The following is a 57,671-nucleotide window of genomic DNA, read 5'->3' on the forward strand; positions in this document are numbered from 1 at the left end:
GAAGGCCAGCTCACTCTTCATCCAACTCCTTTGGCGCATCTGCGGTGAGTACCGTGGCGCCCCACGAATCCACCTCATCTTGGACAACGCCTCCATCCACAGCAGCAAGAAGACGAAGAAGGCGCTCAAGCAACTCGACGGCAGGATTGTCCTCCACTTCCTGCCGCCTTACTGCCCGGACGCCAATCGCATTGAGCGCGTCTGGCTGGACCTCCACTCCAACGTCACCCGCAACCATCGCTGCCGCCCCCTCCAGAAGCTGATGCGGCGCGTCCATGCCTACCTGCACGCTCGCAACGCCCAGCGTCGTGCCAGTCCTATCCTCCGCAAGGTCCATCTGCGGCGCGCCGCCTGAGTGCGTGCGAGATTCGTGATCGGGCGTTTAGGAGATCATGCGGGAGACTGTTCGCTAATCACCACCCGGTCAGCGGACTAACTTGGTGCTTCGTCCGAGCCCGCTCCTCGCAATCCTAGGACAGACACGTCGTGCTCCTTGACAAGCTTCTGCAGATCGGAGCGAATTACTAGCAACTCAGGCGCCGACATCTTCAGACTGAGTTGCAGCATATCAATGCGACTCCGATTCAACCGAGAGGAGCGCCATTTCCGCTCGAATCCTCCTGTTGCGCTCGTCGCCGCCAGGATCGTCGTTAGCAATGAGAAGAGAGAAGTAAGATCTCGTTGCTCGGCCCCCCAGAAAGAGAAGTTCGACTGTTGTGCCAAATAGGTCGCGAAGGCCCCCGAGATGACCGCCCCATAGGCTGTGACATGATACGCGGCGCTCCATATGCGGCAGCCCAGATTGAAGCGGTTACGCCACTTGTCGAGTTCCTCCTTAAGAACTTCTAAATCAGTAGCCATTAAGCACCTCCCCCACCGACACGTGCCAGAGACGGTGGTCCTCAATCTCCTGTCACCCAGCAATATCGGGAACACCATCCGGACGTAGGCCAGGTTGCCGTTCAGCACCAGCCACTCCGCTGCCCCCACGTGCCATTGCATCGTTCTCTGGTTATCCTGGGGACGCATCACGTTCTCACAAAAGGGGAATACATGCGTACCGGCATCATGGTGGGACTCCTGGCAGTAGGGCTGATGACGGGCTGTGGCGGCATCGAAGAAGAGGCCGCCGCCGGGCTCGAAACGGAGGCCCAGGCGATCCCCTGTCGTGACATCACCGGCCGGGACTACGTCATCACGTACTACGCGGAACCCGCGAAGGTCACCAAGGTCGGTGAGCTCCTCTGCGGCTGCAGCACGCCAGAGACGGTCCTCAACGGCACGAAGACCTCCTACTACGAGAAGGTCTACGGCTGCTTCGCGATGTAGCGAAAACGCCCCGCACGACCTGACACGGCGGAACGGCGCGCGGGCAACGGGAACCCCGCTGCTCGCGCGTCCGTGGAGAACCCGGCAGGGACTCTCAGTGTCCCCGGTAGCAGTAACGCCCTGGGTCACCCTGCGTGCAATCCTCGGGACAGGTCCGGGCCGTCTCCCCAGGACAGCACGCGCCGTTTCCACAGAACTCGCCACGTGGGCAATCAACGGGACAGCTCAGCCGCTCGCCGATTTCGCAGACACCATCTCCACAGACCGCGAGCGTGGCTTCCGTCGTGGCGAGCGCCTCATCCTGCGCATCCTCCGAATCCATGGCGCCAACGCCACAGCCCACGGCCACTCCCACCATCAGGGTCAGCACAACATTCCAAGCTGCCTTCATCGGGACGCTCCTTGCTTGAGTTGCACGATGAAAGGGATACGCCCGGATGCTCGCAAGGTTGAGCTAACGCAAAAGATGCGCCGTGTTGGCCTCGTGCATCACCCTTCGAATCCGTGTATCTACGGGCTCCAAGTTTGCCAATTTCCCGACGTTTTCCGGACCTCGCTCGGAGGAGACCGCCATGCTGGACCGCCCCATGTACCTCAAGCCGAACGTCGCCATCGAGCCGCTCTACAATCAGTGGTACGCGTGGTGGTACCTGCTGTCTCCGGCGACCGCCCCGCTGTTCGTGACGAACCTGCACCAGAAGCTGATGCAGTCCTTCGTGGCGAACCCGGACGTGCACGTGGCGGCCCTGAAGAACCCGATGCTGATGGGCGGCCCGTTCATCAACCACCCGGCGGCGAAGGCCCCGCGCGTGAAGGAGCTCCTGGAGCGGACGCAGAAGGAGCAGGCCAACATGCTCGCGTACACCAAGGCGGTGGCCGAGCTGGAGCAGCTCATGGCGCCCAACAACGGCGGCTCCCTGGAGGGCCTCTACGCCAAGGTGCCCGACATCCTCCGCGGCTACGTGGAGCTCACGTATGACCTCAGCAACCGCGCCAGCGCGCGGTACATCGAGCCGCTCCTGTACCGCAGCCCCTTTCACAAGGAGTCCTCGCAGAGCGTGACGCTCATGCAGGTGGACGGCGACTGGCGGCCCTACATCTTCAGCACGCCCCGCCTGGAGGAGGACACGCCCCTGTGGCTGCGCGTCCCCTACAAGCACGAAGGCCTGGACGCCCTCTTCCGCATGCGCCACACGCCGGGCTCGCCCGGACAGGTCGCGGAGATGCTCGGCGTGCCCGCCTCCGCCGCGGACGCCTTCGCCGCGCTCTTCACCGACGTCGAGCCCCGCCGCACGGAGCGCTACACCGGTGAGGGTGTGCGCGTGCGCTACTTCGGCCACGCCTGCGTGCTGCTGGAGACGAAGGACGTCAGCATCCTCACCGACCCCGTCATCAGCTACGAGTTCCCCACGGACCTCCCCCGCTTCACCCACTCCGACCTGCCCGAGCGCATCGACTACGTGGTCCTCACGCACGGCCACGCAGACCACCTGATGATGGAGACACTCATCCAGCTGCGGCACCGGGTGGGCTGCATCATCGTCCCGCGCAACAACGGCAACTCGCTGGCGGACCCGTCGCTGCGGCTGATGCTCCACCACAACGGCTTCAAGAACGTGGTGGAGATTGACGACCTCCAGGAGATTCCCGTGCCGGGCGGCTCCATCACTGGCCTGCCCTTCCTGGGCGAGCACAGCGACCTGGCCATCCAGGCCAAGACGGCGCACCTGGTGCGCCTGGGCGGCAAGTCCATGCTGATGGCCGCGGACTCCAACGCCATCGAGCCGCGCATGTACCAGCACCTGCGCGACATCGTCGGCACCATCGACGTGCTGTTCCTCGGCATGGAGTGCGAAGGCGGCCCGATGAGCTGGATGTACGGCCCGCTGCTGTGCAATCCCCTGCCCCGGAAGATGGACCAGGCCCGCCGGCTCAACGGCTCCGACAGCGCTCGCGCCATCGAAATCACCAACTACCTGTCGCCCAAGGAGGTCTACGTCTACGCCATGGGCCAGGAGCCGTGGCTGCGCCACGTGATGATCCTCGTCTACGACGACAAGGCCCCTCAGATTGTCGAGTCGAACAAGTTCCTGGAGCACTGCCGCACGAAGGGCATCCAGGCCGAGCGCCCCTACGTGAAGATGGAGCGCATCCTCGCCTGAGTCCGCGCCTCGGCTCCCCCGAGGTGCGCGGACCTTCCGCCACCTCGGGGACGCGCTTCACGCCGCCGCGGCGGCGTCGAGCAGGCCCCGCTTTCGCAGCGTCTCCAACACGCGCCACAGGCCCGCCTCCACGGTGTCCACATCCGAGCGGACGGTGACGTCGGGCGCGTCAGGCGCCTCATAGGGGTCCGACACGCCGGTGAAGTGCGCCAGCTCGCCGGCCAGCGCCTTCTTGTAGAGCCCCTTCACGTCCCGGGCGATGAGCACGTCCAGAGGCGCCTGGACAAAGATCTCCATGAAGGGGATGCCCGCCTCCTCGGCCAGCCGGCGCACCTCGGCGCGCGAGCTCGCATAGGGCGAGATGGCCGCGGCGATGACGCCCACCCCGTGCTTCGCCAGCAGCCGGGCAACATGACCGATGCGGCGCACGTTCTCCTCGCGGTCCTCGCGGGTGAAGCCCAGTCCGCGGGACAGCCAGGTGCGCACCTCATCTCCGTCCAGCACCTCCACGGGCATCGACGAGGCCAGGTGCGCGCGCAGGGCACGGGACAAGGTGCTCTTGCCCGCGCCTGACAGACCTGTCAGCCAGAGTATGAAGCCCGCGGAACGCCCCATGGTGACTCCAGAATGACGCCCCTGCGCGTCCCCGAAACGCTAACACGCCACGCGGCCTCCGGGACTTGACCCGTTTTCCGTGGCCATGCGACAGAGCCTTCACGTCATGCAAAGCGCGTCCAACTCGAGCCCTCATGCCCCCGACCGCTGGTTCCCCACCCGGAAGCCGTTGACGGACCCGCGGCTGCGGCTGTTCTGCCTGCCGTACGCCGGTGGCAGCGTGGCCATCTACAACCAGTGGAGCCAGGGCCTGCCGGCGGGTGTGGAGCTGTGCCCCGTCCAGCTCCCCGGGCGCGAGCGCCGCCTGTCCGAGAAGCCCATTGGCAGCCTGCCTGCCCTGGTGGACGCGTTGCTGCCCGCCATCGCGCCGCTGCTGGACCGGCCCTTCGCCTTCTTCGGCTACAGCATGGGCGCTCGCATCTCCCTGGAGCTCGCCAGGCGCCTCCAGGCCCGCAATGGCCCGCGCCCCGTGGGCCTGTTCCTGGGGGCCGCCGGGCCGCCGTCCGTCAACACCCGCGAGCCCATCCACCACCTGCCTGAACCGGAGTTCATCGCGCAGCTGCGACGCTACGACGGCACGCCCGAGGAGATCTTCCAGCACCGCGAGCTGCTGGAGCTGGTGATGCCCATGCTGCGCGCCGACTTTGGCATCGCCTTCACGGAGGACGGCCCCCAGCCCGCGAAGCTGGAGGTCCCCATCTCCGTCGTCGGCTCGCCCGAGGACAAGCACGTCCCCACCGCGAACCTGGAGCGCTGGCGCGACGAGACGCGGAGCGAGGACGTCCGCGTCCGCCTCTTCCCTGGCGGCCACTTCTTCATCAAGTCGCAGCGGGACGCCCTCCTCGCGCACATCAGCGAGGACCTGAACCGGTGGATGGGCCGCGCGCCCTGAGCCCGCCGTCTACGCCGCCTGGAACCGGGGCGGCGTGTCCCCGGCCAGCGGCACCGTGAATTGCCAGCGCACCGTCAGCGGCTGCTCACGGGGCCGGTTCACCGCCACCGCCGCCTGGTGCCGCTCCGACGGGCGCAACTGAACGAACTGCCACGCCTCCGGCACATCTTGCATCCGCGGGTCGAAGGAGATGCGCGGCGCCTGTCCCGGCTCCAGGTGGAAGGCGAACTGGTCCAACGGCAGTGACAGCCCCGCGCCCCGCGCCTTGATGTAGGACTCCTTCAGCGTCCAGTACTCGAAGAAGCGCTCCCGGTGCCGCTCCGCCGGCAGGGCCTTCAGCGCCGCCACTTCCGACGCGGCGAAGTAGTGGTCGGCGATCTCCACCGTCTCCCCCTTCCGCTGCGCGTCCTCCACGTCCGCGCCCAGCTCCGCGTCCCAGCCCACCGCCACCAGCGCCATGCCGTCCGTATGGGACAGGTTGAAGCGCAGCTTCGGGCCCCACTCCCCCCGCACCACCGGCCGGCCGTACGTGTTGGTGTCGAAGGCCCAGGCCTCCGGCGCCACCGGCGCGTAGCGCGACAGCGTCAGCCGCACCAGCGCATGGCTCACCAGGTACTGGCGCTGGTGCCGCTCGAAGCGGAAGCGCTGCTGCTTGTCGCGCTCCTTCGCGTCCAACAGCCCCCAGTAGGCATCCAGGAGGCGCCGGTCGTCGATGCGCTCGGGCTCGACAATCCATACATGGACCTCATCTGGACGCAGCGCGAGGGGCTGGAAGTCTGTCGGCATGCCCCCTTTCTACCACCGCCGCCTGTTCGCTCCTGCGTGCTTCTGCGTGGCATGGCCACTGATGGCCACTGTCTCTGACCCTTGAGGCAGATGGCACACACCGTTGCCCCCGCCAACCTTTCGCTCGCTCGTGTTGGGGTTCGCGGCGGCAGGTGGGGTCGCGACGAGGGCGGCTCGTGGCGTGACGGGGGGCAGGGACGGATGGAGCTCTTTCCAATTCAGTTACTTTTCATGGTGGTTCTGATGAACCGCTATGTCCTCGGGCCATTGCTACGGCGCCTGAAGGGGCGGAAGTTCGACAGAGTCGACGACACCTACCTGCCGCGCGTCGCCATCGTCATCCCGCTGTTCAACGAAGGCGAAGGCATCTACCACGGCGTTCGAAGTCTTCTGGAGCAGGACTATCCCAGCCACCTGCTGCAAATCGTGGTGGTGGATGACTGCTCCAAGGACGACAGCTACGCCTGGGCACTGAAGGCGGCGGAGGGAAATCCCAACGTCATCGTCATGCGCAACCCGGAGAACATGGGCAAGCGCAAGGGCATCAACCGCGCGGTGAAGGCCGCCACAGACGCGGAAATCATCGTGTCGGTGGACTCGGACGTCATCGTCGACAAGGCCGCAGTCCGCCAGCTGGTGCGCCGCTTCGTCAGCCCGCGCATCGCCGCGGTGGGCGGCCGAACCTACGTGACGAACCGTCATCAGAACTGGATGACGCGGATGATTGAAATCAAGTTCCACTTCGCCCAGGAGTGGCTCAAGGACCTGGAGCGCAGCTTCCGCCAGGTGATGTGCCTGTCGGGCTGCCTCACCGCTTACCGCCGCCACGTGCTGCTGGAGCTGGAGCCCATCCTCGAGGCGCGCGCCATCGCGGGCATCCCCATCAAGTACGGCGAGGACCGGTTCCTCACGCGCCAGATCGTCAAGCACGACTACGAGACGGTCTACACGCTGGACGCCTTTTGCTTCACCGCCGCACCGTCGACGCTGGCCGGGTACTTCTCCCAGCAGCTCCGGTGGCGCCGCTCCAACCTGGTGGACCTGCTGGGCGGCCTGTCACACGCCTGGCGGCTCCACCCGGTCGTCGCGGTCCACTACGTGTCACAGCTCGCGCTGCTCCTCTCCTACCCACTGGTCATCGTGCACAACGTCCTGACCGGCGAGTTCTGGGACATCCTCGCCTTCCACTTCCTGGTCATCGGCTTGCTCGGGGTCATCTATCGAGTCGAAACCCGACACCTTTCCGCGGACCGGCGAGTCCACGGCGCCAGCTTCCTGCCCATGGCCCTGCTGATGCCGGTGACGTACGCGCTCTTCACACCGCTGGCACTGCTGACGCTGGACTCGGGGAGCTGGGAGACGCGGGGCAGCGCCAGCGCCGCTCCCGAGACGTCGCCAGTCGACTCCGGGGGCCGCTTTCCTCCCACCCATGCTGGTGAGGGCACTACGCCATGAACCAACGCGTCGCCAATCGCGTCAACAGCATCGCCGTCTCTGCCTACAAGTTCATCGGTTCCCTGCTGCTCGCGCTCATCATGCTCGGGCTGGTGTCCTTCCTGTCCGTTCAGGGCTTCTTCCTGGTGAGCCGCAGCTGGGTGACCCCCACGGTCATCTCGCCGACGGACCCACAGATTCTCACGCTCAACACGCAGGTGGCCGCGCAGACGTCCGCGCGCGACCACGTGTTGTCGGACCGGCGGTCGGTGGAGAACCGCATCTCCGACGCCGAGCGCACCGTCGCCGCGGAGCGCGCGTTCCAGCAGCGCTTCCTCGTCGCCCTGCGTGGCGAGCGCGACGCCAAGGACCGGGTGGCACAGCGGCTGTCGTTGCTGCGCCGTGAGTACAGCAACGCCCGGGCGGAGATTCTCCAGTCCAACCGTGCCTTCGCCGGACTGGCGCGCACGCGCACCGACGCGCTGTATGACGCGCGCCTGATGGAGCAGGAGGAGAAGCTCACCATCAACCACCACCTGGCGCAGCTGGCGCAGAGCAACCTGTCACTGGCGCAGTCCTCGGCGGACCTGGAGACGCGGCTGGATTCGCTCCAGCGTGAGATTGCCGGCCTCTCGGCGGTGCAGTCCGGGATGGGCAAGAACGAGACGCCCCAGGGCATGACGTCCGACGTGCTGCTGCTGGAGCGCGAGTACACGCACTCCGTCCTGGAGCAGGCCCGCGCGGAGGCGACGCTGAAGAGCCTCCAGACGGACCTGGCCGCCCTGGACGAGGTGGCCCTGCGCTACGACACGCTGATTGCGTCGCTGCGTGCGTCGCCGTACCTCAAGGCTATTGAGAAGGACCTCACCGTCGCATTCGTCCCGTACGAGAACATCCCGAACGCCGAGCAGGGCACGCCGTTGTACTCGTGCGCGGCCAAGGTCTTCTGGTGCCACGAGGTGGGCGTCATCGGGCGCGTGCTCGAGGGCGAGGTGTCCCTCAAGCACCCCATCCGCCAGTACATGCTCCGCGGCGTCATGGTGGAGGTCCAACTGACGGACGCGCCTTCCGCCCGGGAAGACCTGCTCCACCTGGGCCGGCCGCCGCTGCTGCTGTGAGTCCCACCACCCTTTGACTGGAGACGGCCTCTGAGCCGGAGACACTCGACCATGCGGATGACCGTCACTTGTGGCGCATTGCTGTCACTTGCCGCGCGCCTGGCGCTGGCCCAGCCGGCGCCTCCTCCCGCGGGAGAACTCACGTCGCCTTCCAGCGAGGACCGGGCCGCCGGTTACTGCGACTTCGTCCGCGGCGTGGGCAGCGCGGAGGCCGCGCTCGAACTGGCGCCCGAGCTGTTCGGGGCCTTCGGCGTGGTCAACGCGGGCGAAGCCAGCGGCGGCGCTGGTACCACGCCGCTGGGTGATCCGACCCCGCGTGTGACGGCGGGGTTGATGTACGACCTCGTGGGCCTCTACCGCGGTCGAGCCATCCACAAGCGCGCGGAGGCGGACTGCCGCCGTCAGCGGGCGATAACGGTGCTGGAGTCCGCCATCCGCCAGGGCAGCGGCCTGGGCGAACAGGCCGCGCTGGAGGCTCGAGCTCGCGTTCTGGAGAAGGAGCTACCCAACGCAGAGGCGCTGCTCACGTCGCTTCGCAACGACATGAAGCAAGGCCTGGTGACGCTGGAGGAGCTGAACGCGGTGCAGGTCCGGCTGGATGGGCTGCGTCAGCTCTCTAGCAACACCCAGATTGCTCGCGAGCGGCTGGCGGCACGGCCTCGGATTCAAGAAGGTCAGCGACTGGAGAGTGTGCTGAACGAGCTGCGAGCCGCGGATGACCAGCTCGAGTCGTATAACGGTGCGCTGCGCCGCTCGCGCGCCTGGCGCGTCAGCCTGCGCGGTGGGTACGACGAGCTCATTGACGTCGACCAGGACCTTCCCCTCTTTGGGCAGCTCACGCTGTCCTACAATCTGGGCCACCTGTGGCAGGGCTCGGCCAACGCACGGGCGAGGGAGGGCCGCCGCCGCGCGACGCTCGACGACGTGTCGGGCGTACCCCAGCGGATCAACGAGCTGGTCGCCGAGCTGCGCACCGTCCACCGCACCGAGGAGGGCCGGCTGCGTGAGGTGAGCACCCTGGTGTCGGACCTGGAAGCGCAGCTTCAGTCCATGGACGCGCTCCAGACTCGGGAGGTTCGCCGCTTCCGCGGCTACCTGATGATGGAACTCACCCGCCTGCGCGCGGAGCAGGCCTATTTGCGTGCCCATGTGGAATCGCTTCAGTCCTTCCTGGGTGCCCGGTCGCCGTGACGCCGCGCCGGCTGCTCGTAGGCTGCGGCGTCCTGGCCGCGCTGCTGGGCACCGGCTCCAGTCCAGCGAATGAAGGCCGGGATGGCGATGTCGCGCCACGCCTCACTCCGAAGGAACGGGATGAGCCGCGCCGCCCAGGGGCTCCCCGGAAGAAAGGCAGGCCCATGCTGACGCGCGTCCCATTGTCCCGACTGAAGGTCACTGAAGGGAGCCTGGAGCCCGGCCCCGGCGAGCAGCTCCTCGTCGACGGGCCGCGCATGCGCGCCATCGTGCCTGGAAGCACGACGAGCAACGTGGCGCTGCGCTTCACCCTGTTAGGCCCCACCGAGCACCAGGTGGCCCTGGCTTCGGGGGAGCAGCGCCAGCAGGTGGGTCTCAAGCTCTTCGCGGTGGATGCCTGCAACGTGCTGTACGCGATGTGGCGGATGGCCCCCAAGCCGGGCATCGTCGTCAACTTCAAGCGCAACCCGGGACAGCACACCAGCCGCGAGTGCGGAAACCGGGGCTACACCATCCTGCGCCCCGAGCAGCACGTCCGGCTCGAAGCGCCCTCGCCAGGGGAGCCCCACACGCTGCGGGCCCAGCTCGACGGCAAGGTCCTCCGCGTCTGGGCGGACGACACGCTCGCGTGGACGGGCGAGGTGCCCGAAGAGGCGCTCGCGCCGGATGCCCCGGTGGGCCTGCGCTCGGACAACGTTCGGCTGAGTCTTCAGCTCTCCACGCCGCCGTAATGAAGGGTGCGGACCCTCCGCGCCAGCCCACCGAACGCCCACGGCCCATCCGGGAGGCGCGACAGGGGCACGCCGTCACCGGCACCGCGCCTTGCGTCGCCCCCCTGAGCGCCACGGAGACTGCGCGGCGCCCAGGGGACACGGCACTACAGTTGAGGCTGCGGGTCCGCCGCCGGCGTCTGGGGCTTCTCCTGCTCACGCTCGGGCAGCAGCTCCGCGCAGAGCGTGGACGTGTTCTGCGTGCACACGCCCCCGGCTTCCAGGTCGAACTGCCAACGGTGGCGCGGGCACACCAGGTAGCGCCCCTCCTCCACCCAGCCCTCGGACAGGTCGGCGCCCTGGTGGGGGCAGAAGCGCTGGATGGAGAATCGCCGCCCACCGGCCTCCACCACCGTTCGCTCCCGCTGGGACTCGGTGGAGCGGATGCCCTCGCAGAACTCGCGCATGTCCTCGATCTCCACGCCCAGGAAGCCGTGCAGCACCGGCTCGTACACGTCCGGGTTGCGGCTCAGGCGCAGGCGGAACGACAGCAGGAAGTCCTCCCACGTGAGCTTGCGGTCCAACACGCGCCCCACGTCGGCCGCGCTCGTCTTCAGCGTGTAGCGGACCTCTTCCTGGATGTCCGCCACCACGTGGACACGGCGCGCCTTGAAGTCCACGCGCAAGAGCTTCTCCGGAAGCTCCGTCAGCTCCACGTAGAGCGGCATGCCCACGCGCTCATGCAGGTCGAGGAGGTCCAGCTTGCGCTGCAGCTCCACGCGCAGCCGCTCGTGAATCTCCGCCACCTCCGCGACGAGCAGGTTGCGCCGCCGCTCACGGAACACGGACTCCTGCCGCTTCGCGTAGTCGTGCAGGTACGCCTTCAGGTTCTCCGGCGTCACCCGCTCGGCCACCTGTGAGACGAACTCCAGCGACTTCGCGTCCAGCACGTCCCCGGGCATCGGCTCCAGGTAGCGCGTCTTCCCCTGGGGCAGGCGCTGCCGCAGAAAAGCGAAGAGCTGCGTCGCGTTCGGGAAGATGTTCACCTTCTCGAAATTGAGGTGGAACTGCGCCGGGTCCAGGAAGGCCGCGGGCCCGGCCGCCGCGATGTACGCCCGCGGATGAAGCACCTCGAGCGTGCGCGCCACCGCCTCGAACTTGCTCTCCCGCTTCTTCAGCGAGATGGCCGCGTAGGTCTCCGCCGGGTACTCGTAACAGGTGGGATGCCAGATGGCCCCGGAGAACTGCGCGGAGAACACGTCGATGGGCCCCTCCTCCGCGACGATGCGCCCCATCCGGTCATGGAGCTTGCAGTCGTTGATGTTGAGGAAGCACTGCCCGTCACCGCGCACCATCACCGCGGAGTCACGGTTGGTCCCCTGCTCCGACACGAACAGCTTCACGTAACCGCCCTTGATGGGGACCTCGTGACCGTCCTCGCAGGCAATGACCTGCTTGCAGCCATACCTGGCGAACACGTCCTGCAGTTCGGAGCGGTGGAAGCGCGGCACCAGCACCGTGAAGTCCCTCTGGCGGATGGTGGCCAGGAACTCCGGGTCGAAGTGGTCCTTGTGCTCGTGGCTGACGTAGAGGTAGCGCTCCTTGCCGGGCGTCTCCAGCTTCTCCCGCACGCGCGGCGCCAGGTGGTGGTTGCACGGCAGCTGCATCCACGCCGAGTCGAATGCCCCGCGGGACGACAGCCACGGGTCCATGACGACAATGGCCCCCGCCGTCTCCACGACGAACCCGGCGTGGCCCAGGAAAGTAATGTGCATGGGAAGTCTTCCTCTCTGACAGCCAGTGGGCCGGCCTGAGCGCCGAGCCCCGGCGAAACAGGCTGCCGGCGGCTGGCTGGCGCGTCGGCGCCCGCAAGGTGGGGAGGCCGAAGCCACACGCGCCACCCGCCCGGGAGGTGGACCTTCCCGTCCATGGACGCACGAAGGGCGCGGAGGACCTCGTCGGATCCCCCACGCCCTCGTGGGACTGCGGACTGCTGTTCAGGCGCGCTCCCGCTCAGCGGGCGCGCCAAGCGTCAGCGGCTCACTGCTCCGGCGCGATTTCACGCACGGACAGCCACTTGAAGTCCACGTCGTCGGTGCTGTCCCAACGGAACGTGGCGATGGGGCCGCCCCACGTGAGCGGAATCGCGCCATCCGCGCCGCCGCAGTGCTCGGCGTCACCGCCCCAGTCACCGGCGTCCACGAAGTCGTAGACCTTCTCCCAGGAGACCTTGTCGGCGTTATCGTTGAGGTACAGCTCCAGGTGCACGGCCTCCTTGCCGTTGACCTGCGTGTTCCGCATCACCGTCTTGAAGCCAACCCAGCGGCCCGTCAGCGGCTCCGTCACCTTCTTGTACGGCGCCTGCTCGTAGGAGACGTGCCACGCCTCCTTCTGGAAACGAGCCTGGCCATTGAAGTGCAGCGCGCCCTTGTAGCTGCTGCCCTCACAGCCCTCGTGGTCGTCGTTGTGCTTACCGCCACGCGCGTACATGTCGAAGTTGTCGGACTCATCGGACGCGGAGTTGAGCTTCACGAAGCCCGTCATCTCGACGTTCTTCCAGTCATTCGGCGACTGCATGTAGCCACGGCTGGCGAGCACGTCACGGTCATACGTGGCGATCTCTTTCGGCTTGTAGCCGGTGGACGTGAAGACGTTCATGCGCACCTTGTCGCTCTTGAGATTCCAGGAGCCGTCCGAGTTGCGCGTGAGGTCGTCCTGCGGATCGAAGCGGCTGTCGGACATCGCGTCGTCAGCCAGGAACCACTGCTCACCACCGGCGACGGACGGGTGGATCATCGTCACGCCGAACTTGTCCGCGCCCGACTCGACAGGCTGCTCGGGCTCGGTCGACGGGTCCTCGGGATGGGTCGAGGGCTCGTCGGGCGGCGTGGTGGCGACAGGCCCCTCCGGCGAAGTGTCAGAGTCCCCAGGCTCCGGGGTGCCAGGGGTCTGGCCTCCGGGCGTCTGCTCGGACGGAGAGGGAGCAGGCAGCTGCGGAGACTGGCCAGGGGTCTCGGTCCGCCCTGGCGCGTTGGAATCCTCGTTACCAGCTTCACTCCCACAGGCCGTGATGGCGGCCAGGGCGAAGAGCGCACCACACGTCGAGGACAGAAAACGATTCCGAGTCAAAATGGCGTCCTTACTGCTTGAGGCATGAGGGTGACGAGTCCCCAGGCGCCTATCGCCTGGAGTTGGCTCGACGCGTCCTTCCGTCGGGAGGAGTAGCTCCCTCAGGGACGGTGACGCCTGGCTGGTCTCATAGCCCCGTGTTTGATTTTTCCAACCGGGACGGTTCCAAACCCATCGCCTTCAAAACCACTTCCCAAACATTTGGGATGTTTTTGACTGTCCGTATGCCCCCCAAGCTACAGAGGGAGCACGGTCGCATTTTGCCCGGGTCCTTCGGTTTTTCCGATGGAGTGTGGCTGGAATTCCTATTTGCGGAAGGCTCGGATGACTCCTATCTGACGCCCCCATATGGAAACCTTCCCAAGCGTTGGCAGCCCGGCCCTGTGGGCCGGCTTTATCGCCTTCGTCATCGCGATGCTGGCGCTCGATCTCGGCGTCTTCCACCGCAAAGCCCATGTGGTGAAGTTCAAGGAGGCCCTGGGCTGGAGCGCGTTGTGGGTCAGCCTGGCGCTCGTCTTCGGCGCGGGTGTCTGGTGGAAGTTCGGGCCTGAGCCCGGCCTCCAGTTCATCACCGGCTACCTCATCGAGAAGTCGCTCTCCGTCGACAACATCTTCGTCTTCGTCGTCATCTTCTCGGCGCTGCGAATCCCCGCGCTGTACCAGCACCGGGTCCTCTTCTGGGGCATCCTGAGCGCGCTGGCGCTGCGAGCCATCATGATTTTCGCGGGCGTGGCGATGCTGGCCCGCTTCCACTGGCTCATCTACGTCTTCGGCGGCTTCCTCATCATCACGGGCGTGAAGCTCTTCCTCCAGCGCAACAAGGAGGACAACCCGGAGGAAGGCGCGCTGATGCGTCTGGCCCGGCGGACCATCCCCTCGACGCCCAACTTCGACGGGCACCACTTCTTCACCGTGGAGAACGGCCGCAAGCTGGCCACGCCGCTGCTGATGGCGCTCCTGCTGGTGGAGGCGTCGGACATCCTCTTCGCGCTCGACTCCATCCCCGCCATCTTCGCCGTGACGACGGACCCCTTCATCGTCTTCACGTCCAACATCTTCGCCATCCTCGGCCTGCGCTCCATGTTCTTCATGCTGGCCGGCGCGGTGGAGAAGTTCAGCTACCTGAAGGTGGGCCTCTCCGCGGTGCTCGTCTTCGTCGGCGCGAAGATGGCGATCATCGACTTCGTGAAGGTGCCGCCCGAGGTGTCCCTGTCGGTCATCGCTGGCCTGCTGGGCGCGAGCATCGTCGCGTCGCTCATCAAGGCCCGGAACACGCCCACCGGCGACGCCGACGCGACCAAGGTCTGAGCCGCACCGCGGCCTCACGCCGCGTTTCCAAGCCCACTCCGCGCAGCATGCGGGGTGGGCTTTCTTGCGTCTGGCGAGGCGGTGAAGGCGGAGCCCCAAAAGCAGAAAGGCCGTGAGTCCCGATTCGGACTCACGGCCTTTCTTGAGTGGGCGCAGCAGGGTTTGAACCTGCGACCCCTGCCGTGTGAAGGCAGTGCTCTACCGCTGAGCTATACGCCCTTCTGCTGTCTGCTGCCCGCCGCCGGTGTTGCCAGCGGCGAACGCGGGTGTAGATGCCATTCGCCCGCTCAGGTGTCAACGCATTTTCGACTACAGCGCGCCGAGCTTCTCGTCGAGCTCGCGCAGCCGGCGCTTGAGGCCGGACAGCTGCTTGCCCAGGGCCTTGAACTCGCTGCGGGGCGCGAAGTTCAGCGCCTTCATCAGCTCCTCCTGCCCCCGGTCGAGCGCCTGCTTGCCGCGCTGGGCTTTCCCAATGGCGTTGGCGATGGCCATGGCGCGGCGGTCGTCGGCCATGAGCTTCTCCATGGCCTTGCCCGACACGTTGAGGGCCTGCTTCTTCAGGTCGTCCTTGATTCCCATGGGGCCTCTCGCTCAGGGCTCGTCGATGAACTGCGTCTGCAGCTGCGCGAAGACGCGGTCGGCGATGCCCTTGTACTTCATGCGTTCGATCAGCGGCTGCAGGTCGCCCTTCATGGAGATGCGGCGCTTGAGCACCGCCTCCACCGGGTCCAGCGTCCCCTTGAGGAGCTGCTTCCAGACGCTGTAGGGCGCGCGGGCCAGGTACACCGGCTCCAGCTCGTCCAGGTCGTCCGGATCCGCCAGGACGCGCGCCTTCTCGATGCGGCAGTCACCGGGGACGACGTGCACCACGAAAGCCTTCGCCAGCTTGCCGGGCTCGGCTTCCACCACCGCCCCGAAGTCGCCCTTCCAGCCCTTGCCGGCCATGGCGCACTCGGGATCCTCATTGGTGAGGCGGACCGCTTCGTCCACCCACTCCTTCGACGGGAACTTCGCCATCTGGACTCCTAGCCCCTCCGGAAGATGCTCTTGATACTGGAGAAGAGCCCCCGGTCGTCGCTCCCGCTGCTGCTGGAGCTGGGCACCTGCTGTGAGTGACGCGACGCGACCTCCTGGAGCGCCCGCTTGAGCTGCTCCGGCGTGTCGCGGGTGGCGAGGTCCACCTTGCGCATGCCGCTCGCTTCCTCCACCGTCACCTGGAGCAGACACTCCTCGGTGAGGCGGAAGTCGATCTTCCGGCCGGCGGCGGCCGAGGGCACGCGAACCGTGCCCAGATATTCGTTGTCCACCAGCAGGTCACTGTCCCCCTGGTAGATGTCCAGCTCGATGAAGGGCAAGCCCGGCTCCTTGGGAGGAGGCAGGCGGAAGCTCTTCACCATGGGAATCAGCGAGTTCTTCTCGATGATGCGCTTCACGCGCCCGTTGGGCATCGCGTAGCCAATGGGCATGGACAGCGCGTCCAGCAGCGTCACCGCGTCGATGCTGCCCAGCGAGTCGCCCAGCAGCGCCGCGCCCAGGGCCACGCACTCGTCCGGGTGGACGCCCTTGCGCGGCGCCTTGCCGAAGTGCGCCTGGATCTTCTGCTGCACCAGCGGCATGCGGCTCTGGCCGCCCACCAGGATGATCTCGTCGATCTCCGCGCGGGAGATGCCCTTCTCCGCCAGCACCCGGTCGCAGATCTCGAAGGTGCGGTCCACCAGGTCGCCGGTGAGGCTGTTGAGGAACTCGCGCGTCAGGGGGATGCGCATGTCCATCGGCTTGCCCTTGCGCTCGTCGATGTAGGGCAGGTCGATGACGACGTTGGGGATCAGCGTGAGGTCGATCTTCGCCGCCTCCGCCGCATTCTTGATGCGCTGGAGCGCGATGGGGTTCTCCGTGTTGAGGTCGACCTTGGTCTCCTCCCGGAAGCGCTCCAGCGCGTACTCCATGATGCGGTTGTCGAAGTCCGCCCCGCCCAGGAAGGTGTCACCGCCGGTGGCGAGGACTTCGAAGACATTGCCGGCCAGGTGCAGCACGGACACGTCGAAGGTGCCGCCGCCCAGGTCGTAGACGAGGACCTTCTGATCCAGGCCCCGGTTGAAGCCGTAGGCCAGCGCCGCGGCGGTGGGCTCGTTGACGATGCGCTTCACGTCGAAGCCCGCCAGCCGGCCAGCCTCCTTCACCGCGTTGCGCTGGTTGTCGTTGTAGTAGGCCGGGACGGAGATGACCGCCCCCTCGATGGGGCCGCCCAGGAACTGCTCCGCGATGGTCTTCACCTGGCCCAGCACGAAGCTGGACACATGGGGCAGCGAGTACAGCTTGCCGCCCATCATCACCGCGGCGTCCCCGTTGGCGCCCTCGACGATGTCGTAGGGGAAGTAGCCCCGGAGCTCCTCCACCGTCTTGGAGTTGTACTTCCGCCCGATGAGCCGCTTGGTTCCCCAGAGCGTGTTCTTCGGGTTGGTGACCATCTGGTCCTTGGCCACCCCGCCCACCAGCAGGTCGCCGCGCGCCGACAGCGCCACGACGGAGGGCAGCGTGAGGTTGCCGCGGTCGGTGGGGACGATCTTCGGGATACGGTTGCGGACGGACGCCACCAGCGTGTTGGTGGTTCCGAGGTCAATCCCGATGATGCGAGGTCTGTCCGCCATGAAGTGAGGGGGCTCGTGCCAAAAGACGCCGCCCCTGACTCCACTGTCTATCACGTCGCGCACGGGAGTGCGCGTTTCTGGGCGACGGTGTCAGTCCACCGGGTCCGAGCCACCCGGAGGGGGACCATCCTGCCCCACGGACGCCTCGGGCTCCGCCTCCAGGGTGGACAGCATGCACCGGTCGAACGGTGCGTCCTCCCCGCCGGGCAGTTCCTGGAGGAACCGGGACGGACGCAGGAGGATCCGCTCCCCGTCCCGGGGCAGCACCGACTGGGGGTACACCAGCGCCAGGGTGTCCCGCGCCCGGGTCAGGGCCACGTAGAACAGCCGCCGCTCCTCTTCCTCCTCCTCGGGCAGGCGCGTGGCCAATGACAGCGGAAACCGCCCGTCCGCCAGCCACAAGACGAAGACGGCCCGCCACTCGAGCCCCTTGGCCTGATGGACGGTGGACAGCGTCAGGCACGCCTCCGGCCCCTCCTCCCTCAAGGCCTCCCCCGCCGCGAACTCCGACACCAGGGCGATCTCCGACAGGAAGCGCGCCACGTCCTCGTAGCGGCCGGCGAACTCCGCCAGCTGTCGGACGTCGTCCTCCCGGTGCTCCTCCTCGGAGAACTCCGCCCGGAGGAAGTCCGCGTAGCCTCCGGCGAGGACGTCCTCGATGAGGCGCCCTGGTGAGGGGGACGCCTCCGGCCGGGTCAACCGCCCCATCAGGTCGCCGAAGGCCTGGAATCCCTTCTGAGCCTTGCGTGGCAGGTGCGCGCGAACGTCCGCATGGGCCACCCCCTCCGCCAGGGGAGTCCCCTCCGGCAATGCGCGCAGCGCGGTCCAGAGGTGCTCGGCCGTCGCCGGTCCCACGCCTGGGACGCGCCGGATGACGCGCTTGAAGGCCAGCTCATCCCCCGGGTTGTTCACCAGCCGGACGTGGGCCAGCACGTCCTTGATGTGGGACTGCTCGAAGAAGCGGACGCCGGAGCGCACCCGGAAGGGGATGCCGCGTCGGGTCAACTCCAGTTGGAGCTCCAGCGAATGATTGTGGGCCCGGTACAGCACGGCCATGTCTTCCAGGGACAGGCCCTGGTCGCGGAGTTCACCGATGCGCTGGGCCACGTAGGCGGCCTGCTCCCCGGCGTCCCGGGCGGGGACGATGAGCGGCTTGACGCCCGGGGACCGTGCCGCCGTCAGCACCTTGGGGAACTGATTCGTGTTGAGCGCGATGGAGGTGTTGGCCAGGCGCAGGATTTCCGGCGTGGAGCGGTAGTTGCGCGTCAGAGCATGGACGGAGCAGCCCGGGTAGCGTTCGGGGAAGCCGATGATGTTGGTGAAGTCCGCGCCCCGGAAGCTGTAGATGGACTGGCAGTCGTCCCCCACCACCGTGAGGTCCTTGCGCTCTCCGGCCAGCAGATCCACCAGGTCCCCCTGGAGCCGGTTGGTGTCCTGGTACTCGTCCACGAGCACGCAGCGGAAGCGCTCGGTGAGCTGCGCCTTCACGTCCGGGTGATGCGTCAGCAGGCGCTTGAGGTGCACCAGCAGGTCATCGAAGTCCATCAGGTGCATCTGCGCCTTGCGCTGCTGGAATCGTGCGGCGGCGGCGAGCACCTCGGGCGCCAGCGGCAACATCTGCGGCCGGCGGTCCATCAGCACGTGCGACACGGGCTGCTGGAGGTTGGCCGCCAGGGAAACCAGGTCCAACACCAGGTCTGGCCGGGGGAAGCGCTTGTCGCTCTTGAGCCGGCGCTCGGCGATGCACGTCACCATCAAGTCCCGCGCGTCCTCGCGGTCCAGCACGGTGAAGTTCGTGGAGAAGCCCAGCACGCCCGCGTACTGGCGCAGCAGCACGTGCGCGGCATGGTGGAAGGTGCCGCCGAGGATGCGCCGCACGTCCACGAAGGCGCCGGCCAGCTCCTCCACTCGGCGCGTCATCTCCCGGGCCGCCTTGTTGGTGAAGGTGAGCAGGAGGATGCCCTCGGGCGGCACACCCCGCTCCAGCATGCGCGCCACCCGGAAGGTCAGCGTGCGCGTCTTGCCGGAACCCGCGCCGGCAATCACCAGCACGGGCCCCTCCCCCGCCTCCACCGCCCGCAGCTGCTCCTCGTTGAGGAGCGCGGCGTAGTCGATCCGCAGCGAGGGCGTCGTGGCCGGAGCCTGGAGCGTATCGGTGCGGGAGGCCATGGGGACGCAGACTCTAACCGGCCCGGCGCACCGGGACACTCGGATCAGGGCACCGGCTTGAGCGCGGTCAGTCGAGCGGACGCGGCCTCGCGGACCTGAGGCGACGGATCCCGCTCCCGGGCCACCTCCAGGAGCAGCCGCCCCACCTGCGGCAGCTTCGTCGCCACCGAGTCCAGCGCGGCGGTGCGCTCCTTCACGGCGTTCTCCAGGCGATCACGGACACCACGGTCCGCGCACGTCTTCACGCCGGGCGACTGCTCACGCAGCAGCAGCTCCGCGTCCGCCAGCCGCGCGTCCGCCAGCCGCTTGGCGTCCGCCGCCTTGCGCTCGAACTCCGCCAGGTCCTCGGGGAACTCGGTGCTCGCGGACCGGGCGCGGGCAATGGCCGCCGCGGCGAAGTTCGCGTTGACGGCCGCCGCGCAGAGCTGCCGCGCCGACGCCAGGGGAACACGCCCTTCGGGCGTCACCGGCTCCTCCTGCGCCACCTCCAGGGCCCACAGCGCCAGTTGCCGCGCCGCCACCGCCGAGGAGAAGTGCTGGCGCCGCTCCTCGCGAATCTGCACCCAGCGCCGCAGGATGACCGGATCCGGCACGCCCGACTCGGCGGCGCGCTGGTACTCCGTAGACGCCTGGGCCAACTGGCCGGACAGGTCCAGCAGCACCGCCACCGTGAGGTACATCTCCGCGCTGGTGGCGCGCTCGCGCAGGGCATCCAGGCGCGAGGCCACCTCGTACTCCGCCACGGGCTTGGGCAGCGCCGCCAACACCGTGCGCAGGGACTCCAGGGCGTGCTGACGGATCAGCGGGTTGCGCGCCGCGCGCAGGCTCTCCAGCAGCGGATCCAACACGCGCACTGACACGTGCTGCCCCAGCTCCTCCGCGGCCTGCCAGCGGTCCAGCGCGTCGGGCGCCACCAGCGCGCGGTTCAGGTCCTCCACCCCGCGCAGGTAGTGCCCCACGTGGGCGGCCTGGGCCAGTGGCTCCGGCCGGGCCAGGGCGGCGCGCTCGGCGCGGGCGTGGGCCAGCCGCTCCGGGAAGGCGGTGAGCTTCGGGCCCAGGGGATGGGCCTTCACCCGGGCGTCGGCCTCGTCCACCAGGCCGGAGACGAGCAGGCCCTCCACCTCCAGTTGCAGCAGCAGGACGCGCGCCTCCTCGCGGTGCGCGCCGGCCGGGTGTTCCTTGAGGTACGCGAAGAGCTTCGTCGCGCCAGAAGCCTTGGCCTGCGCGAAGGCTTGAGCATCCAGGCGGGCCTCCACGTCCTGGCGGCGGGGATCATCCGGCGACGCGCGCAGGTACTCCGCCAGCTTGCGCGGATCCTCCGTGGTGGCCAGCTCACGTGCTTCCGCCTCCGCCAGCAGGCGCTTCGCCTCGTCGCGCTGGACGCCGTCCGGGTGCTCCTGGAGGAACTGGCGCCAGCCGGCGACGGTGTCCGTCTCCTTCGCCCCGTTGAAGCGCAGGCCCTCCAACAGCGTCTTCGCCGTGCGCGCCTGGGCCGCGTCGGGGTACGCCTCCAGGAAGCGCTTGTAGGCAATCACCGTGTGCAGGCGCTTCGCTTCCTCGAACTCCAGCTCCTCTAGCCGCGCCTCGGCCGCGTCGGTGTCCGCGTGTGTGGGGTACTCGCGAAGGAAGGCGCGATAGCCGTCGATGGTGTCCTTCTTCGCCGCGCGGTCATACGGCGAGGGGATGCAGCCAGTGGCCAGCAACAGGACGGCGAGGGCTCGGCGAAAGGAGGCCATGTCCCTGGAGCAATACCGCACCCGCGCCCACCCGGAAACCCAAGCGCGGACGGACGGCTGCCTGGGTAGGTTTTTTGACGACACGGCTTCCCGGGCGGACCATGTGCCCCCAGGACGCTACAGGGAGGTCGCACCATGAGGACAGTCACGCTGATGGGAATCCTCGCCACGCTGGCGACCGGCTGCGCCACCACGGGCGCGCCGCTGGAGCCATGGCTGGACTCCTACAGTCTTCGCTACCGCTCCGCCTCCCCGCCCGCCTTCCCGCGCGAGTCCCTTTCCAAGCAGGTGGCCACCGCGAACCGCGAGGCGCCCGCGGCGCGTCCCGGCACGGTGGCCGCCCGCCCGGCCAAGGCGTCGGGTGGCAAGTCCCGCGCGACGCCGGCCCGGGCCACGCGCCCCACCCCCGTGGCCGGTGATGCCCGCGCCAAGGTGGTGACCACGGCGCGCTCGCTGGTGGGCAAGACGCAAGTCGCACTCAACGGCCGCAAGTACCCGTCCGACTGCACCGGCCTCATCGAAGGCGTCTACGCCCAGGCCGGCGTCACCTTTCGGGGAACCGTGCAGCCCGGCGACAACGGCGTCACCGCCATGTACCGCTTCGCCCGCTCGCGAGGCCGCGTGTACCAGGAAGAGCGGCCGACCCCGGGCGACCTCGTCTTCTTCAACGAGACGTATGACCAGAACCGCGACGGGCGCCGCAATGACGGCCTCACCCACGTGGGCATCGTGGAGAACGTCAGCGCCAGCGGGACGGTCACCGTCATCCACCGCGTGCGCCGAGGCGTCGTGCGCTACCGCATGAACCTGGAACGCCCGCACCTTCGGAGGGATCCGAAGACGGGCGAGGTGCTCAACGACATGCTCCGGCACCCGGGCCCCAACCGCGAGCCCGTCCTCACCGGGCAGCTCTTCGGGGGCTACGGCAGCGTGCTGCCCAAGAGCCCCAAGGCCCAGAAGCCCGTCCCCGTGGCACTCCGGTAACGGGCTCCTGGATTCCGACTACGCGCGCGCCGTCCGGTCCCACGCAGCGCGCTGCGAGTTGCGCAGGAAGCGCCAGAACCCCACGACGATGGCCAGGTTCATGGTCACGAAGTAGTACGCCACCGACGCGGCCTTCTTCGCCGTGCCCCGCTTCAACACCCCCGTCTTTCCCAGGTACGCGAGCGCGTAGAACAGCGCCTGGCTGAACAGGGTGAACTGGTAGAAAAGACGGTCCAGCAGGAACAGGTTCGCCACCAGCGCCATCCCCATCAGCGCGGGGGCGCACCAGCGCAGCAGCTTGTGCGACCAGAAGGCGAAGGCCGGGAAGCCCGCGGTCGGCAGCAACAGCCCGGGCACCATGCGGATGCTCTGGAAGTTGCCCGCGGCGATGCGCGCCCGACGGCCGAACTCCTTGCCATAATCCTCCGTTGTCTCCTCGTGCGCCACGGCGTGCTCTTCGTAGACGACCTTGTAGCCCTGATCCAGGATGCGCAGCGGAATCACGAAGTCGTCCACGATGGTGGACGGCGGCAGCAGGGTGAACAGCGAGCGCCGGATGGCATAGAGGCCGCCGTTGGCGCCCACCACCGCGCCGCGCCGCCCCTCGTACATCTTGATGAGCGACTCATAGCTCCAGTACGCGCTCTCCTCGTAGTCCTGCTTCGTGGGGTTGTAGAGCCGAAGCTTGCCGCAGACGGCCCCCACCTCCGGGTCCTCGAAGTGGCGCACCAACCGCTCGATGGCCTCGGGTTCAATCATCGTGTTGGCGTCGGAAAGAACGACGATGTCCCCCTGCGCCATGGGGATGCAGCGGTTGAGCACCGTCGTCTTGCCCGCCCGAGGCGCCGGTGACAGCCGCACGCGCGCGTCGGAGCAAGCACGGACGATGTCATCCGTCCCGTCCGACGAACCATCCGAACCGATGAGCACCTCGAACCGCTCCGCCGGGTACGCCAGCGCGAGGCTGTTCTCCAGCTTCTGCTGGATGCACGAAGCCTCGTTGTAGGCCGCCACCACCAGACTCACCGAGGGCAACGCCCGCTGCCCGCCGGAGCCTTGATTGACTGTTTCCGCGCGCCGTCCATCGCGGGCGTTCTTGAGCACCTGCGCGGCCCCTTCGAGCAAGAAAAGGCTCAAGGGATAGAGAAAGTAAGTGTGTGCTAGCAGCAGCACGGCACACCAGAAGAAGACCTCCGCCATCAACCCTGCCTCCCAGCACCCAGTCCTCGAAACGGGTCCGGGTTCAGCAAGAGGCGTGCCTCTTCCACGCGCTTGAAATCACACGCAGTGGCGCCGCGGAGGGCTCTGCACTGGGTGAGGGACTGGACTTTTTCCAGCCCTCGAGACGGCGGAAGCGGTCGTCGTTTCAGGGCGAGGCGGCGTCCGCGTCAATCTGCGCGATCAGCCGAGCCGCCGCCTGGTGGTCCGGGTTCAGCGCCACGGCGTCGTCCAGGAGTGAACGGGCGGCGGCCGTGTCCTTCAGCTTCAGCGCCACGCGAGCACCGAGCAGGTAGGCGCGCAGCAGCGTGCTGTCGGCCTGGCGCAGCGCTTCCAAATCCCTGGCCACCGCCTCGAGCGACTCCGGCGGCGACCCGGCGACCAGCGCGTACTCGGCCCGAGCCAGCGTGCTCCACGGGTACGGTGCGCTCTCCACGTTGCGCAGACGCTCGGCCAGGGCCAGGGAGTCCGGCGCCGCCAGGACGGAGGCATGGAGGGCGCGTGCCTTGAGCCGCGCCGCCGCGGCACTGGGCGGCTCGGACTCCGGCGCCTTGCTGAGCTGGGCCAGCTGCACGTCCAGCTCCTTGCGAAGCGTGTCGGTGGTGTCACGCAGGGACGCCATTTCGCGCGCGTTGGCGTCCTGCTCCTGCTGGAGTGCGGTGCGGCGAGCCACCTGGTCGGCAAGGACGCGCATCTTCGCCGCGGCCTCCAGCCCTCGGGCGATGGCAGCGCCCCGGAGACGCAGACGCTCGGCATCAGCCTGGACATCCGACAGACTCAGCGTGAGCGCTACCGCCAGCTCGGCCTGGGCGTCGACGTAGCCGGGATTCTCGGTGGCGATGGTTCGCAGCCGCTCGATGGCCTGATGACGGTTGGCGGAGTCATCCCGGCGGAGCAGCACCGACGCACGGTCCGTCGCATCCACCACATCGGCGGGGATCTCCACCCCTCGATTCTTCAGCGCGACGGAGCCCAGCGAGGCCACCACGATGAGTCCAAACAGGATGGCCAGCACCACCCGGGGACGGATTCGCTGGGAGCTGCCGTGCTCGAACGCCCGCGCTCCGTCCATCGACAGACGGGTCGACGCAATCAGGTCCGGAGGGAGCTCCAGTGGGGCCCGGCGCGATGCGGCTCCGGCCAGAGGGCCCAGGTCCGAGGCACTGGAGTCATTGAGGGAACTCAGCCCCCCTGCCCCGGCGCCCGGCGTCGCGGTGGGCTCCGATTCTGGCGGGAGCTGGATGCCACTGTCGACGCCGGATAGCGGTGACAGACCAAAGGGGCTCGTCGCTCGGACGCGCACGAAGGGCTCGGCGGTATCCGGTGACACCGTGGGGGCCTCGCCGGACAGGCTCGCGGGCGCGGGAACGGGCGGCACGGAGCCGACGATTCGCTTCGACCCCACAGGTGCCTCGGAGGCAGGCGGCTGAACGGCGCTGAACGTCTGGCTGCGCCCCAATGGAGCCACGGAGTCGCTCGCGGGAGGCTCGGCGAATCCAATGGGGGTGCCGTCCGCCGAGGCGGAGCCCTGGGATACCTGCGCCCCACCGGCGTGAATCGGGCTCACGGGAGGCGGCGTGGGCACGGAACCCGGGTCGGGCATCATGACAGCGCCAGCCTGAGGAGGTGCGTACGCACCAAAGGTCTGGGTCGCGTTGCCGGGTGCCACGGAGCCAGGTCCGGCACTCCCTGGGGCCCCCTGTTGCTGCCCGGAAACCGTGCTGTAGGTCTGCGTCCTTGCTACGGGGGGAATGACAGGCGCCACCGGAGGAACAGCGCCGAACATCTGTGTCCCGGCTCCGGGAGTTCCGCCCTGCGACGAGGTGCCAGCGTCGGCCGCCGGTCCCCTGAAAGGCATCGTCCCGAACGCCTGCGTCCTGCCCACAGGGGGCACCGCTCCGAACGCCTGTGTCGCGTTGTCAGTTCCCCGCCCAGGCGCCGGAGCTGCCCCGAACGTCTGCGTGGTTCCAACGGGAGGCACCGCTCCGAAGGTCTGCGTTGCGTTGCTCGTCGCGGGAGCTGTCCCGTAAGTCTGGGTGGTTCCAACCGGAGGCACCGCTCCGAACGTCTGCGTTGCGTTGCTCGTCGCGGGAGCTGCCCCGTAAGTCTGGGTGGTTCCAACCGGAGGCACCGCTCCGAACGTCTGCGTTGCGTTGCTCGTCGCGGGAGCTGCCCCGTAAGTCTGCGTGGTTCCCGCAGGTGCCACGGGAGGCGCCGCGCCAAACGTCTGCGTCGCGTTGCTCGCTGCCGGAGCGGCTCCGAAGGTCTGCGTCGTTCCAACCGGTGCCACGGGAGGCACCGCCCCGAACGCCTGCGTCGCGTTGTCGGCGCCCTGCCCCTTCGACGCCACGGCACCGTACGACTGCGTCGTCGTCACGGACGAACCCGCCGTGGCGCCAGGGGGAGTCCCCGCGAAGAGCTGCGTGGACTTCATGCTCGAGCGCGCGGGCACCGCCCCGCCCGTCACCGCCGGAGTCGAGCGCGAGGGCGGCGGCGCACCGTGTGGCGTGGCCATGAACACGTGACCACAGCGCGTGCACTGAACGGAGGCGCCCCCCGGCGGCAGCAAGCGGGAGTCGAGGACGTACTGCATCGAGCACTGAGGGCACGAGATCTGCACTCGACGTGCTTACCACACGGGCCCGGCGTCGGGAGGCGCTCCAAGCGCCGTGGCCGCCCGGAGGGTCTGCAACTTGGCGGCCCCCACGCCACGGACGGCATCGACGTCGTCCCAGCTCTTGAAACCGCCCTGCTCCTCGCGGGCCTCCACGAGGCTCCGCGCCAGAGAGCGCCCGACGCCCGGGAGCAGGGCAAGCTCGTCCTCGGTCGCCGAGTTCAAATCCAACGGACGCCCCAGGGCCAGCGCCTGAGCCCCGGTCGGCACGGCGCCGTCTCCACAGGTGGCCACACCATCCGGACGGATCCGCACTGACTCAGCGGCGCAGTCCAACGCGGGCGCCGCATCCGGCCAGCGCAGGCGCGCGACGACACCCACGCCCAACACCCCCAGCGCGACGGCGGCGAGCGCGGCGGTGCGGCTCGCCACGCGCTCAGACCTTCTCGCCCATCAGGGCCGCCATCTCGGAGACGGCGGAGATGCCTTCCGGCGGCATCGGCTGATCCAACCCGAAGGAGGTGTGCAACGCGCGCACGGCCAGCTCCGTGTACTTGGCCTGGACCACGCAGGACACCTTGATCTCCGACGTGGAGATCATCTGGATGTTGATGCCCTCGGCGGACAGCGCCCGGAACATCCGCGCCGCCACACCCGAGTGATTGCGCATGCCCACACCCACGATGGACACCTTCGCGATGTCCCCGTCCGTCTCGATACCGGACGCGCCAATCTCCTCGGCGACCTTCCGCACCACTTCCTGCGCGGTGAGGAAGTCCGCCTTGCCCACGGTGAAGGTCACGTCCGTGCGTCCGTCCTTGGACGGGTTCTGCACGATAAGGTCCACCACGATGTGCTTCTCATCGAGCGGTCCGAAGATCTTCGCCGCGGCGCCCGCGACGTCCGGCACACCGCACACCGTGATCTTCGCCTCGTTGCGGTCATACGCGACGCCGCGGACCAGCACATCCTCCATGGAACTGTCCTCCTCACACACGAGGGTGCCGGGGTCATCGGTGAAGGACGACTTCACCCACAGCGGCACCTTGTACTTCATGGCGAACTCGACCGAGCGGATCTGCAACACCTTGGCGCCCACGCTGGCCAGCTCCAGCATCTCCTCGTAGGTGATGCGGTCCAGCTTGCGCGCGGACGGAACCATGTTGGGGTCGGAGGTGTAGACGCCGTCCACGTCCGTATAGATTTCACAGGCGTCCGCGTTCAGCGCGGCGGCCAGGGCCACGGCGGTGGTGTCGGAGCCGCCACGGCCCAGCGTGGTGACGCTGCCGGACTCGTCCACCCCCTGGAAGCCCGCCACCACGACGATGTGGCCCCGGGCCAGCGCGGCGCGGATGGGCTGCGCGTCGATGCTCTTGATGCGCGCTTTGGCGAAGGTGCTGTCGGTGACGATGCGCACCTGTTGGCCGAGAAAGCTGGTCGCCTTCCCCTGCTGGGCGTGGATGGCCATGGCCAGCAGGCCGATGGAAACCTGCTCACCGGTGGCGACGACCACGTCCTGCTCGCGCTCGTCCGGCCGGTCGGTGATCTGCGCCACCAGTTTCATCAGCCGGTTCGTCTCGCCGGACATGGCGGACACGACGACGACCACGTCATGCCCCGCCTCCTGGGCGGCCAGGCAGCGCAGCGCCACGCGCTTGATGCGGGCCACGTCACCTACAGAGGTACCGCCGTATTTCTGGACGATGAGTGCCACGGCGCCTGCAACCTCCCTCTTCAGACGGGCGGGAGCTATACGAGTCCGGCTGGCGGGTGTAAAGCGCCGGCCAGCACCACCGCACCCGTTTACGTTAGGGTGCCCGCCCTTTCGCCGCACCCATTGGAGTCCCGAATGTCGCGCCCCCGTATCCTCATCGACGGTGACACCCTGAAGCTCGAGGAAATCCTCCAGGTGGCTCGCAACGAGGCCACCGTGGAGCTGTCGCCCGACGCCGCCACCCGCGTGCGGGCCTCGCGCGCCCTGGTGGACCGCGTCGCCGCCGGAGACACGCCCGCCTACGGCATCAACACCGGCTTTGGCACATTGGCCGAGGTCCGCATCGACAAGAAGGACCTGCGCGACCTCCAGCGCAACCTCATCCTCTCCCACGCGTGTGGCGTCGGCACGCCCCTCCCGCTTCCGGAAGCGCGGGCGCTCCTGCTGCTCCGCTGCAACGTGCTCGCCAAGGGCTATTCCGGCATCCGCATGGAGACGCTGGCCCTGGCGCTGGACATGCTGAACCGGGACGTCGTACCCGTGGTCCCCGAGCGGGGCAGCGTGGGCGCCTCTGGGGACCTCGCGCCGCTGGCGCACCTGGCGCTCGTCTTCATCGGCGAAGGTGAAGCCTTCTACCAGGGCCAGCGGATGCCCGCGAAGCAGGCGCTGGATCGCGCCGGCCTGCAACCGGTGGTGTTGGAGGCCAAGGAGGGCCTCGCCCTGGTGAACGGCACGCAGGCCATGTGCGCGGTGGGCACCCTGCTCCAGCTTCGCGCGGAGTCCCTGGCGGACATCGCCGACGTCGCGGGCGCCATGACGCTGGAGGGGCTGCTGGGAAGCCACAAGCCCTTCATTCCTGAGATTCACGACGTGCGCGCGCACCCGGGCCAGAAGGACGTCGCGGCGCACCTGCGGCGCATCCTGGTGGGCAGTGAGCTGGTGGAGTCGCACGTCAACTGCAGCAAGGTGCAGGACCCCTACTCCCTGCGCTGCATGCCGCAGGTGCACGGCGCGGCGCGCGAGGGCATCGCGTTCTCCCGGCGCATCCTGGAGGTGGAGGTCAACAGCGCCACGGACAACCCGCTCGTGTTCGCGGACACGGAGCGCATCGTGTCGGGCGGCAACTTCCACGGCCAGCCCATCTCCCTGGCCATGGACGTGGTGGCCATGGCGCTGACGCAGCTGTCGTCCATCAGCGAGCGGCGCGTGGAGCAGCTCGTGAACCCGTCGTTGTCCAACCTGCCGGCGTTCCTGGCGAAGAACTCCGGGTTGAACTCCGGCTTCATGATCGCGCAGGTGACCAGCGCCGCGTTGGTGGCCGAGTCCCGCGTGCTGAGCCACCCCGCGTCCGTGGATTCGATTCCGTCATCCGCGGGCCGCGAGGACCACGTGTCCATGGGCATGACGGCGGCGCTCAAGGGCCGTCAGGTCAGCGACTTCGCCCGTTCGTGCCTCGCGATTGAAATCCTGGTGGCGGCGCAGGCCCTGGACTTCCGCCTGCCGCTGAAGCCCGGCAAGGGCGCCCTCGCGGCGTACGAACTGGTGCGCTCGAAGGTCCCCCACATGGACAAGGACCGCGAGCTGCACCTCGACATCGAGGCGGTGAGCCGGCTCGTCGACTCTGGCGAGCTGCTCGCGGCGGTGCGCTCCGCCACGGCCTGACGCGGTACGAGCGGCAGCGACGTCTCGCCTAACGACGAAGGGCCCGGAGCCGAGCGCTTGCTCTCGATGGCTTCGGGCCCTCCGCCGTGACACGCCCCCACGCGACGAACAGCGCCGCGCGGGGCGCATCCTGGCTTCAGCGGAACGGGCCGCGCACCTCGAAGGTGACGCCGTTGCCATCCGCCCCGCGCTGCGAGCTGAAGTACAGCCGCTGGCCATCCGGACAGAAGGCGGGGCCGGTGAGTTCGGAGCCCGCGTGCCCCACCACCTGGAGGAATGGCGCGACAGAGCGCTCAGGCCCCGGGGTGAAGAGGCACAGCTGGAGGTCGTCACCATCCTCAGCCACGTAGAGGTCACCCGAGCGGGACACGGTGATGTTGTCCACGCCGCGCAGCGGTGACTCCGGGTGGAGGTCGTCGTCGTAGAGGAGCTCCACCTTGCCGGTGGCCGGGGTGTGGGCCCAGACGCGATTGTCGCCCTTGGTCGTGAAGTAGATGGTGCCGCTGTCGAACCAGCAGCCCTCGCCGCCATCGAACGCGGTCGTCAGGAAACGGGCGAGCTGCAGAGACGCGGGAAGCGAGGCGGAGACCCTCACCCAGCTGAAGGTGGCGGTGCCATCCAGCGCGCTGCCGTTCAGCTTCGCGGCCTCCAAGGTGCCCGAGGACAGCGAGGGCCACTGGGCGGGGGTGAAGCGGTAGAACCGCCCCGTCGGCCGATCCTCCGTCAGGTACAGGCGCATGCCCACCGGGTCCACGGCGACGGCCTCGTGGGCGAAGGTGCCCAGGGCACTGCGCCGCAGGCCCTGTGAGGGTTCCTGGGGATTGCATTCCCAGACATGGCCCCCGTCCCACTCCTCGCAGGACAACCAGGTGCCCCAGGGCGTGGGCCCCCCGGCGCAGTTGAGCTGAGTGCCCTCGAGGATGCGGTAGGCGCTCGTCACGTTGCCGCCGCCATCGAAGCGAATCGATGAGGCACCTCCAATCAGCGGCAACTCACAGTTGGAGGTGTAGACCCAGCCGCCATCGTCGGTGGGGAAACACGTGCCGCCATCCGGAGCGGCGTGCCACGTGTAGCGGGTGCCGGGGACGCGCTGTCCGGTGCGAGCGACGATACGTGAACTGAAGCCCGCCGGCAGCCTCAGTCCCTGAGCATCCGGAGCGCCGGAGATGGCACCGTAGGGGCCAGGCCCCGGCCGGGCGGGAGCGGCATAGACGGAACGCCAGAAACCCGGCCCCAGGGCCAGGAGTCCGCTGCCCATCGCCGTGAGTCGAAGGAAGCTCCTGCGCTGCATGGGCATGTCTCCATTCGCCAGAAGGCCCAGGAGATTGGGTTGCCCATGCCCGCGCGCCAACTCATCACGAGTCGGTCACCGTGTCGTTTGGGCGACAAGGCGCCCGGCCCTACACGCCGCGGCGTCGTGGCGTGCTCGCCGTCACCTGCCGCATGCACCAGAGACACGTGATGTTTCCAGTTGAATCCTTCATGGGCTCCACGGCCGCGAGGAACGCGCGCCGGACGTCCTCGCGCGCGTCGGGCGGGAGCTGGTCAGCGTCGTAGGTGGAGGAGAGGGAAGCCCAGACCTGCTCCGGCTGTCCGCATTCCTGGACCTCGAGTTCGAAGACCTCGACATGCTCGAAGGCGAGGTCGAAGAGTGCCCTCAGCCCCTCGGTGGAGCGAAAGCGCGTGTCGCCCAGGCTCAGCAGGGGGCGAGGCTGCGCCTCGATGGCGCGTTTCATCAGGGCGCGGAACACCGCGAGCACACCGGAAGGCACGAAGCCTCCGCCGACGACACAGGACAGCTTCCCGGCAGGCGTCAGGACGCGGCGAATCTCGGAGAGGACCTTCTCGCAGTCATCCATCAGCATGAGCGCCAGGTGGCTGAGCACGACGTCGAGGCTCGCGTCCTCGAAGGGGAGCGACTGGGCCACGCCTCGAATCAGCGTGGCGGCCCCCTTCAATCGCACCTGGGCCTGGGCGAGCTCGTCCTCGCTCATGTCCAGGCCAACGAGTCGCGGAGACTGAGGCGCCCGCCGAGCGAGCAACTCGAGCAGGTAGCCATCGCCGCAAGCCAGGTCGAGCACGGTCCTCGGCCGCGTGTCCTGGGGGACTTCCGCCGCCAGCAACTCATAGGTGGAGGCGAATCGGCTGTCGCCCCGAATCACGGGAGTCTTCGAGAACCACCGCGCGGTCACGCCCGCGAGCCGGCGGTGGTAGTCGAGGAGGTAGGACTCGGTGTCGGAGGGAGGCATGGTGCCCCATAACATAGGCGTCGCCGTTCACCGGTTCAGGCCGTGTTCAAGGCTTGAATCACCTCCCTTGAGCTGGCTGCGCAGCGCTTCCGTCGAAATCGAAGGCGTCCCCTCCGGTGCCATGAGCGTCTGTCCGTCCTCGGCATAGAGCGCCGGGCGCCGGTACAGCATCCGAAGCGCGTGCAGGTGCGGGTACACCTGTGACGCTTCGGGGTTGAGCTCGCGCAGGTGCTTGCGAAGCAGCGGCGCGAACTTCGGGCTCATGGCCGGGAAGATGTGGTGCTCCTGGTGGTGGCTGAAGTTGTAGTGCAGCCAGTCCATCACCGGATGCGTGGCCACGCTGGCCGTGTTCACGAAGGGGTTGTCCGACTCCTCGTGCGCGGCCAGCAACCAATGGTTGGTGGCGATGTAGATCATCAAGGTGATGTTGCCGATGAGAAGCGGAAGGATGAGCGCATAGAGCGCCCCCATGGGCCCCATCCACCAGCCCACCGCGACCCACCCCAACAGCACGAGCACCGTGAGGACGCGCTCCCGCGTTCGATGCATGTGCACATGCTTGAACTGCGGCAGCCGGCTGTGGTGCCAGAGGAAGGCCTGTCCCTGGGCGGTGAAGAAGAAGCTGAAGCTGACGAAGCTCAGCAACGAGCCCGAGCCCGGGGACATCGCGTGGAACACCTTCGCGAACCACTGGGTCCGCCACTCGCTCTGACGCGGCAGGATGTCTGGGTCCCGAACCAGGACGTTCGCCGCGCTGTGGTGTGCCTGGACATGCCACGCCCGCCAGTTCCCGGGGGTCACCAGGAACGGGCTGAAGCCCACCCAGCCCAGGAGACTCTCGAGCGCCCTGCTGCGGAACACCGCGTGGTGCAGCGCCTCATGCGCCGCCAGCCCCACGGCCGTCACCATCTGCCCGAGCGCGAACGAGATGAGCAGGCACGCCCACCATGGCAGCCGCCCGCTTCCCGCGGCCCACATCAAGACCACCATCACCGGAACCAGCCCGAACGCGACGATGCCTCGCAGGGGCTGCGGCTGGAAGGACTCCGGCGGCATCACCCGGCGCAGCTCCGACCGCAGCCACCGGGGGTCATCGGCGGGAATGGGACCCGCCTGGGGATTGGAAGAATTCATGCGTTCACCCGAAGGAAGGAGGTCTCAAGCCATGGGCCGCGCAAGGCCGCCCTCGAGCAACATCCGCAGCCGTCCCGCCTCGTCGAGCGCAGCGACGGTGCCGCACTCCAGCAGGTCGCCATCCACCCGAGGAGGAAGTGCCTTCAACGAGAGGTGAAGCGGCGCTCCACCCCGGACGTCCACCAGGTTGCGGTCGAACGTGGCCCGCTGGAACTGGATGGGCGCGAACACCGCGCTCGACTCCCCATCCACATGCATCGCGCTCAGCCGCAAGGCGGCATCCAGGACGAGCGCGGGCACGGTGCTTCCCGCCTGACGGGGCTCGGTCGGCAGCCCCAACCGCGCGAACCGGGCCGACGGCTCGATGCGAATTTCCTCCAGGCAGTCGAACATCTTCCGCAGTTCGATGGGCGCACCGGCGGCGCAGTGTGGGTCGTGGACCCGCAACGCATGTCCCGACGGCGCCGCCGCATCCAGCTCCGGCGTACCCCGCGGCGGCTCCGCCGTCAGCGTGAACCGCGCCTCCGCATAGACGAGGTCCTTCTCCAGCACGACACCCGACGCATGGACGATGTCCCCCATCAGCCGGACCCGCACGCCATGACATCCGGGCTCATCGATGAGGGGCGTGCATTCGGCGCGCAGGTGCTGGCGGCCTCCCTGCTTGACGCGGATGAAGCGTGAGAACCGGACGTCCTCGATGGTGACGGTGCGCAGCTCCGGCCGCCCGTTGCCCACCGCGGCTTGCAGCATCAGGTCCAACGCCCAGGCCCCCGGCAACGTGGGCGTACCACGCACGAGGTGGTCCTCCAGGCACGGCACACTCGCCGCATCCACGACCAGCTCGCGCTGGACGGGCCCCGCCGACAGAGAACGCGCCTCCTCCGCGGGCAAGACCTCCAGTGCGTAGTAGGAACGCTCGCTCTCCGTGAGCTGGACGTTGATGGCCTGTCGAGGCCGCCCATCCACGAGTTGAAGGAAGAGCGCTTCGCCTTCCTCCGCTCGGATTCCTCGCAGATGCCGGCTGGCACCGAGCACGCGGTACTCCGAGCCCCGTGTCATGCCGATTCCGTCCCAGGCCAACCAGCCCACGCTGCACCAGCGGACCTCCTGGCTCGCGTCGCTGACCCAGGTGCAGAGCCGGTCCAGCGCCTCGTTCGCCGCGCCGTAATCCGCCTGCCCGTCATTCCCGATGTAGCTGAACGCGGAGGTAAGGACGTGAAACGCCACCGGCCGAGCGAGCCGGCTCGCGCAGGCTTCCCGCAGGTTCCTGAGCCCCAGCAGCTTGGTGCCCAGGTTCGTGCGCAACTCCCCGAGCTGCCTGCGATTCAGCTTCTTGGACGTCTGCGTGCCCGCCCCATGCACCACCAGGTCCAGTCGCCCGTGCGTGTCGACGATTTCCTGGACCACGCGGTCCACGTCCGCCGCTCGCGTGACGTCCGCGGCCCGGTAGAGGACCTCGCCCGGGAGCCGGCCCAGGCCCTCCAGCGTGGCCTTCAGCTCGCGAGCGGCCAGGAAGCGCTCGAAGCGCTTGCGCAGCTCTGGCATGCGCACGCCCCGATTGCTGGCCAGCTCCGAGGCGTAGAACTCCCGCTCCATCGCCGGCAGGTCTTCCTCACGGGCCTGGAGCACGCGCAGGGGTGCCTCATCCGGATCGCTCCGCCCTACGAGGACCACCTTGCATCCAAACCGCTTGAGCAGGGCTCCCGCGAGGACTGCCGTGACGCCCCGTCCCCCGCCCGTGAGCAGGACCACCGAGCGCGAATCGAGCGTCGCCGCCGGGTCCGCCGTGACGTCCGTCACCCGTAACACGCGGACACAGCGTACCGGACCTTCGAAGCAAACCTCGATGGAGTGATTCCCCTCCACCTCCGAGCCCAGCTCAGCCTCGGCCAGTTCGAGCGCCTCCTGGAGCGGCATGGCCGTGGTGGAGACGGCACGAACGTTCCGGGCAGGCACTTCCCGCCCGATGGACTTGAGCATCCCTGCGAACAGTCCCGACATGGGATGCAGGCACCGCCGTGGGCCCACAGCGCCAATGCACAGACTCACCAGCTCCACCTCGCCACGAGACAGGCGCTCATAGGCGCGACGGGCGGCCAGGAAGAGCAACTCCAGGGCCCCATGCTTCATGGCCGTGTCCGCGACCACCGCGGCCTCGAGCGCCCCTGCCTCGATGCGACTGACCGCGAGGATGACCTCGGGCTCGAAGCCAAGGGCGGCCAGCCCAGCCTCCGCGGAGGTTTCGGTCGTGAGGTCGATGTACCGGAGGCGTCCCGAATCCGAACCTGTTCCCGGACAGAGAATCAGGTGCTCCGAGCCGCACAGGGCCTCCGCCCGAGCTGCAAGCTCGCGCGCGAGCGCCACGTCCTCCGCGATGAACAGCACCCGACGGCCTCTGAGATACGACGGCCGTGTCTTCTGAGCTGGCCGCTCCACCAGCACGGGCGACAGATACTGAATGGGCGCGGCGTGGTCGAAGCCTCCCGCTGCAGCTTGCAACTCGGCTCCCGATGCGTCGTCGACGGGTGACGACACGGATTCAACAGGACGGGAAGGGGCAAGCCGCACGCCCTCCAACGGTCGGGACGGCAGTTCGCTCCGGCCGTCCGTCACGGCATCAGGATGCGTCCGAAGAGGTGACGTGGAGGCGTCAATCCGCCCTCCCTGCTCCGCTGCCCGAGACGACACGCCAAGCTGGCCCTCCGTTGCGGCATGGGTATGGGCTCGCGACGACGACTGCATTGCTTCCATGGGCAGCACATCCGCCATCGGATTGAGCCGTACTTCGAGCCGGACACCTGTCGCGGCATCGGGGTGGAACCGGAGCGTGCCAGCACGACCACCCGCCGCCGCGTGTACGGCGCGCAGCAACGCCAGGCTCTCCGCCGCCGAGTGCGGTGGCAGGTCGACACCCGCACCCGTCCCCTTCGTGTCACGGGTGGAAAGCTGAAGGTGGCACATGGGCTTCAAGCCGAGCCTTCGGGCCTTCTCCGCCGTTGTCACCGCGAAGAGCGCCGCGCCTTCCTCGGGCTGCTGCGCCCCTCTAACCTCACCCGGCCTGCCAATGTGCGTACTGCCCACGAGGACCAGTTCGAAGCCGCTCTCCAGCAGCCCCCGCGCCGCCTGGAGCGCTGCCGAGGACGACGCAGCCCCCGCATCCACCACGAAATTGGGCCCCTTGACGTCGAGCGCCCCCGCGACACGGCCGGGCGTGACGTTCGGCATCATCCCCTGGAGCGTGTACGGCCCCGAGGGACGGAGGCTCTCCATCACCGCCGAGTGAAGACGCTCCGCCATGGGCAGCACCACAGCGGATGCTGGCTCGCGACGAGCCTTCTCACTCAAGCGCCGTTTCAGCGTGAAAGCCAGGACACGCTGAACCGCCTCGACACCACGGCGCGTCTTGCCCTCGAGCCCCAGCACGATGGCCGTCCCTGAACGAAGCGCGTCGAACGCCCCCAACTTCTGGGCGAGCGCACTCCCGACCACGAGCCCGAGATGCTGCGTCGCATCCATGTCCTCGGAGATGTCGGGCAGCAGGCGCACCGTGGGCGGCAGGCGCAGTGCCTTTAGATCGAAGCGCGCGCCTACCTCGACAGGGACACCCGCTTCGGGCCGCCCGCGTCCATCCGGGAACAAGCCCTCCGTGGCCACGACCACGAGTTCGGCCTCCGATGGGATGCCCTCTCGGGACCTCGGCGCCGACGAAGGCCCCCGGTACTCCTCCAGCACCAGGTGGGCGTTGGTTCCGCCAAAGCCAAAGCCATTGGTGGCGGCACGACGAGGCAATTCGCCATTCTCCGGCCAAGGCTGCTCGCGCGTGTTCACCTCGAAGCCGGGCCCCATGGCGCGCAGCGCGGCACCGGGCGCATCGAAGTTGGACTGCACCGGGAAGATCCGGTGCTCCATCGCCTTGCATAGCTTGATGACCGAAGCAGCCCCCGCGGCCCAGCCAACGTGACCAATCAGCGCCTTGACGCTGGCGAGCTGAACGCCACTGCGCTTGCCACCAAAGACGCGGGCAATCGACCTGAGCTCGGTGGCGTCCCCCGCGGGAGTCGCCGTTCCATGCGCCTCGATGTACTGCACGCTCGCCGGGTCAACCTGGGCCCCCGAGTAGCACGCCTCCATCGCCGCCACCTGCCCCTCCGACCGGGGCACGTTCGCCGAGCTGCTCCGTCCATCACTGGAGAGCCCCGCGCCTCGAATGACGGCATGGACCCGGTGCCCCGCCGCGACGGCGTCCTTCAGGCGCATCAGCCCAACGACGCCCGCGCCTTCACCGAAGATGACGCCGTCCGCGCGCACGTCAAAGGGCCGGCTCCCCGTGGCGGACAGTCCGTTGAACTGTGAGAACAGACAGCTGTTGCCAGGCCCCGGCGAGAACACGCCGCCAGCAAGAATCAGGTCCGAGTCCCCTCGCTCCAGCGCCTTCATGCCCAGCGCCATGGCATAGAGCGACGACGCACATGCAGCGTCGAGCAGCGTGGTGGCGACACCCTGCCCCACCACGTCCGTCACCACGGCCTGCAGGGTGGGATGCGGCGCCAGGTCACGGGAGATGGCCTCCACCCCAAGTGCCTCACGCGCCGCGCACGCCAGCGCCGCGATGTCATGAACCCGCTCCCCCCGCGCACTCAGCAGCGCCTCTCCAGCCTCCACGCTCAGCGCGGCGTCGTACTCGGCCGACCCTTCCGCCGTCGAACCGAGCAGGCACTGGATGCGCCCCGGCGACTTCGATGCCATCGGCTTCAGCCCCTGCATGGCCTGCGAGAGGGCGATGGCCAGCAGCTTCTGCTCGCGGACGTACTGCTGGAAACGCGTCGGGTCGAAGCCCGGCGGCGGAACCAGGTCCTCATCCCGCACATAACCCGTGAGCAGGGTGTACGTCCGGTCGGGAGTTCCCGCGGGGCCCGCGAAGTCCGTCACCAACTCGGGCTGCAGCAGTCCCTGGTCGACGATGCCGCTGATGCCCTTCCGGATGTTCTGCCAGTACGTTTCCGGGTCCTTCGCGCCCCCCGGAAGGATGCAGCCCAGCGACACCACGGCGATGCCGCTCTCGTCGACCTCGGCGGCATCCACGGACTTCGGCTCGATGCCAGCCGACGGGGCAGACCGCTCCGCTGGAAGCAGCTTGCTGATGACGCTCACCTCGGCGGCCGTCTCCTCCGGGATGATTTTCTGGACGATTCGCGCCAGGACACCCGTGGTTCCGCAGTCGACGAAGCGCGCGCATCCCGCGCGGGAGAGCGTCTCCACCGTCCCCAGGAAGTCGAACGAGCGCACCAGATGCGATGCGAGCGCATCCGCCAGTTCTGGCCGCCCGCCCACATAGGCGCGCCGCTCAATGGGCGAATAGACACGGCCCCGCGGCGCCTGCATGGGGACACGGCCCAGCATCTCGCGGAAGGCCTTCGCGGCCGGGGCCATGTCCGGATGGTGGAAGGGGTACCGGCTCGAAACGAAGGTGAATCCCTGCCCCCGGCCTTCCAGCAGCGCGCGGAGCCGCGCGAGCTCACCGCGCGCCCCCGCCACCACCGTCTGCCGCGCGTGGTTGCGTCCTGCGATGTGCAATCCCGAAGCGCCGCACTCCGCGATGGCGCGAACGGCCTCGGACTCCCCGAGCGCCACCGCCGCCAGCGTTCCGAAGTCGTCGGGAAGGACCTGAAGCGCTCGGATGCGGTGGCAGACGACCTGCGCGCCAGCGCGCAAGTCGAGCGCCCCCGCCGCCGTCATCGCGGCAATCTCCCCGAAGCTGTGTCCCACGAACACGTCCGGGCTCGCCCCCTGGCGCTGCATCCACCGGGCGCCCAGGACTCCGGACAGGTAGATGCCCAGTTGGTCGAGCTGGGGCAGCTCTGCCAGCGCGCGCTGGACATCCGAGACGTCACGCGCGGAGAGCAACGGCTCCGCCTCCACTCCGGCCGCACGACTTGCGGCGGCGACCCCCTGAAGCTCGTCTCCGAAGTCAGGGTCGAGCGCCTTCAATTGGAGATAGAGCCCTGGCTCAAACGAACCCTGCCCGGCGAACAGAAAGGCCGTCGCCCCCGGCGGCAGCACCAGCGCGTCGGGACTCTTGGCAGCACTCGCCGCGGGCGCCCCCTCCAACGAAACGACGCGGGACGTCCCCAGTGACGCCGGGTCCGCGAGCAACGACTTCGCCAGCGCCCGGATGGACTCCGGAAACACCTCCTTGAGTGCGGAGCCTCCCTGCAGGACACAGTCCCGGAAGCTCCGTGCCCCGGCGCGCTCGAAGATGCCGGACAACGAATCGAAGCACCGCAGGAACGACTCGGGAAACGAACACAGGGCGCCCGACGTCCGGTCCGCACAGAGAACCGTCTGGAAGCCGCACGCCACTGGCGTCCCATCGCTCTTGAAGGTCCGGAAGCAGAAGCGGATGGAGACCGCGCCCCGCTCCTCCAGTGTCGTCAGCACCACCAACCGGTCTCCCAGGTTGGCCGGTGCCAGGTTGCGCGAGTAGCCCTCGTAGGTGAGCAGCAGCACCTGGTCGAAGTCGCGCCGGAACTCCGGCACGTCGAACACGTCCGGGCTGAAGAGCAGGTGCTCCCGCCCAGCACACTGGAACTTGAAGTTCGTGAGGAAGTGATGGCTCCCGTAGGCCATCGTGTCATCGAAATGAATGTCGTACGGGACCGCGAAGTAACCCATGGCGATTGGCTCCGGTACGAGGTTCAGGAATCGAGCGCGAGAAGCGCTCGCACGTCGTGCTCACTGCGGTGAGACCCGCGCGGCGCTTCGGGACGCCGTGCCTCCGACGCGACCGGCAGCAGCCCGTCCACCGTGCCGGAGAGCCCCGCATCCACCACCCAGATGGCGCCGTTCACCCGGCGCGTCTTGGGCCCCAGGAGGAGCTCGGTGACGTCGGCTACATCCTCGGCGGTGCAGATCTCCCCGCCCGGCGTCGCCGACTCCCAGCGCGCGACCCGGCTCTCGGCGTCGGGGAACATGCGCAGCAGCTCGCCATGTACCGGTCCCGCGGACACGCAGTTGGTCCGGATGCCATCCGGTGCCAGCTCCGCGGCCAGGTAGCGCGTCAACGACTCCACCCCGGCCTTCACCACGCCCTGGCAGCCCAGGTCGTGCATGTACCGCTGGGACATGGAGGTGGACATCGTCACGATGCTGCCGCCGCCACGCCGGGCCATCAGGGGCCGCGCGCGCATGGCGCACTCATAGGTCCCCGTGATGCAGGTGCGGAACGCCTTGTCCCAGTCGCGCGGAGTAATCCGGTCGAACGGTCCGATGAGGCCGTTGGACGCGTTGCACACCAGGAAGTCCAACCCACCGAACTGCGCCTCGATGCTGGCGAACATCCGGTCCAGGTGCTCTTCCTGCGCGACCGAGCCCCAGGCGTGGAACGCCTTCCCTCCTGCGTCAACAATCTCCTGAACCGTCCGCTCTCCTTCGTCACGGGAGTGGAACGAGTTCACCACCACCGTCGCCCCCAAGCTGGCGAGGCGAGCCGCGATGACCTTGCCAATCCCCTTCCCAGAGCCCGTAACGAACGCGACCTTCCCCGCGAAGGGCAGCACGGCAGGCGGCGGCGACGGACGCGGCGCTCGGTCCTCGCGCACGGGCGCCGCGACCGTCAGCCGAGCGCGCGCCATCTCACAGATAGAGGAAATCGTCCGCAGCCGCTGCGAAGGCTGCGGAGCATCGGTCAGGCCCAGCTCCTTGATGAGCACGGCCATCACCTCGGCCTGCTTGACCGAGTCGATGCCCAGCTCGTCCTCCAGGTCCGCCTCCGGCGTCAAGAGCTCTTCCGGATAGCGCGTCACCCGAGCGAAGACGGCACGGACCCGCGCCTCCAGGTCCTCCACCGGAGAGCCCGCTGACGCCACCGGGGGCACGGGAGCCGCGACAGGCGCCGGTGGAGGCGTCGCGACTGCGGCGGGCTGCGTGTCCGCGAGCAGCCGCGCCACCACGTCCGCCATCGCGCTCAACGTACGCGCCTGAGCCCCCCGTGGCAGCCGCTCGGACGGAATGTTGAACTCGCGCCCGACCACGGCCGCGATCTCCGCCAGCTTGACGGAGTCAATGCCGAGTTCGTCTTCGAGCTGCGCGTCCGCCGTCAGGATGTCCACGGGGTACCGCGTGACGTCGGCGGCACAACGGCGAATCCGCTGGAGAACGTGCTCGACCGCGTAGGTGCCCAGATGAGATGCGTGTGTTGTCATTGCCGACCCCTGGTTTCCCGGTTCGCGGCAATGAATGCATCAAGGGTCTGACACGACTTGCGGAGGCGGATGTCGCCACACATTCAGCGCACGAAGAAGCGCGCATGCGGGAAATATTTCCAGTGGACGCAAGTTCATCCTTGCGCTGGCGCGGGCGCGTTCACCGGCGCTGGCGGCCTGGCTGCAGGGCGGACGATGAGCTGGTCCAAGGACGGCCGCCGCTTCATCGGGAATGCTTCCAGCTTCACCGGGCGCCCCGTCCTCGCGGACTCCTGCATCGCGGTGATGACGCGCACGTCCGCGAGCCCTTCCCGGCCGGACGGCCCGGGCTCCTGGTCCTCCAGCACGCACTTCGAGAAGTAGAGCAACTCCGGCGCGAACTGGTCGTGCGTCGCGAAGACGCGCTCCTCGGTCTTGCCCTCCAGCGTGAGGACATGCTTGCGCTCCTTCTCGTAGCCGAACGCGGACTCGACGAGCAGATCGCCCTTCTCCCCCACCACCCGGTAGCTGGAGACCGCCGACGCGGCGTGGCTGATGCCGAACTGCGCGATGCGCCCGTTCGAGAAGCGCATCAACGCGAAGGCCGTGGCATCCACGCCCTTGAAGCGAGGGTCCTGCTCCTCGTTGGTGTAGCAGAACACCTCGGTGGGCTCGTCACGGAAGAGGTAGCGCGCGGCGTTGATGGGGTACGGCCCTTCGTCGAGCAGCGCGCCTCCGCCCACGTCCACGCGCGTCCGGATGTCCCCGGTCCGCACCTGCTGTGTCAGCAGCGCCGACATCATCAGCGGCTCACCCAGGCGCCCCGAGCGCAGCAGGTCGATGGCCCGCAGGTTCGCCTCCTCGAAGTGGAGCCGGTAGGCGATCATCAGCTTGACGTGATTCTCGTCCGTGACGCGAATCATCGCCTCACAGTCCTCCACCGAGGTCGCCATGGGCTTCTCGCAGAGGACGTGCACACCCGCGCGAGCGGCCCGCTCGGTGAAGGCGCGATGCTGGGTGTTGGGCAGCGCGATGTACACTGCGTCCACGTCCGCGTCGCGCAGCACCTGTTCAAGGTCGTCGTAGCTCGCGGTGTGGCGCACGCCGTACATCTTCCCCAGCACGTCGCGCTTCTCCGCGTCGGAGGAAATGAGCGCCACCAACTCCGAGTTCTCACGGGCGTGCTGGAAGGCCGGAAGTACAGCCACCTGCGCGATATTCCCCGCGCCCACCACCGCATACCGGATTCGCCGCGAGCTGCCCTGTGCCATCGATTGCCTCCGCGTATGAGTGACACGCTGGGCCCCCGAGGCACCCGCCACAACCCACGCTCCGGGCAACGTCGTGCCGCCCGTCCGGACAGCAGGCGGCCCCCGAGCCGCTTCAGTCCACTTCCGCGTCGTGGCGCTGATGCCACTCCGCGATGGACTCCTTCGGGTAGCGCTGGAACTTCTTGTCCTTCTTGCCCGCATGGACGGGCACCCAGTCCGGCTTGAACTCGAGCATGATGTGGACCAGCTCGGGCGCCTCGGGAAGCGGCGTGTCGATGGCCGACGCGAACGGATGGATGAGCTCCGGCCACGTCGGGTCATACAGCCACAGCGCGGAGCCGCAGCGGCCACAGAAGTGGCGCTGCCCCTTGCTCTGGTGCGCCTTCGCGTCCTCCGGATTCTGGATGCGCGCCCGGTACACCTTGACGTGCTGCTGGCCGCGCACCTTGAGCGAGCGCGCGTCCCCCGACAGGTTGATGGCGAAGCCTCCGCCCCCTTGTGTCTTGCGGCCCACGGAGCAGTAGCACCGCATGAAGGGAGACGGGTGATGCGTCTCCACGATGAACCGCACGCCGCGACAGTGGCAGGAGCCTTCGAGCTTCATCACGGGTCCTTGGAGAGAATGAGCACGCGCTACAGTCCCAAGTTATTCAGCGCGCCGCTGGCCGGCACGCGGTACAACGCCGGCATGTCGGACTCGGACGACTTCCGTCTCAATGCGTTGGCGCGCTACCGCAAGAGGTCGAGCCAGCTCGCGCTGGAGGTCCACAGCCATTGCGAGGTGCCCGCGGGCTGTGGCGGTGTGGTGCTTCGCTGGCGAAGGCCCGGTGCGGCCATCGGTCTGTCGCTGTTCTCCTACCTGAATGGCGTCCCGGACGGCGGCCTGTTCCTCGATGGGAATCCCCTCGTGGAGCAACGGGTGCTCGTCACCCCGGGTGCGCACGTCCTGTCATTTGAAGTGAACCGTCCCGGAGACAAGGGCTTCGTCCTGATGCAGGCCCGGCTGGATCCGGAGATCGCCAGCGCGGTCCACCCGAAACTGGCATCCGCTCCGGATGGCCGATGGAAGGCCATGACATGGCCACCTCCCGAAGGCTGGCGCCTCCCGGACTTCGCTGACGCGGGCTTCGCGCCGTTGGTGCAACGGCCCGTTCCCGAACCGGAGACGAACGAGCGCTGGCGGTGGCAGATGCTCAAGGACGACGCCACGGGCCTGGGCCTGGCCTCGAGCGCCACGAAGGCCTGGGTGCGGTGGTCCTTCCACGTAGACGACGAGGGCTTCAAATGAGCCGCCCTTCCCTGGTGCTCATCCCGCAGCACTTCGGCGCCCTCCTCTTCGACCGGCGCTCCTCTCGCTACATGCCGTTCGACGCCCCCGCGGCGGCCGTGCTCACCCGGCTCACCGAGCACACCGCGGACGACGTCATCGGTGATGCGGAGGCTGGCGACCGGGACGCCGTCATCGGGCTCATCCAGCACCTGTCGACGAAGGGCTACCTCCGGATGGATGGCCGGCTCGCGGCGGCCCGCATCGACCGGGCGCCCCCATCCGACCACCTGCTGGGCCCGCTCGCCGTCCACCTGGAGGTCATTGGCGCGTGCAACCTCACGTGCACGCACTGCTTCGCGGGGGAGCTGCCGCGCAATCAGTCCCCGCTCTCCGTGAAGGAGATGGACGCGCTCTTCGCGCAGCTCGCCGGATTGGGCAGCTTCCGGCTGGGACTCACCGGCGGTGAGCCGCTGATGCGCAAGGACCTGCTGGACATCCTCGACGCGGCGACGGGCCACGGCCTCCATCCCTGCATCACCACCAACGCGCTGCTCATCGACGAACGGTGGGCGCGTGAGCTCGGCAAGCGCGAGCTGGTGTGGCTGAACGTGTCGCTGGAAGGCGCCCAGGCGGGGACGAACGATGCCGTGCGGGGCGCTGGCGTCTTCGACCGGGTGATGGAGAAGCTCGCGCTGCTCGGCCAGCATGCGCGCTTCACCCTCGCCTTCACGCTGACGCGCAACAACGTGGCGGAAGTCGAGGCCTGCGTCGAACTGGCCCGGCGGGTGGGCGCGCATACCGCCGTCTTCCGCCCGCTGTACCCCGTCGGCACCGCCACCCGGCACCCAGAGCTGATGCCTACGTTCGACGGCTACGTGGACGCACTCGCGCGGCTGGAGCGCGTCGAAGCCGACTCGGACCTCTTCGCGTTGGACCCCTTCAGTCCTTCGGCGCGCGAGGAGCTGCGCGGCGTCGTGACGGAGGGCCCGGGCTGCGGGGCCGCGAACACGGTGGCCTCCGTCTCCGTCCAGGGCAACGTGAATCCGTGCAGCTTCCTGGGCCGGGCCTTCGAGTCCGGCAACATCCGAACGCGCCCCTTCGAGGACATCTGGCGTGACGGGCAGGCCTTCCAGCGCCTCCGGGCGAAGCAGGCGGGAGACCGCTTCACCGGGGGCTGCCGCGCGCGTGCGCAGTTCTACAATGGCTCCGCGTTCGCGGAGGACCCCTGGCAGGCCCAGTCCCTGGGCGCCGCCACGGAGTCACATCCACTGCCCGTGCTCGGCGCGGAGCGGGGCCAGGGGGGCGCATGTCGGTAATCCAAGCCGCGCTGGGGAAAGCCCGGGTCCAGCGTGCCAGTGGAGACCTGGAAGGCGCCGCCGCGACGCTGGACGCGGTGGCCTGGCAGGCACGCGAGGACGTCCTGCCGCTGCTCCAGGACGTGTTGGAGCAGCTCACCGTCATCGAGAACGGCTTCGTGTTCCGCTATGTCCCCGCGGGCACGTTCATCATGGGCAGCGACGACGGCGAACCCGACGAGCGCCCCGCCCACGCGGTGACGTTGTCCGCGTTCTGGATGAGCGACACACCGCTGTCCTGGAGCGCCTTCGCTCGCCTCCTGGACTGGCCCGAACCGCCCGAGTTCCCCACGAACGAACAACTCGACGGATTCCCCGACAGCTTCGCGTACTTCAACGACTCGAAGATTCGTCTGCAGTACTGCGAGAACGACACCCTGCAGGCCAGTGACTGGCACGCCCACGCCAGCCACACGCGATGGGAAACCGGCGACGGCGTCATCAAGACCTCACAGGAACTGTTCGGCACGCCAGCGCGCGCGGGCGAGGGCCCGCTGCGCTATGACCGCAAGCCCATGGTCGCGGTCGCCCCTTCGCTCGCGGAACAGTTCGCGCGGCGCTTGAGCACGCCTTCCGTCACCTATCGCCTGCCCACCGAAGCCGAATGGGAGCGCGCGGCGCGGGGCTGCTTCCGTGGCGCGGCGTACCCATGGGGGAACGAACCCCCAGACGCGAGCCGCGCGGACTTCGATCGCTTCAATGACTTCTCGCTCCGCCCCATGCGCGCCTTCCCGCCCAACGACTACGGCCTCTTCGGCATGGCGGGCGGCGTGAGCCAGTGGTGCCAGGACCACTACGACGCCGAGTACTACCGGCGCTCGCCGAAGACGTCCCCCGTCTGCGTGCTGGGCGAGGACATCCCCGAGCGCATCCACGTCCTGCGCGGCGGCTCGTGGGCGGACTGCGCGGACGCGCTGCGGGTCAGCTTCCGCTCCGCGAGCGACACCGGGGCGGCGCCCAACATCGGCTTCCGCCTGGTCCGGGTTCCCTCGCGGAGGTGAGGCCAGCGGCTTGTGAGCCGCCCTACCCCACGGCGGCGACCGGAGCCGCGTCGGCGGTCTCCGGGAGCGCGTCGAAGCTCTCGAACGGGTTCTCCAGCATCTCCCGGAGCGTGTTGGCGAGCACGCCCGCGTGGAACCCGTCGATGAAGCGGTGGTCGAACGTCGCGTTGATGTTCATCACCTTGCCCGGCACCACCTTGCCGTCCTCCACCACGGGCACCTCCTTCACCGCGCCGGGCGCGACGAAGATGGGCACGCGCGTGTACGGCGCCAGCGGAACGTAGGCCGTGTCCAGCCCCAGCGAGCCCACGTTGGTGATGATGGCGGACCCGAAGGCGTCCTTCGGCATGCCGAACCGGCTCATGTCCAGGTTCAGCGTGTACATGAAGAAGGACAGCAGCCACGTGAAGGTGTTGAGGAACAGGTAGGGAATCTTCTGGATGGTGCCCTTGCCCTTCTCCAGGGCCACGTCCCGACGCTCGCGGACGCGGCGCACCGCCTCCTCCAGGTCGTTGGCAATCTCCTTCAGGTTCTTCTTGTCCGCGTCCTCGATGCGGGCCGACGTGAGGTCCACCTTGCCGCCGTCCGTCTGGACGACGAGCGTGGACAGCGTCACGCGCTGGCGCAGGTAGATGCGGTTGAAGCGGAGGATGGCGTTCGCGTCCGGGCAGCGGCGCAGCGCCTCGCCCATGGCCTTGGCCACCAGGTGCGTCACCGTGAGCCGCACGCCCGTGCGCTGACGGAAGGCCTCGATGTAGGCCATCGCCTTGTCCATGCGGACGGTCAGCGTTCCGTAGACGGTGGGGTCGTACGCCGTCTTCCAACTTCCAATCGCAAGCTTGCGAAAGCTCGACAGGTCCCGCTTGGGGATCAACTCCAGATGCGCCATGGCCCCAGTGTCGCCGCTTGGCCCACCCCATGGGAAGGGAGGGGCCCCCGGCTGATGCCCTCGCCCGCCTCGGACTCAACATGACGCACCGGGTCGCCGTTCAAACCCGATCGGAACAGGGTCCGGACGCAGAGGATCATCCGGCTTTCCAGGAACAACCTTGCCGGTGGGCCGCCTCCCCCACGGTCTGCCGGAGCGAGGAATTCACCGGAAGTATAAAATTCGCGGCATTCATTGCCTGCCACGCTCTCTGTGGACGTCAATTCCAAGCAACGCCAATCGATTCTCGGGAGAGGTCGGGAAGACCCATTTACATTCGGTGCCCGGGCGGAAGACCATACGCACTCCATGGCTGGCTTCCGCTTTTGTTCCGCCCTCTTGCTGATGTTTGCCCTCACGTCCTCGGCCCACGCGGCCGAGGCGGGACCTCCTGTCAACGTGCTCGACGGGTGGCGCTTCCGATGGGGCGACTCCCCCGTGGGCTCGGATGGCACGCCCCTGTGGGCGAAGGAAACGGGGGATTCGAAGGAGTGGCGGACCACGCCCGCGCTCACGGCGCCAGAGGGGCGCGGCGACCACAAGTTCATGTGGCTCAGCATCCCCATCCCCGACGGCGGCTGGACGGACCCCGCGCTGTACCTGGGCGAAATCACCCACGCGCTCGAGGTGTACGCGGACGGCCAGCGCATCTACACGAGCGGCAAGATCCGGCCGGACAGCTACGAGATTGGCGAGAACCTGTCCTGGCACATCGTGCCCCTGCCGCGCGACGCGCAGGGCAAGCGCGTGCTGCTGCGCATCCAGTCCAGCAATCCCAACATCGGCGTGGCCCAGGCCGCGCAGGTGGGCTCGAAGTATGACCTGCTGGTCTACGTGACGCGCCAGGGCCAGGCGCCCTTCGTCATCTGCTGCCTGCTGCTGGCGGTGGCGCTCGGCGCGGGTGGCGCCTTCGCGCTCCACTGGCGGCGCCGGATGCTGGCGGGCTTGGCGGTCTCCGCGGCCAGCGGCGGCCTGATCCTCCTGGGCCTGAGCGGCATGCCCACGGCGCTGTGGGGCTCGTCCGCCGCCGCCACGCTGGGCACCACGGTGGGCATCTTCCTGCTCGTCGCCGGGCTGATGGAGTTCGTCTCGGACGCGCTGCTCGACAACCGGCGCGGCTGGTTCCAGAAGGCGGCCATGGTGTTCTCGCCCGTGGCGGGCGTGTGCGCCCTGGCGACGCTCCTGGACCTGGGCATCGGGCAGCGCATCCTCGTGCCCTTCCTCCCCATGGCGATGGTGGTGCTGCTGGTGGTGCTCTCGGTGGCCATCACCCAGGCGTGGTTGGGCAACCCGGACGCGCGCCTCTTCGTCGGTGGCTTCGCGGGGCTCGTCCTCTCCATCGTCCTCACCATCCTCCCCGTCATCGGCCTGGTGGGCTGGTCGCTGGGCAACGTCACGCACTGGGGCTACGTCGCGTTGACGCTGTCGCTGCTGGGCATCGTCACCCGCCGCTCCATCATGGTGGTGCGCACGCTCGAAGCGCACACCCACCAGTTGGAGGCGCGCGCGCAGGAAGTGCGCAACCTGGCCGAGCGCATGGGCAACGGCGCCGGCGAGCTCGCCACGGTGGTGCAGCAGCTCCGCTCGTCCAGCGACGAGCAGACCGAGGGCGTCAGCCGTCAGGCCGTGGCGCTCCAGGAGGCGGAGCAGACGGTGAAGGAGATCCGCCGCAGCTCGCAGATGACGGCGGAGAAGGCCAGCGCGCTCGCGGCTTCCGCGGAGAGCGCCGAACAGGTGGGCCGCGAGGGAACGGCCGCATTGGAGCGCACGCTGTCGGACCTGGCGGCCATCCGCACCGAGGTCTCCGACATGGCCCGACGGATCTTCGCGCTCGACGAGCGCACCCGCGAGGTCTCCGGCATCGTGGACTCCGTGAAGGACCTGGCGGACCAGTCCAACATGCTGGCCATCAACGCCGCCATCGAGGCGGCGCGCAGTGGTGAGAGCGGCCGTGGCTTCGGCGTGGTGGCCCGGGAGATGCGCGGCCTGGCGGACCAGTCCATCCAGGCCACGCACCGCATCCGCGAGGTGCTCGACGGCGTCAGCAACAGCATGCGCGAGGCGGCCCGCTCCAGTGAGAAGGGCGACGAGCGCGTGCGGCTGAGCCTCGACGCCGTGCGGACCTCCAGCGCGCAGTTCCAGCAGCTGGCCGACATCATCGGCGACACCAGCTCCAGCGTGCGGCAGATCACCGCCGCCGTCAGCGCGCAGGATGCGGGCACCCACCAGATGGCTCAGGCCATCCAGGAGCTGTCCGGGCAGATGCAGCGCACGCTGAAGACGGTGCAGGAGACGCAGGAAGCCACCCGCTCCGTGCAGTCGCTCGCGGAGAGCATGTCCGGCATGGCCAGCCAGACGCTCAAGGCGGAAGGCCTGTCCGTGCCCGCGGCGCAGGCGCAGGCGCGCTGATTCCGCGGCCTCCACCTCCGAGCCCGGTGGCCCTCACGGCCACGGCTCGGAGGCTCCAGCGGGCGCTGGAAGCTCAGCCCAGCGCCTCCTCCAGGAAGGGCGCGGTCTGGCTGAGGGGCAGGCCCACCACCTCCTCCGGTGGGCCCGCCACCACCACCCGCCCGCCCTTGTCCCCAGCGCCCGGGCCCATGTCGATGACCCAGTCGCTCGCGGCCACCACGCGCATGTCGTGCTCGACCAGGATGACGGTGTTGCCGGAGGCCACCAGCCCCTCCAGTTGCGTCATCAGCTTGTCCACGTCGGAGGGGTGCAGGCCCGTGGTGGGTTCGTCCAGCACGTACAGCGAGCTGCCGCGCTGGGCCCGCTGAAGCTCCGTGGCCAGCTTGATGCGTTGGGCCTCGCCGCCGGACAACTCCGTCGCGGGCTGCCCCAGCCGCAGGTATCCCAACCCCACCTCCCGAAGGACGGCAAGCGGCCGCTGCACCAGCGGGTCCTCGCTGAAGAAGTCGTGGGCCGCGTCCACCGTCATGCCCAGCACCTCGGCGATGTTCTTGCCCCGGTACTGAATCTCCAGCGTCTTGGCGTTGTAGCGGGCCCCCTGACACGTGGGGCACGGCGCGTACACGCTGGGCAGGAAGAGCAGCTCCACGCTGACGAAGCCCTCGCCTTCGCACGTCTCGCAGCGGCCCTTGGCCACGTTGAAGGAGAAGCGTCCCACGTCGTAACGCCGGGAGCGTGCGGCGGGCGTCGCGGCGAAGAGCTTGCGGACGTTGTCGAACAGCCCCGTGTACGTCGCCAGGTTGGAGCGCGGCGTGCGTCCAATGGGCTTCTGGTCCACCTGCACCAGGCGCTTGATGCCCTCCATGCCGGAGGCAATCCTGCCGCCGGTGGTGTGGATGCCCGTGCGCTCCAGCGCCTCTCCCTCGTCCTCGTTCTCCGGCACCGCGAGGCCCAGGTGTCCGGCCACCAGCTCCACCAGGACCTGACTTACGAGGCTCGACTTCCCGGAGCCGGAGACGCCCGTCACCGTGGTGAGGACGCCCAGCGGGAAGTCGACGTCCAGGCCCTTCAGGTTGTTGCGCGACACGCCCTGCAGGCGCAGCCAGCCCTTGGGCGAACGCCGCGTGCCGCGGTGCTTCTCCGCGTCGCCAAAGAGATAGCGCCGCGTCCGGGACGCCTTCACCGCCTGCAGGCCCTCGAGCGGACCGCTGTAGAGAATCTGCCCGCCCTGCTCACCCGCGTCGGGCCCGACATCGACAATCCAGTCCGCGTGACGGATGACATCCACCTCGTGCTCCACCACGAACAGCGAGTTGCCTGAGCCCTTGAGCTGGTCCAGCGCCTTCAGCAGCGCTGCGGTGTCCGCGGGGTGCAGCCCAGCGGACGGCTCATCGAGCACGTACACCACGCCGAACAGGTTGGAGCGCACCTGCGTGGCCAGTCGCAAGCGCTGGAGCTCGCCAGGAGACAGCGTCGGCGTGCCGCGCTCGAGCGACAAGTAGCCCAGGCCCAGCTCCGTCAGGACGTTGACGCGCGCCAACACGTCGTGGGCGATTCGCTGGGCCACCAGCGCCTTCTCCGGATGGGCACGAGCAAGCGCCGCCACGTCCTTGGCCGTCCCATCCGCCACGGGCGCGAGCAGGGCCGTGAGCTCACTGAGCGGCAGACGCGACAGCTCGCCGATGTCGAGCCCCGCGAAGGTGACGGACAGGGACTCGCGGCGCAGGCGCTTGCCGTGGCATTCGGGGCAGTCGCCGCTCACCATGTACTGCGAGACGCGCCGCTTCATCAGCGCGCTCTGCGTGGTGGCGAAGGTCTGGAGCACGTAGCGCCGGGCGCCCGTGAAGGTGCCCATGTAGCTGGGCGGCTCCTTGCGCTTGAGGGCCCGCTGCGTCTCGGCCGGAGTGAAGCCCGCGTAGACAGGCACCGTGGGCTGCTCCTCCGTGAAGAGAATCCAGTCCCGGTCCTTCTTCGGCAGCTCGCGCCACGGCCGGTCGACGTCGTAGCCGAGCGTCACCAGGATGTCGCGCAGGTTCTGACCGTGCCACGCGGGCGGCCAGGCGGCAATCGCCCGCTCCCGGATGGTGAGCGAGTCATCCGGCACCATCGACTTCTCGGTGGCGTCGTAGATGCGTCCCAACCCGTGGCACTTGGGGCACGCGCCCGCGGGCGTGTTGGGGGAAAAGGCGTCCGAATCCAGGTGCGGCTGGCCGCGTGGATACGTGCCCGCGCGCGAGTACAGCAGCCGCAACGAGTTCGCCAACGTCGTCACGCTCCCCACGGAAGAACGCGTGGTGGGCGCGCCCCGGTGCTGCTGGAGCGCCACGGCAGGGGGCAGCCCGTCGATGGCGTCGACCTCCGGCACACCCGCCTGGTCGATGAGACGGCGCGCATAGGGGGCCACGGATTCGAAGTACCGCCGCTGCGCTTCCGCGTAGAGCGTGCCGAAGGCCAGCGACGACTTGCCCGAGCCCGACACGCCGGTGAACACGACGAACGCGTCGCGGGGAATTCGGACGTCGACGTTCTTCAGGTTGTGCTGGCGGGCGCCGCGCACCTCCACGAAGCCCTGCTCGGCGGAACCTGATGCATCTGGGTGCTGCTTCGAACGACGAGCCCTGGCCATAGGCCCCACGCTGAGTTGTCGGAAGGGATGAAATCCGGCGGCGTTGTACCCGAGGCGCATGTGGGAGACACGCGCGAACACGGGCCACGGACCCGGGCTCGACGAACGCTCCCCGACTCACCGGCCAGGCAGTGTCAGCAGCACCCGCGCGCCCGGGCCCGGACTCTCCACCACGCGCGCGTCGCCACCATGCCCCCGCGCCACCTCGCGCACGAGGCTGAGTCCCAACCCCACGCCCCCCGCGTCCCGCTCCAGGCGGTGGAAAGGCGTGAAGACGTCCTCACGGTGCGTCTCCGGGATGCCGCGCCCCTCGTCCTGGACAGCGACTTCCCACTGCGCGTCCCGGTGCGCCAGCTCCAGCCGCACCTCGGACCCCCGAGGCGCGTAGCGGAGGGCGTTGGCCAGCAGGTTGTCCACCGCTCGACGAACGGCCATCGCATCCATCCGGCAGTCGGCCTCGTCGGGGCCCACCACGCGCAGCGACACACCGCGACGGTCCGCCTCCGCCCATGCCCCCGCGGCGGCTTCGTCCAGCAGCCCGCGCAAATCCCCCTGCTGCAAATCGAGGGCGCCGCCCGCCGCCGACAGCTCCAGCAGCGCACCGGCGACGCTGGCCAGCCGGTCCACCTCGCGCCGGTTCTCCTCCAGCACGGTGCGCAACTCCTCCGCGCCACGCTCGCGCCGCAGCGCCAGGTCCAAGCCGGTGCGCATGAGGGCCAGCGGCGTGCGCAGCTCGTGCGCGGCGCGCGCGATGAGGCGTTCTTGCGCTTCACGCGCCGCGCGCACGCGCACCGCGGCCTCGGTCAGCGCCAGGCGCACCTCCATGATTTCGTCCCGGGGCTCATCCACGGGCACGGGGGCCACCATGCCTCCGTCGCGCGAGCGAGCCACCTGGTCCGCGATGCCGTGAAGCCGTCGCGCGAGCCCCCTCGCCTGCCAGCCCTGGATGCCAATCAGCACCCCGCCCAAGAGCAGCGCCAGCACGGTGGCGACGGAGGTGAAGGTGCCCACCGCCTGGTCCACCGTCCCCAGGGACGCCACCAACTGCAGGACGTGGGGCACGCCCTTCGGCGAGCGCACCTGCACCGTCAGCACGCGAAGCCGCATTCCCGTGCCCAGGCGCTGCGTCTCCAGCCGCGACGTGGGCCCGTCCTCGGGCAGCACCCGTTCGTAGACGGTGGGTGACTCGGGCGGGAAGACGGAGAGCAGCGTCCCATCCGGTCCGTAGAGCCGGGTCGCGGGGACGAAGGTACGCACCTCTCCCGCCAACGGGGAGGGCTCCACGTGCAGATGCGGGCGCCCATCCGGAGCGTCGAAGAGGCTCACGCTCTCCGCCGCGGCTTGAGACAGCAAGGCTTCGTCCAGGGTCCGCTCAAGCACCACGCGGAACACCTGGACGGCCACGCCCAGCGCGGCGACCACCGCCACCACGGGCACCACCGCGCCCCACAGCCACATCCGCCGGACCAACCTCACCGAGCGCCCTCAATCACCAACCGGAAACCCACCCCACGCACCGCCTGGATGGTCACCCCTTCCGCGCCCACCTCGGTCAGCTTCGCGCGCACGTAGCCCACGTAGACGTCCACGATGTTGGGGGGCCCATCGAAGCTGGGGCCCCACACCTTCGCCAGCAGGCTGGAGCGGGTGTGGACCTCGCCCGCGCGCGAAGCCAGCTCCCCCAGCAGGGCGAACTCGCGGCCCGTCAAGGCCACCTCACGGTCGCCACACGTCAACATCCGCCGCCGGGCATCGATGTGAATGGCCCCTCCGCCCCAGGACTGCGTCTGGCCCTCGGAGCGGCGGTGCAGCGCCTCCAGGCGCGCGAGCAGTTCCTCGAAGGCAAAGGGCTTCACCAGGTAGTCATCCGCGCCAGCGCGCAGGCCCGTCACCCGCTCCCCCACCGTGCCGCGGGCGGTGAGCATCAGCACCGGCGTCATCAAGCCGCGTTCGCGCCAGCGCCGCAGCAGCGCCACGCCATCCATGCCGGGCAGGGCCCAGTCGAGGATGATGGCGTCGTAGGCCACCTCGCCTGCCTGGTCGAGCGCGTCCTCCGCCGTGCGGCAGGTGTCCACGAGGTGGCCCTCTTCCCCGAGCCCCCGCCGGAGCAGGTTCGCCATCCGCTCCTCGTCTTCCACCAGCAGCAGCCTCACGGCACCGGCCTCCTTCACCCCATCATGCACGCGCCTGCGTGCGCGTCCTACCTGCGAACCATGGGTAGAGCGTGGGAAGGATGACCAGGGTCAGCAGCGTGGAGGTGACGAGCCCACCGACCACCACCGTGGCCAGGGGCCGCTGCACCTCGGCGCCTACCCCTCGAGCGAGCATCATCGGGATGAAGCCCAGCGCCGCCACCAGCGCCGTCATCAGCACGGGCCGGGCCCGCTCGCGGGCCGCCATCACCACCGCCTCACCGGGAGCATGGCCGTCCGCTTCGAGCCGCTGTTCGCGCGACATCAGCACGACGCCGTTGAGCACCGCGATGCCGGACAGCGCGATGAAACCCACTGCCGCGGAGATGGACACGGGCAGGTCCCGGGCCGCCAGCGCCATCATCCCGCCCACGCACGCGAAGGGGACGTTGGCGAAGATGGCCAAAGCGGGACGCATGCGGCGGAAGGCGAACAGCAGCACGGCGAAGATGAGGAGGGCCACGGCGGGAAGCACCAGCGAAAGCCTTTGCCGTGCCTCCGTCAAGGTCTCGTACTGACCGCCCCACTCGAGCCGGTAGCCATCAGGCGGAGCGAGCGACTGCTCCACGCGGCTCCGTGCCCGCTCCACCACCGTCCCCAGGTCCGCGCCTCGCACGTTGAAGCCCACCACCAGCCGGCGCTGGCCCCCTTCCCGGCTCACCAGCCCGGGCGAGGAGGTCAACCGCACGTCCGCCACGCGGGAGAGCGGCACCAGGCCCCCCGTCTCCGTGGGGAGGGGCAGCTCGGCCAGGGAGAAGGCATCGGACGCGCCCGTCAACCGCAGGACGATGGGCACGCGCGCCGCCCCATCCCAGGTGGCGCCCACCTCCACGCCACTGCGCACCGCGCTCACCGCCTCCAGCACATCGACCGCGCCCAGGCCCGCGCGGGCCGAATCGAGCGGGCGAGGCGTCACCTCGAGGAGCGGCACCTCCGGCGGAGCGAGCACACGCACGTCCACCGCGCCTGGTTCCTGGCTCAACAGCGCCGCGGCCCGGCGAGCCAGGAGCCCGAGTTCGGTCAGGTCCTCGCCGTAGATGCTGAGCGCCACGTCCGTCACCGCGCCCCCGAGCAGCTCGTTGAAGCGCATCTGGATGGGCTGCGTGAAGGCCGGGTCTCCACCTGGGACACGGGCCTCCAGCACCTGCCCCATCTCCTCGATGAGCGACTCACGGGTGAGCCCGGGCCGCCACGCGTCCCTCGGCGCCAACGACACGAAGACGTCCGCCATCTCCAAGCCCATGATGTCCGTGGCCACCGCGGGGCTGCCCACGCGGGAGACGACCTGGCGGACCTCCGGAATCGCTTCGAGCAGGACTCGCTCCATCCGGCCCGCTTCTCTCACCGCCGCGTCCAGGCTGATGTCGGGGACACGCGTGGTTTGAATCACCATGTCGCCTTCGTCCAACTGCGGCGTGAACTCCGTGCCCGCGCGAGCGAAGATCCACCCACCCACGGCCAACAGGAACACGGCCACGGCGGCCACGGGCACGCGCCGGCGCACGCTCTGACGCAACGCCGGAGCGTAGAGACGCTCGAACCAGCGGACCAGCAGTGGCTCACGCGCGGGGACGTGCTCGGGGCGGATGAGCCAACTCGCGGCGGCGGGGATGAAGGTCAGCGACAGCAGCAGCGCGGTGGCCAGCGCGAAGACGACGGTCATCGCCATGGGCCGGAACATCTTCCCGTCCACGCCTCGCAGGGACAGGATGGGCAGGTACACGAGCAGGATGATGAGCACGGAGAAGAAGACGGGGCGGGCCAGGGACACGGCCGTCTCCTCGACGTGCTCACGGGGCGGTCGTTTTTTCTCCTCCGGCGACAGATGCGCCAGCCGGTGGAACAGGCCCTCCACCATCACCACCGCGCCATCCACCAGCAGGCCGAAGTCGATGGCTCCCAGGCTCATCAGGTTGCCGGGGATGTCCAGCGCCACCATGGCGGTGGTCGCGCCCAGCATGGACAACGGAATGGCCGAAGCGACCAGCAGGCCCGCGCGCACGCTGCCGAGCAACAGGAAGAGGACGCCCACGACGAGCAGCCCTCCTTCCAGCAGGTTCTTGCCCACGGTGCGCACCGTGCCGCGCACCAACGTGGCGCGGTCATAGACGACGTCCAACCGCACGTCCTCGGGCAGCAGCGCCCGCACATCGGGGAGCGCGTCGGAGATGGCGCCCGTCACGGCGAGCGCATTGGCATCCCGGAGCATCTGCACCATGACGTAGACCGTCTCGCCGCGCCCATTGGCGGTGGCGCTGCCAATGCGAGGCAGCGCGCCTTCGGTGACCTCGGCCACATCGCCCAGGCGCACGGCCATGGCCCCAGGCCGGGGAATCAACGCCTCTGCCAGGTCGGCCGGCGCCCGAGGCCGCGCCACGGCGCGAATCAGGACGTGGCGCTCTCCCACCGGAAGGCTCGCGCCCGGAGCGCTGCCGGTGGCTCGCTCCAGCGCGTCACGCAACTGCGCGAGCGTCACGCCCCGCTGGGCCAGCCGCACCGCGTCCGCGCGCACCTCCAGCGTGCGCTGGTGGCCTCCCCAACTGTTGACCTCCACCACGCCCGGCACCGTACGCAGGCGGGGCGCCACGCGAAACTGCGTCAGCTCGAGCAACTGCGCGCCCGTGCGCTCCGGCGAGGACAGCGTGAAGTGGAAGACTTCGCCCAACCCACCGGTGAGCGGCCCCAGCTCCGGTGGGTCCACGCCCGGGGGCAGCGTGGAGCCGAGCACGTTGAGGCGCTCCTGCACCTGCTGCCGGGCCCGGTACGGGTCCACGCCGTCCTCGAACACGGCGGTGACGGAGGAAAGGCCATAGCGGGACAGGCTGCGCTGCTCCTCGAGTCCGGGCATGCCGCCCAGGGCCACCTCCACCGGCCGCGTCACCAGCCGCTCCACCTCCTCGGGCGTCAGGCCGGGCGCACGCGTGAGAACGAGCACCTGGTTGGTGGTGATGTCCGGCATCGCGTCCAGCTCCAGGCGGAGCGACACCGCGACGCCCGCCAGCGCGAGCACGCCCGTGAGGACCAGGACCCAGACCCGGTGACGCACCGACCAGCGCACGAGGGCTTCAATCACGGCGCCACCTCATCGCCGTCACCGGCCTGAGACTCCAACAGCAGCGCCGCGCCGTCAGCGGCGACCGCGTCCCGGGCAGACAGCGGCCCTTTCACCAAGGCCTCCGCGCCGGAGGTGGCCAGCACCTCCACTTCCCGGCGCACGGGCTGCCCCTCGCCGCCGCGCGTGAAGACGACCGTGCGCGCACTGTCGAAGGCCAGGGCGCGCGCGGGGACCAGCACCGTGTCCTCGCCCGCCGCGGCCTGGATGCGCAACCGGCCCCCCTGCCCCGCGCGCAGCACGGCGGCGGTGTCCTCCGGCTCGAACCACGCGCGCCACGTTCCATCCGCGGCGTCCACGACCGGGGACTGGCCCACCCACCGCACCGGAACAGCGATGCCCTGGGACGACACGAAGGCGAAGCTGGCGTCCTCGGGAGGACGCATGGACAGCCGGGCCTCCAGGCGCGCGGGACCGTCGGCGGCCACCCGCACCAAGGCGGCACTGGCCTCGGGCTGCATCTCCCCCAGCACCGCGCGCACCTCGGTGACGATTCCTCCAATGGGGCTCTTGAGCCAGACG

General features: G+C 68.8%; 43 protein-coding genes and 1 tRNA gene (1 of these 44 running past the window's edge). 16 read left to right on the top strand and 28 right to left on the bottom strand.

The annotated features are described in order from the left end of the window. The coding region (locus FMP39_RS08390; protein ID WP_194858297.1) for a transposase at nt 1-355 on the top strand (355 nt) is incomplete at its 5' end. A 77-nt stretch (nt 356-432) separates the two neighbouring features. Here FMP39_RS08390 and FMP39_RS08395 read toward each other — a convergent pair. Next, a complete protein-coding gene (locus FMP39_RS08395; RefSeq protein WP_194858298.1) occupies nt 433-1,032 on the bottom strand; it encodes a hypothetical protein in 600 nt (199 codons plus the stop codon). A 21-nt stretch (nt 1,033-1,053) separates the two neighbouring features. On the opposite strand from FMP39_RS08395, the gene FMP39_RS08400 reads away from it, so the two are divergent. After that, nucleotides 1,054-1,329 (top strand): hypothetical protein, encoded by a 276-nt coding sequence (locus FMP39_RS08400; protein WP_020478315.1) that lies wholly within the window; start codon nt 1,054-1,056, stop codon nt 1,327-1,329. Nucleotides 1,330-1,901: 572 nt separating this feature from the next. Then, entirely contained in the window at nt 1,902-3,491 is a 1,590-nt protein-coding gene (locus FMP39_RS08410; protein ID WP_141253440.1) for an MBL fold metallo-hydrolase, read from the top strand. A gap of 57 nt (nt 3,492-3,548) precedes the next feature. On the opposite strand, the gene cysC is transcribed toward FMP39_RS08410, so the two are convergent. Continuing rightward, nucleotides 3,549-4,106, bottom strand: coding sequence for an adenylyl-sulfate kinase (cysC, locus tag FMP39_RS08415; RefSeq protein WP_141589447.1), 558 nt, complete (start codon nt 4,104-4,106; stop codon nt 3,549-3,551). Between the two features lie 106 nt (nt 4,107-4,212). Between cysC and FMP39_RS08420 the strand changes: the two genes are divergently transcribed. Next, entirely contained in the window at nt 4,213-4,998 is a 786-nt protein-coding gene (locus tag FMP39_RS08420; RefSeq protein WP_225888916.1) for a thioesterase II family protein, read from the top strand. A 9-nt stretch (nt 4,999-5,007) separates the two neighbouring features. Here the strand turns inward: FMP39_RS08420 and FMP39_RS08425 are convergent, their stop codons facing one another. After that, nucleotides 5,008-5,784, bottom strand: coding sequence for a 4'-phosphopantetheinyl transferase superfamily protein (locus tag FMP39_RS08425; protein ID WP_141589449.1), 777 nt, complete (start codon nt 5,782-5,784; stop codon nt 5,008-5,010). 201 nt (nt 5,785-5,985) lie between these two features. On the opposite strand from FMP39_RS08425, the gene FMP39_RS08430 reads away from it, so the two are divergent. The 4 genes from FMP39_RS08430 to FMP39_RS08445 all read left to right on the top strand — a co-directional run bounded on the left by FMP39_RS08430 (nt 5,986) and on the right by FMP39_RS08445 (nt 10,258). Continuing rightward, nucleotides 5,986-7,239: a glycosyltransferase family 2 protein gene (locus FMP39_RS08430; RefSeq protein ID WP_141589450.1), complete on the top strand. Its 1,254-nt coding sequence runs from the start codon at nt 5,986-5,988 to the stop codon at nt 7,237-7,239. Then, the gene (locus FMP39_RS08435) at nt 7,236-8,336 is read left to right on the top strand and encodes a hypothetical protein (RefSeq protein ID WP_141589451.1); all 1,101 of its coding nucleotides are present in this window, start codon (nt 7,236-7,238) and stop codon (nt 8,334-8,336) included. Before FMP39_RS08430 ends, FMP39_RS08435 begins: the two co-directional genes overlap by 4 nt. 51 nt (nt 8,337-8,387) lie before the next feature. Then, nucleotides 8,388-9,527, top strand: coding sequence for a hypothetical protein (locus tag FMP39_RS08440; protein WP_141589452.1), 1,140 nt, complete (start codon nt 8,388-8,390; stop codon nt 9,525-9,527). 164 nt (nt 9,528-9,691) lie between these two features. After that, a complete protein-coding gene (locus tag FMP39_RS08445; RefSeq protein ID WP_228557801.1) occupies nt 9,692-10,258 on the top strand; it encodes a hypothetical protein in 567 nt (188 codons plus the stop codon). Nucleotides 10,259-10,404: 146 nt separating this feature from the next. Here FMP39_RS08445 and FMP39_RS08450 read toward each other — a convergent pair whose 3' ends face one another. Beyond that, nucleotides 10,405-12,012: a Rieske 2Fe-2S domain-containing protein gene (locus FMP39_RS08450; protein ID WP_141589454.1), complete on the bottom strand. Its 1,608-nt coding sequence runs from the start codon at nt 12,010-12,012 to the stop codon at nt 10,405-10,407. Between the two features lie 265 nt (nt 12,013-12,277). Beyond that, nucleotides 12,278-13,366, bottom strand: a complete 1,089-nt coding sequence (locus FMP39_RS08455; RefSeq protein ID WP_141589455.1) for a carbohydrate-binding protein — start codon at nt 13,364-13,366, stop codon at nt 12,278-12,280. A gap of 348 nt (nt 13,367-13,714) precedes the next feature. On the opposite strand from FMP39_RS08455, the gene FMP39_RS08460 reads away from it, so the two are divergent. Then, nucleotides 13,715-14,674: a TerC family protein gene (locus FMP39_RS08460; protein WP_141589456.1), complete on the top strand. Its 960-nt coding sequence runs from the start codon at nt 13,715-13,717 to the stop codon at nt 14,672-14,674. Nucleotides 14,675-14,821: 147 nt separating this feature from the next. On the opposite strand, the gene FMP39_RS08465 is transcribed toward FMP39_RS08460, so the two are convergent. The 6 genes from FMP39_RS08465 to FMP39_RS08490 form a co-directional block, all read right to left on the bottom strand. Next, nucleotides 14,822-14,893: transfer RNA gene (locus tag FMP39_RS08465), tRNA-Val, on the bottom strand. Between the two features lie 90 nt (nt 14,894-14,983). Further along, nucleotides 14,984-15,253, bottom strand: coding sequence for a hypothetical protein (locus FMP39_RS08470; RefSeq protein ID WP_011553508.1), 270 nt, complete (start codon nt 15,251-15,253; stop codon nt 14,984-14,986). A 12-nt stretch (nt 15,254-15,265) separates the two neighbouring features. Next, the gene (locus tag FMP39_RS08475; protein WP_011553507.1) at nt 15,266-15,691 is read right to left on the bottom strand and encodes a hypothetical protein; all 426 of its coding nucleotides are present in this window, start codon (nt 15,689-15,691) and stop codon (nt 15,266-15,268) included. Nucleotides 15,692-15,699: 8 nt separating this feature from the next. Continuing rightward, complete coding sequence (locus tag FMP39_RS08480; protein WP_141589457.1) at nt 15,700-17,322, bottom strand: Hsp70 family protein; 1,623 nt, start codon at nt 17,320-17,322, stop codon at nt 15,700-15,702. Between the two features lie 90 nt (nt 17,323-17,412). Continuing rightward, nucleotides 17,413-19,491, bottom strand: a complete 2,079-nt coding sequence (locus FMP39_RS08485; protein WP_141589458.1) for an ATP-dependent helicase — start codon at nt 19,489-19,491, stop codon at nt 17,413-17,415. Nucleotides 19,492-19,535: 44 nt separating this feature from the next. Then, on the bottom strand, nt 19,536-21,227 hold the full coding sequence (locus FMP39_RS08490; protein WP_228557802.1) for a HEAT repeat domain-containing protein: 1,692 nt from the start codon (nt 21,225-21,227) through the stop codon (nt 19,536-19,538). 135 nt (nt 21,228-21,362) lie between these two features. On the opposite strand from FMP39_RS08490, the gene FMP39_RS08495 reads away from it, so the two are divergent. Further along, entirely contained in the window at nt 21,363-22,211 is an 849-nt protein-coding gene (locus FMP39_RS08495; protein WP_141589460.1) for a CHAP domain-containing protein, read from the top strand. A gap of 18 nt (nt 22,212-22,229) precedes the next feature. Here the strand turns inward: FMP39_RS08495 and FMP39_RS08500 are convergent, their stop codons facing one another. After that, on the bottom strand, nt 22,230-23,411 hold the full coding sequence (locus FMP39_RS08500) for a glycosyltransferase family 2 protein (protein WP_141589461.1): 1,182 nt from the start codon (nt 23,409-23,411) through the stop codon (nt 22,230-22,232). A 166-nt stretch (nt 23,412-23,577) separates the two neighbouring features. Further along, nucleotides 23,578-25,035 (bottom strand): lipopolysaccharide assembly protein LapB, encoded by a 1,458-nt coding sequence (locus tag FMP39_RS37845; RefSeq protein WP_228557803.1) that lies wholly within the window; start codon nt 25,033-25,035, stop codon nt 23,578-23,580. 715 nt (nt 25,036-25,750) lie between these two features. Between FMP39_RS37845 and FMP39_RS08510 the strand changes: the two genes are divergently transcribed. After that, nucleotides 25,751-25,954 (top strand): hypothetical protein, encoded by a 204-nt coding sequence (locus FMP39_RS08510; protein WP_141589537.1) that lies wholly within the window; start codon nt 25,751-25,753, stop codon nt 25,952-25,954. A 104-nt stretch (nt 25,955-26,058) separates the two neighbouring features. Here FMP39_RS08510 and FMP39_RS08520 read toward each other — a convergent pair whose 3' ends face one another. Both FMP39_RS08520 and FMP39_RS08525 read right to left on the bottom strand, forming a co-directional pair. Next, nucleotides 26,059-26,475, bottom strand: a complete 417-nt coding sequence (locus tag FMP39_RS08520) for a helix-hairpin-helix domain-containing protein (RefSeq protein WP_141589462.1) — start codon at nt 26,473-26,475, stop codon at nt 26,059-26,061. Nucleotides 26,476-26,479: 4 nt separating this feature from the next. After that, nucleotides 26,480-27,757 (bottom strand): aspartate kinase, encoded by a 1,278-nt coding sequence (locus tag FMP39_RS08525; protein ID WP_141589463.1) that lies wholly within the window; start codon nt 27,755-27,757, stop codon nt 26,480-26,482. Nucleotides 27,758-27,892: 135 nt separating this feature from the next. Between FMP39_RS08525 and hutH the strand changes: the two genes are divergently transcribed. Next, nucleotides 27,893-29,419 carry a histidine ammonia-lyase gene (gene hutH, locus FMP39_RS08530; RefSeq protein WP_141589464.1) on the top strand — a complete coding sequence of 509 codons (1,527 nt, stop codon included), beginning with the start codon at nt 27,893-27,895 and terminating at the stop codon, nt 29,417-29,419. 136 nt (nt 29,420-29,555) lie between these two features. Here hutH and FMP39_RS08535 read toward each other — a convergent pair whose 3' ends face one another. From FMP39_RS08535 to FMP39_RS08565, 7 genes are all read right to left on the bottom strand, one after another. Then, complete coding sequence (locus tag FMP39_RS08535) at nt 29,556-30,716, bottom strand: alkaline phosphatase PhoX (RefSeq protein WP_141589465.1); 1,161 nt, start codon at nt 30,714-30,716, stop codon at nt 29,556-29,558. Nucleotides 30,717-30,819: 103 nt separating this feature from the next. After that, nucleotides 30,820-31,668 carry a class I SAM-dependent methyltransferase gene (locus tag FMP39_RS08540; protein ID WP_228557804.1) on the bottom strand — a complete coding sequence of 283 codons (849 nt, stop codon included), beginning with the start codon at nt 31,666-31,668 and terminating at the stop codon, nt 30,820-30,822. A gap of 27 nt (nt 31,669-31,695) precedes the next feature. After that, the gene (locus tag FMP39_RS08545) at nt 31,696-32,802 is read right to left on the bottom strand and encodes a fatty acid desaturase (protein WP_141589467.1); all 1,107 of its coding nucleotides are present in this window, start codon (nt 32,800-32,802) and stop codon (nt 31,696-31,698) included. A 24-nt stretch (nt 32,803-32,826) separates the two neighbouring features. Continuing rightward, nucleotides 32,827-39,477 (bottom strand): type I polyketide synthase, encoded by a 6,651-nt coding sequence (locus FMP39_RS08550; protein ID WP_141589468.1) that lies wholly within the window; start codon nt 39,475-39,477, stop codon nt 32,827-32,829. 23 nt (nt 39,478-39,500) lie between these two features. After that, entirely contained in the window at nt 39,501-41,006 is a 1,506-nt protein-coding gene (locus FMP39_RS08555; RefSeq protein WP_141589469.1) for an SDR family oxidoreductase, read from the bottom strand. A 134-nt stretch (nt 41,007-41,140) separates the two neighbouring features. Further along, the gene (locus FMP39_RS08560; protein ID WP_194858300.1) at nt 41,141-42,256 is read right to left on the bottom strand and encodes a Gfo/Idh/MocA family protein; all 1,116 of its coding nucleotides are present in this window, start codon (nt 42,254-42,256) and stop codon (nt 41,141-41,143) included. Between the two features lie 112 nt (nt 42,257-42,368). After that, on the bottom strand, nt 42,369-42,860 hold the full coding sequence (locus FMP39_RS08565; protein WP_194858305.1) for a GFA family protein: 492 nt from the start codon (nt 42,858-42,860) through the stop codon (nt 42,369-42,371). An 18-nt stretch (nt 42,861-42,878) separates the two neighbouring features. Here FMP39_RS08565 and FMP39_RS08570 point away from each other — a divergent pair, with 18 nt between their 5' ends. Genes FMP39_RS08570 through FMP39_RS08580 form a run of 3 tightly spaced genes read left to right on the top strand, consistent with a single transcriptional unit; the run spans nt 42,879 to nt 45,882 of the window. Next, nucleotides 42,879-43,544: a hypothetical protein gene (locus tag FMP39_RS08570; RefSeq protein ID WP_228557805.1), complete on the top strand. Its 666-nt coding sequence runs from the start codon at nt 42,879-42,881 to the stop codon at nt 43,542-43,544. After that, nucleotides 43,541-44,842: a radical SAM protein gene (locus FMP39_RS08575; RefSeq protein WP_141589472.1), complete on the top strand. Its 1,302-nt coding sequence runs from the start codon at nt 43,541-43,543 to the stop codon at nt 44,840-44,842. Before FMP39_RS08570 ends, FMP39_RS08575 begins: the two co-directional genes overlap by 4 nt. Continuing rightward, entirely contained in the window at nt 44,833-45,882 is a 1,050-nt protein-coding gene (locus FMP39_RS08580; RefSeq protein ID WP_141589473.1) for an SUMF1/EgtB/PvdO family nonheme iron enzyme, read from the top strand. The genes FMP39_RS08575 and FMP39_RS08580 overlap by 10 nt, the downstream gene beginning before the upstream one ends. Before the next feature lie 22 nt (nt 45,883-45,904). Here FMP39_RS08580 and FMP39_RS08585 read toward each other — a convergent pair whose 3' ends face one another. Continuing rightward, the gene (locus FMP39_RS08585) at nt 45,905-46,771 is read right to left on the bottom strand and encodes a 2-oxo acid dehydrogenase subunit E2 (protein ID WP_011553487.1); all 867 of its coding nucleotides are present in this window, start codon (nt 46,769-46,771) and stop codon (nt 45,905-45,907) included. Between the two features lie 234 nt (nt 46,772-47,005). Here FMP39_RS08585 and FMP39_RS08590 point away from each other — a divergent pair, with 234 nt between their 5' ends. Beyond that, nucleotides 47,006-49,219, top strand: a complete 2,214-nt coding sequence (locus tag FMP39_RS08590; RefSeq protein ID WP_141589474.1) for a methyl-accepting chemotaxis protein — start codon at nt 47,006-47,008, stop codon at nt 49,217-49,219. Nucleotides 49,220-49,292: 73 nt separating this feature from the next. Here the strand turns inward: FMP39_RS08590 and uvrA are convergent, their stop codons facing one another. From uvrA to FMP39_RS08615, 5 genes are all read right to left on the bottom strand, one after another. Further along, nucleotides 49,293-51,845 carry an excinuclease ABC subunit UvrA gene (gene uvrA / locus FMP39_RS08595; RefSeq protein ID WP_141589475.1) on the bottom strand — a complete coding sequence of 851 codons (2,553 nt, stop codon included), beginning with the start codon at nt 51,843-51,845 and terminating at the stop codon, nt 49,293-49,295. Nucleotides 51,846-51,962: 117 nt separating this feature from the next. Next, complete coding sequence (locus FMP39_RS08600; RefSeq protein WP_141589476.1) at nt 51,963-53,321, bottom strand: sensor histidine kinase KdpD; 1,359 nt, start codon at nt 53,319-53,321, stop codon at nt 51,963-51,965. Beyond that, on the bottom strand, nt 53,318-53,998 hold the full coding sequence (locus tag FMP39_RS08605) for a response regulator transcription factor (protein ID WP_171445134.1): 681 nt from the start codon (nt 53,996-53,998) through the stop codon (nt 53,318-53,320). The genes FMP39_RS08600 and FMP39_RS08605 overlap by 4 nt, the downstream gene beginning before the upstream one ends. 22 nt (nt 53,999-54,020) lie before the next feature. Next, nucleotides 54,021-57,110 carry an efflux RND transporter permease subunit gene (locus FMP39_RS08610; protein WP_141589478.1) on the bottom strand — a complete coding sequence of 1,030 codons (3,090 nt, stop codon included), beginning with the start codon at nt 57,108-57,110 and terminating at the stop codon, nt 54,021-54,023. Further along, nucleotides 57,107-57,671, bottom strand: partial view of an efflux RND transporter periplasmic adaptor subunit gene (locus FMP39_RS08615; protein WP_141589479.1) — the 3' portion only. The gene runs 545 nt beyond the window's last position; only the last 565 of its 1,110 coding nucleotides appear in the window; its start codon lies off the right edge, out of view — the gene reads right to left on this strand; the stop codon is at nt 57,107-57,109. The genes FMP39_RS08610 and FMP39_RS08615 overlap by 4 nt, the downstream gene beginning before the upstream one ends.

It is taken from the genome of Myxococcus sp. AB056, from assembly GCF_006547365.1.
Classification (GTDB): domain Bacteria; phylum Myxococcota; class Myxococcia; order Myxococcales; family Myxococcaceae; genus Myxococcus; species Myxococcus virescens.

What these genes read in the sequence shown, in the direction of transcription:
- FMP39_RS08555 (WP_141589469.1), bottom strand. Translation starts at nt 41,006, where the DNA reads ATGACAACACACGCATCTCATCTGGGCACCTACGCGGTCGAGCACGTT.
- FMP39_RS08430 (WP_141589450.1), top strand. Translation starts at nt 5,986, where the DNA reads ATGGAGCTCTTTCCAATTCAGTTACTTTTCATGGTGGTTCTGATGAAC.
- FMP39_RS08490 (WP_228557802.1), bottom strand. Translation starts at nt 21,227, where the DNA reads ATGGCCTCCTTTCGCCGAGCCCTCGCCGTCCTGTTGCTGGCCACTGGC.
- FMP39_RS08445 (WP_228557801.1), top strand. Translation starts at nt 9,692, where the DNA reads ATGCTGACGCGCGTCCCATTGTCCCGACTGAAGGTCACTGAAGGGAGC.
- FMP39_RS08565 (WP_194858305.1), bottom strand. Translation starts at nt 42,860, where the DNA reads ATGAAGCTCGAAGGCTCCTGCCACTGTCGCGGCGTGCGGTTCATCGTG.
- FMP39_RS08425 (WP_141589449.1), bottom strand. Translation starts at nt 5,784, where the DNA reads ATGCCGACAGACTTCCAGCCCCTCGCGCTGCGTCCAGATGAGGTCCAT.
- FMP39_RS08560 (WP_194858300.1), bottom strand. Translation starts at nt 42,256, where the DNA reads ATGGCACAGGGCAGCTCGCGGCGAATCCGGTATGCGGTGGTGGGCGCG.
- FMP39_RS08435 (WP_141589451.1), top strand. Translation starts at nt 7,236, where the DNA reads ATGAACCAACGCGTCGCCAATCGCGTCAACAGCATCGCCGTCTCTGCC.
- FMP39_RS08575 (WP_141589472.1), top strand. Translation starts at nt 43,541, where the DNA reads ATGAGCCGCCCTTCCCTGGTGCTCATCCCGCAGCACTTCGGCGCCCTC.
- FMP39_RS08440 (WP_141589452.1), top strand. Translation starts at nt 8,388, where the DNA reads ATGCGGATGACCGTCACTTGTGGCGCATTGCTGTCACTTGCCGCGCGC.
- FMP39_RS08410 (WP_141253440.1), top strand. Translation starts at nt 1,902, where the DNA reads ATGCTGGACCGCCCCATGTACCTCAAGCCGAACGTCGCCATCGAGCCG.
- FMP39_RS08495 (WP_141589460.1), top strand. Translation starts at nt 21,363, where the DNA reads ATGAGGACAGTCACGCTGATGGGAATCCTCGCCACGCTGGCGACCGGC.
- FMP39_RS08485 (WP_141589458.1), bottom strand. Translation starts at nt 19,491, where the DNA reads ATGGCCTCCCGCACCGATACGCTCCAGGCTCCGGCCACGACGCCCTCG.
- cysC (WP_141589447.1), bottom strand. Translation starts at nt 4,106, where the DNA reads ATGGGGCGTTCCGCGGGCTTCATACTCTGGCTGACAGGTCTGTCAGGC.
- FMP39_RS08470 (WP_011553508.1), bottom strand. Translation starts at nt 15,253, where the DNA reads ATGGGAATCAAGGACGACCTGAAGAAGCAGGCCCTCAACGTGTCGGGC.
- FMP39_RS08460 (WP_141589456.1), top strand. Translation starts at nt 13,715, where the DNA reads ATGGAAACCTTCCCAAGCGTTGGCAGCCCGGCCCTGTGGGCCGGCTTT.
- hutH (WP_141589464.1), top strand. Translation starts at nt 27,893, where the DNA reads ATGTCGCGCCCCCGTATCCTCATCGACGGTGACACCCTGAAGCTCGAG.
- FMP39_RS08450 (WP_141589454.1), bottom strand. Translation starts at nt 12,012, where the DNA reads ATGCACATTACTTTCCTGGGCCACGCCGGGTTCGTCGTGGAGACGGCG.
- uvrA (WP_141589475.1), bottom strand. Translation starts at nt 51,845, where the DNA reads ATGGCCAGGGCTCGTCGTTCGAAGCAGCACCCAGATGCATCAGGTTCC.
- FMP39_RS08480 (WP_141589457.1), bottom strand. Translation starts at nt 17,322, where the DNA reads ATGGCGGACAGACCTCGCATCATCGGGATTGACCTCGGAACCACCAAC.
- FMP39_RS08540 (WP_228557804.1), bottom strand. Translation starts at nt 31,668, where the DNA reads ATGCCTCCCTCCGACACCGAGTCCTACCTCCTCGACTACCACCGCCGG.
- FMP39_RS08400 (WP_020478315.1), top strand. Translation starts at nt 1,054, where the DNA reads ATGCGTACCGGCATCATGGTGGGACTCCTGGCAGTAGGGCTGATGACG.
- FMP39_RS08550 (WP_141589468.1), bottom strand. Translation starts at nt 39,477, where the DNA reads ATGGGTTACTTCGCGGTCCCGTACGACATTCATTTCGATGACACGATG.
- FMP39_RS08545 (WP_141589467.1), bottom strand. Translation starts at nt 32,802, where the DNA reads ATGAATTCTTCCAATCCCCAGGCGGGTCCCATTCCCGCCGATGACCCC.
- FMP39_RS08585 (WP_011553487.1), bottom strand. Translation starts at nt 46,771, where the DNA reads ATGGCGCATCTGGAGTTGATCCCCAAGCGGGACCTGTCGAGCTTTCGC.
- FMP39_RS08570 (WP_228557805.1), top strand. Translation starts at nt 42,879, where the DNA reads ATGAGCACGCGCTACAGTCCCAAGTTATTCAGCGCGCCGCTGGCCGGC.
- FMP39_RS08580 (WP_141589473.1), top strand. Translation starts at nt 44,833, where the DNA reads ATGTCGGTAATCCAAGCCGCGCTGGGGAAAGCCCGGGTCCAGCGTGCC.
- FMP39_RS08500 (WP_141589461.1), bottom strand. Translation starts at nt 23,411, where the DNA reads ATGGCGGAGGTCTTCTTCTGGTGTGCCGTGCTGCTGCTAGCACACACT.
- FMP39_RS08420 (WP_225888916.1), top strand. Translation starts at nt 4,213, where the DNA reads ATGCAAAGCGCGTCCAACTCGAGCCCTCATGCCCCCGACCGCTGGTTC.
- FMP39_RS08535 (WP_141589465.1), bottom strand. Translation starts at nt 30,716, where the DNA reads ATGCCCATGCAGCGCAGGAGCTTCCTTCGACTCACGGCGATGGGCAGC.
- FMP39_RS08475 (WP_011553507.1), bottom strand. Translation starts at nt 15,691, where the DNA reads ATGGCGAAGTTCCCGTCGAAGGAGTGGGTGGACGAAGCGGTCCGCCTC.
- FMP39_RS37845 (WP_228557803.1), bottom strand. Translation starts at nt 25,035, where the DNA reads ATGATGCCCGACCCGGGTTCCGTGCCCACGCCGCCTCCCGTGAGCCCG.